49 protein-coding genes and 5 pseudogenes (1 of these 54 only partly in view) are annotated in these 56,616 nt (G+C 64.1%); 33 read left to right on the top strand and 21 right to left on the bottom strand.

Features of this window, described 5'->3' with window-relative positions:
- Positions 1–91: 91 nt before the first annotated feature.
- Both EBMC1_RS15580 and EBMC1_RS18210 read right to left on the bottom strand, forming a co-directional pair.
- Positions 92–409, bottom strand: a pseudogene (locus EBMC1_RS15580) (ATP-binding protein); the annotation flags it as partial.
- 5 nt (positions 410–414) lie between these two features.
- A pseudogene (locus EBMC1_RS18210) lies at positions 415–822 on the bottom strand (transposase); the annotation flags it as partial.
- Here EBMC1_RS18210 and EBMC1_RS18875 point away from each other — a divergent pair.
- The 4 genes and pseudogenes from EBMC1_RS18875 to EBMC1_RS15595 form a co-directional block, all read left to right on the top strand.
- A pseudogene (locus EBMC1_RS18875) lies at positions 799–858 on the top strand (integrase core domain-containing protein); the annotation flags it as partial. The pseudogenes EBMC1_RS18210 and EBMC1_RS18875 overlap by 24 nt on opposite strands.
- Positions 855–1,100 carry a hypothetical protein gene (locus EBMC1_RS18715; protein WP_040590631.1) on the top strand — a complete coding sequence of 82 codons (246 nt, stop codon included), beginning with the start codon at positions 855–857 and terminating at the stop codon, positions 1,098–1,100. The pseudogene EBMC1_RS18875 and the gene EBMC1_RS18715, both read left to right, overlap by 4 nt.
- 85 nt (positions 1,101–1,185) lie before the next feature.
- On the top strand, positions 1,186–3,507 hold the full coding sequence (locus tag EBMC1_RS15590; RefSeq protein ID WP_040590633.1) for a TonB-dependent receptor: 2,322 nt from the start codon (positions 1,186–1,188) through the stop codon (positions 3,505–3,507).
- Entirely contained in the window at positions 3,507–5,198 is a 1,692-nt protein-coding gene (locus EBMC1_RS15595; RefSeq protein ID WP_003050585.1) for an SMP-30/gluconolactonase/LRE family protein, read from the top strand. The genes EBMC1_RS15590 and EBMC1_RS15595 overlap by 1 nt, the downstream gene beginning before the upstream one ends.
- A gap of 13 nt (positions 5,199–5,211) precedes the next feature.
- Here EBMC1_RS15595 and EBMC1_RS15600 read toward each other — a convergent pair whose 3' ends face one another.
- From EBMC1_RS15600 to EBMC1_RS15610, 3 genes are all read right to left on the bottom strand, one after another.
- Complete coding sequence (locus tag EBMC1_RS15600) at positions 5,212–6,042, bottom strand: HpcH/HpaI aldolase/citrate lyase family protein (RefSeq protein WP_040590648.1); 831 nt, start codon at positions 6,040–6,042, stop codon at positions 5,212–5,214.
- A 67-nt stretch (positions 6,043–6,109) separates the two neighbouring features.
- Positions 6,110–7,165: a quinone oxidoreductase family protein gene (locus EBMC1_RS15605; RefSeq protein ID WP_003050591.1), complete on the bottom strand. Its 1,056-nt coding sequence runs from the start codon at positions 7,163–7,165 to the stop codon at positions 6,110–6,112.
- Positions 7,155–8,828 carry an acyl-CoA dehydrogenase family protein gene (locus EBMC1_RS15610; protein WP_003050593.1) on the bottom strand — a complete coding sequence of 558 codons (1,674 nt, stop codon included), beginning with the start codon at positions 8,826–8,828 and terminating at the stop codon, positions 7,155–7,157. Before EBMC1_RS15610 ends, EBMC1_RS15605 begins: the two co-directional genes overlap by 11 nt.
- A 402-nt stretch (positions 8,829–9,230) precedes the next feature.
- Between EBMC1_RS15610 and EBMC1_RS15615 the strand changes: the two genes are divergently transcribed.
- The 3 genes from EBMC1_RS15615 to EBMC1_RS15625 all read left to right on the top strand — a co-directional run bounded on the left by EBMC1_RS15615 (position 9,231) and on the right by EBMC1_RS15625 (position 13,676).
- Complete coding sequence (locus tag EBMC1_RS15615; RefSeq protein WP_003050596.1) at positions 9,231–10,787, top strand: class I adenylate-forming enzyme family protein; 1,557 nt, start codon at positions 9,231–9,233, stop codon at positions 10,785–10,787.
- A gap of 95 nt (positions 10,788–10,882) precedes the next feature.
- Positions 10,883–12,268 (top strand): MFS transporter, encoded by a 1,386-nt coding sequence (locus EBMC1_RS17980; protein WP_081611223.1) that lies wholly within the window; start codon positions 10,883–10,885, stop codon positions 12,266–12,268.
- On the top strand, positions 12,258–13,676 hold the full coding sequence (locus EBMC1_RS15625) for an MmgE/PrpD family protein (RefSeq protein WP_040590641.1): 1,419 nt from the start codon (positions 12,258–12,260) through the stop codon (positions 13,674–13,676). Before EBMC1_RS17980 ends, EBMC1_RS15625 begins: the two co-directional genes overlap by 11 nt.
- On the opposite strand, the gene EBMC1_RS18555 is transcribed toward EBMC1_RS15625, so the two are convergent.
- Positions 13,677–14,537, bottom strand: a complete 861-nt coding sequence (locus tag EBMC1_RS18555; protein ID WP_003050604.1) for an SDR family NAD(P)-dependent oxidoreductase — start codon at positions 14,535–14,537, stop codon at positions 13,677–13,679.
- A gap of 93 nt (positions 14,538–14,630) precedes the next feature.
- Between EBMC1_RS18555 and EBMC1_RS18560 the strand changes: the two genes are divergently transcribed.
- The 6 genes from EBMC1_RS18560 to EBMC1_RS15660 are packed head-to-tail and all read left to right on the top strand — an operon-like array spanning position 14,631 to position 20,940.
- Positions 14,631–15,497, top strand: a complete 867-nt coding sequence (locus EBMC1_RS18560; RefSeq protein WP_196795438.1) for an SMP-30/gluconolactonase/LRE family protein — start codon at positions 14,631–14,633, stop codon at positions 15,495–15,497.
- Between the two features lie 6 nt (positions 15,498–15,503).
- Positions 15,504–16,685: a thiolase C-terminal domain-containing protein gene (locus EBMC1_RS15640; protein WP_003050610.1), complete on the top strand. Its 1,182-nt coding sequence runs from the start codon at positions 15,504–15,506 to the stop codon at positions 16,683–16,685.
- The gene (locus tag EBMC1_RS15645; RefSeq protein WP_003050613.1) at positions 16,682–17,077 is read left to right on the top strand and encodes a Zn-ribbon domain-containing OB-fold protein; all 396 of its coding nucleotides are present in this window, start codon (positions 16,682–16,684) and stop codon (positions 17,075–17,077) included. Before EBMC1_RS15640 ends, EBMC1_RS15645 begins: the two co-directional genes overlap by 4 nt.
- Positions 17,074–18,237: an acyl-CoA dehydrogenase family protein gene (locus EBMC1_RS15650; RefSeq protein WP_003050617.1), complete on the top strand. Its 1,164-nt coding sequence runs from the start codon at positions 17,074–17,076 to the stop codon at positions 18,235–18,237. Before EBMC1_RS15645 ends, EBMC1_RS15650 begins: the two co-directional genes overlap by 4 nt.
- Before the next feature lie 49 nt (positions 18,238–18,286).
- The gene (locus tag EBMC1_RS15655) at positions 18,287–19,714 is read left to right on the top strand and encodes an aldehyde dehydrogenase family protein (protein WP_003050620.1); all 1,428 of its coding nucleotides are present in this window, start codon (positions 18,287–18,289) and stop codon (positions 19,712–19,714) included.
- A 14-nt stretch (positions 19,715–19,728) separates the two neighbouring features.
- Positions 19,729–20,940 (top strand): CoA transferase, encoded by a 1,212-nt coding sequence (locus tag EBMC1_RS15660; protein WP_003050624.1) that lies wholly within the window; start codon positions 19,729–19,731, stop codon positions 20,938–20,940.
- Between the two features lie 7 nt (positions 20,941–20,947).
- Here EBMC1_RS15660 and EBMC1_RS15665 read toward each other — a convergent pair whose 3' ends face one another.
- From EBMC1_RS15665 to EBMC1_RS15685, 5 genes are all read right to left on the bottom strand, one after another.
- Positions 20,948–21,283, bottom strand: a complete 336-nt coding sequence (locus tag EBMC1_RS15665) for a YciI family protein (RefSeq protein ID WP_003050627.1) — start codon at positions 21,281–21,283, stop codon at positions 20,948–20,950.
- Between the two features lie 39 nt (positions 21,284–21,322).
- A complete protein-coding gene (locus EBMC1_RS15670) occupies positions 21,323–21,931 on the bottom strand; it encodes an NIPSNAP family protein (protein ID WP_003050629.1) in 609 nt (202 codons plus the stop codon).
- Positions 21,922–23,304 carry an FAD-binding oxidoreductase gene (locus tag EBMC1_RS15675; protein WP_003050632.1) on the bottom strand — a complete coding sequence of 461 codons (1,383 nt, stop codon included), beginning with the start codon at positions 23,302–23,304 and terminating at the stop codon, positions 21,922–21,924. The genes EBMC1_RS15670 and EBMC1_RS15675 overlap by 10 nt, the downstream gene beginning before the upstream one ends.
- Positions 23,301–26,807 (bottom strand): indolepyruvate ferredoxin oxidoreductase family protein, encoded by a 3,507-nt coding sequence (locus tag EBMC1_RS15680; protein ID WP_003050635.1) that lies wholly within the window; start codon positions 26,805–26,807, stop codon positions 23,301–23,303. Before EBMC1_RS15680 ends, EBMC1_RS15675 begins: the two co-directional genes overlap by 4 nt.
- An 84-nt stretch (positions 26,808–26,891) precedes the next feature.
- Positions 26,892–27,551, bottom strand: coding sequence for an NADPH-dependent F420 reductase (locus EBMC1_RS15685; protein WP_003050640.1), 660 nt, complete (start codon positions 27,549–27,551; stop codon positions 26,892–26,894).
- 226 nt (positions 27,552–27,777) lie between these two features.
- On the opposite strand from EBMC1_RS15685, the gene EBMC1_RS15690 reads away from it, so the two are divergent.
- From EBMC1_RS15690 to EBMC1_RS15730, 9 genes and pseudogenes are all read left to right on the top strand, one after another.
- Positions 27,778–28,632, top strand: coding sequence for a hypothetical protein (locus tag EBMC1_RS15690; RefSeq protein WP_003050641.1), 855 nt, complete (start codon positions 27,778–27,780; stop codon positions 28,630–28,632).
- Between the two features lie 153 nt (positions 28,633–28,785).
- Positions 28,786–29,766, top strand: a complete 981-nt coding sequence (locus EBMC1_RS15695; protein WP_003050644.1) for a LysR family transcriptional regulator — start codon at positions 28,786–28,788, stop codon at positions 29,764–29,766.
- A 136-nt stretch (positions 29,767–29,902) separates the two neighbouring features.
- Positions 29,903–32,128, top strand: coding sequence for a TonB-dependent receptor (locus tag EBMC1_RS15700; RefSeq protein ID WP_003050647.1), 2,226 nt, complete (start codon positions 29,903–29,905; stop codon positions 32,126–32,128).
- Positions 32,129–32,370: 242 nt separating this feature from the next.
- On the top strand, positions 32,371–33,264 hold the full coding sequence (locus tag EBMC1_RS15705; RefSeq protein WP_003050650.1) for an MBL fold metallo-hydrolase: 894 nt from the start codon (positions 32,371–32,373) through the stop codon (positions 33,262–33,264).
- Between the two features lie 146 nt (positions 33,265–33,410).
- On the top strand, positions 33,411–34,172 hold the full coding sequence (locus tag EBMC1_RS15710; RefSeq protein ID WP_003050653.1) for an electron transfer flavoprotein subunit beta/FixA family protein: 762 nt from the start codon (positions 33,411–33,413) through the stop codon (positions 34,170–34,172).
- A gap of 96 nt (positions 34,173–34,268) precedes the next feature.
- Positions 34,269–35,198 (top strand): electron transfer flavoprotein subunit alpha/FixB family protein, encoded by a 930-nt coding sequence (locus EBMC1_RS15715; protein ID WP_003050655.1) that lies wholly within the window; start codon positions 34,269–34,271, stop codon positions 35,196–35,198.
- A gap of 214 nt (positions 35,199–35,412) precedes the next feature.
- Positions 35,413–35,718 (top strand): annotated as a pseudogene (locus EBMC1_RS15720) (IS21 family transposase); the annotation flags it as partial.
- An 88-nt stretch (positions 35,719–35,806) separates the two neighbouring features.
- Entirely contained in the window at positions 35,807–36,007 is a 201-nt protein-coding gene (locus EBMC1_RS15725) for a hypothetical protein (protein WP_003050661.1), read from the top strand.
- Positions 35,944–36,387, top strand: a pseudogene (locus EBMC1_RS15730) (aquaporin family protein); the annotation flags it as partial. The gene EBMC1_RS15725 and the pseudogene EBMC1_RS15730, both read left to right, overlap by 64 nt.
- Before the next feature lie 31 nt (positions 36,388–36,418).
- Here EBMC1_RS15730 and EBMC1_RS15735 read toward each other — a convergent pair.
- From EBMC1_RS15735 to EBMC1_RS15760, 6 genes are all read right to left on the bottom strand, one after another.
- Entirely contained in the window at positions 36,419–37,684 is a 1,266-nt protein-coding gene (locus tag EBMC1_RS15735) for a tyrosine-type recombinase/integrase (protein ID WP_003050667.1), read from the bottom strand.
- Between the two features lie 261 nt (positions 37,685–37,945).
- Positions 37,946–39,103 carry an iron-containing alcohol dehydrogenase gene (locus EBMC1_RS15740; protein ID WP_003050670.1) on the bottom strand — a complete coding sequence of 386 codons (1,158 nt, stop codon included), beginning with the start codon at positions 39,101–39,103 and terminating at the stop codon, positions 37,946–37,948.
- Between the two features lie 25 nt (positions 39,104–39,128).
- Positions 39,129–40,589, bottom strand: a complete 1,461-nt coding sequence (locus tag EBMC1_RS15745; protein WP_003050673.1) for a S41 family peptidase — start codon at positions 40,587–40,589, stop codon at positions 39,129–39,131.
- Positions 40,590–40,593: 4 nt separating this feature from the next.
- A complete protein-coding gene (locus EBMC1_RS15750; protein WP_003050676.1) occupies positions 40,594–41,316 on the bottom strand; it encodes an RlmE family RNA methyltransferase in 723 nt (240 codons plus the stop codon).
- Complete coding sequence (locus EBMC1_RS15755; protein WP_081611226.1) at positions 41,313–42,404, bottom strand: Ppx/GppA phosphatase family protein; 1,092 nt, start codon at positions 42,402–42,404, stop codon at positions 41,313–41,315. Before EBMC1_RS15755 ends, EBMC1_RS15750 begins: the two co-directional genes overlap by 4 nt.
- A gap of 175 nt (positions 42,405–42,579) precedes the next feature.
- A complete protein-coding gene (locus EBMC1_RS15760; RefSeq protein ID WP_003050684.1) occupies positions 42,580–42,981 on the bottom strand; it encodes a glycine zipper 2TM domain-containing protein in 402 nt (133 codons plus the stop codon).
- Between the two features lie 174 nt (positions 42,982–43,155).
- Here EBMC1_RS15760 and EBMC1_RS15765 point away from each other — a divergent pair, with 174 nt between their 5' ends.
- A complete protein-coding gene (locus EBMC1_RS15765; protein WP_003050687.1) occupies positions 43,156–44,142 on the top strand; it encodes an esterase-like activity of phytase family protein in 987 nt (328 codons plus the stop codon).
- A 39-nt stretch (positions 44,143–44,181) separates the two neighbouring features.
- Here the strand turns inward: EBMC1_RS15765 and rpmB are convergent, their stop codons facing one another.
- Positions 44,182–44,475, bottom strand: a complete 294-nt coding sequence (gene rpmB / locus EBMC1_RS15770) for a 50S ribosomal protein L28 (RefSeq protein ID WP_003050690.1) — start codon at positions 44,473–44,475, stop codon at positions 44,182–44,184.
- A 252-nt stretch (positions 44,476–44,727) separates the two neighbouring features.
- Between rpmB and tadA the strand changes: the two genes are divergently transcribed.
- Positions 44,728–45,186, top strand: coding sequence for a tRNA adenosine(34) deaminase TadA (gene tadA / locus EBMC1_RS15775; protein WP_040590678.1), 459 nt, complete (start codon positions 44,728–44,730; stop codon positions 45,184–45,186).
- Positions 45,187–45,189: 3 nt separating this feature from the next.
- Here tadA and EBMC1_RS15780 read toward each other — a convergent pair whose 3' ends face one another.
- Positions 45,190–45,891 carry an NAD-dependent deacylase gene (locus EBMC1_RS15780; protein WP_003050696.1) on the bottom strand — a complete coding sequence of 234 codons (702 nt, stop codon included), beginning with the start codon at positions 45,889–45,891 and terminating at the stop codon, positions 45,190–45,192.
- 127 nt (positions 45,892–46,018) lie between these two features.
- On the opposite strand from EBMC1_RS15780, the gene dapB reads away from it, so the two are divergent.
- From dapB to nth, 3 genes are all read left to right on the top strand, one after another.
- Positions 46,019–46,744 carry a 4-hydroxy-tetrahydrodipicolinate reductase gene (dapB, locus tag EBMC1_RS15785; protein ID WP_003050699.1) on the top strand — a complete coding sequence of 242 codons (726 nt, stop codon included), beginning with the start codon at positions 46,019–46,021 and terminating at the stop codon, positions 46,742–46,744.
- A 79-nt stretch (positions 46,745–46,823) separates the two neighbouring features.
- The gene (locus tag EBMC1_RS15790) at positions 46,824–47,984 is read left to right on the top strand and encodes a M48 family metalloprotease (protein WP_003050702.1); all 1,161 of its coding nucleotides are present in this window, start codon (positions 46,824–46,826) and stop codon (positions 47,982–47,984) included.
- Positions 47,981–48,637, top strand: a complete 657-nt coding sequence (gene nth / locus EBMC1_RS15795) for an endonuclease III (protein ID WP_003050704.1) — start codon at positions 47,981–47,983, stop codon at positions 48,635–48,637. Before EBMC1_RS15790 ends, nth begins: the two co-directional genes overlap by 4 nt.
- A 19-nt stretch (positions 48,638–48,656) precedes the next feature.
- Here the strand turns inward: nth and EBMC1_RS15800 are convergent, their stop codons facing one another.
- On the bottom strand, positions 48,657–50,069 hold the full coding sequence (locus tag EBMC1_RS15800) for a methyltransferase family protein (RefSeq protein WP_003050709.1): 1,413 nt from the start codon (positions 50,067–50,069) through the stop codon (positions 48,657–48,659).
- 242 nt (positions 50,070–50,311) lie between these two features.
- On the opposite strand from EBMC1_RS15800, the gene EBMC1_RS15805 reads away from it, so the two are divergent.
- From EBMC1_RS15805 to EBMC1_RS15820, 4 genes are all read left to right on the top strand, one after another.
- Positions 50,312–51,517 (top strand): M23 family metallopeptidase, encoded by a 1,206-nt coding sequence (locus EBMC1_RS15805; protein WP_003050711.1) that lies wholly within the window; start codon positions 50,312–50,314, stop codon positions 51,515–51,517.
- Between the two features lies 1 nt (position 51,518).
- The gene (locus EBMC1_RS15810; RefSeq protein ID WP_120694129.1) at positions 51,519–51,914 is read left to right on the top strand and encodes a bactofilin family protein; all 396 of its coding nucleotides are present in this window, start codon (positions 51,519–51,521) and stop codon (positions 51,912–51,914) included.
- 26 nt (positions 51,915–51,940) lie between these two features.
- Complete coding sequence (locus EBMC1_RS15815; RefSeq protein WP_003050720.1) at positions 51,941–52,132, top strand: DUF2945 domain-containing protein; 192 nt, start codon at positions 51,941–51,943, stop codon at positions 52,130–52,132.
- A 74-nt stretch (positions 52,133–52,206) separates the two neighbouring features.
- Positions 52,207–53,580: a M20/M25/M40 family metallo-hydrolase gene (locus EBMC1_RS15820; protein WP_003050722.1), complete on the top strand. Its 1,374-nt coding sequence runs from the start codon at positions 52,207–52,209 to the stop codon at positions 53,578–53,580.
- A 45-nt stretch (positions 53,581–53,625) separates the two neighbouring features.
- On the opposite strand, the gene EBMC1_RS15825 is transcribed toward EBMC1_RS15820, so the two are convergent.
- A complete protein-coding gene (locus EBMC1_RS15825; protein ID WP_156001400.1) occupies positions 53,626–54,216 on the bottom strand; it encodes a TetR/AcrR family transcriptional regulator in 591 nt (196 codons plus the stop codon).
- A 33-nt stretch (positions 54,217–54,249) separates the two neighbouring features.
- Here EBMC1_RS15825 and EBMC1_RS15830 point away from each other — a divergent pair, with 33 nt between their 5' ends.
- Both EBMC1_RS15830 and EBMC1_RS15835 read left to right on the top strand, forming a co-directional pair.
- Positions 54,250–55,416 carry an aromatic ring-hydroxylating oxygenase subunit alpha gene (locus tag EBMC1_RS15830; protein ID WP_003050728.1) on the top strand — a complete coding sequence of 389 codons (1,167 nt, stop codon included), beginning with the start codon at positions 54,250–54,252 and terminating at the stop codon, positions 55,414–55,416.
- Positions 55,413–56,616: the 5' portion of an FAD-dependent oxidoreductase gene (locus EBMC1_RS15835; protein WP_040590688.1), read on the top strand. 17 nt of this gene lie beyond the right edge of the window; only the first 1,204 of its 1,221 coding nucleotides appear in the window; its start codon is at positions 55,413–55,415; its stop codon lies beyond the right edge, outside the window. Before EBMC1_RS15830 ends, EBMC1_RS15835 begins: the two co-directional genes overlap by 4 nt.

Below are 56,616 nucleotides of genomic sequence, written 5' to 3' on the forward strand. Positions count from 1 at the left end.
GCCTTGCGCTGCGTGCGGCGGAGGGCGGGCGTAGCCCGACCGGAGGCGCGCGCAGCGCAAGATAGATTTTTGAAGGCGCCGAAGGTGGCTGTCAGCTGCGGTTTTTGAAGCGCCAGCTGTCGTTGCCCGTCTCGACGATATCGCAGTGGTGGGTGACGCGGTCGAGCAGCGCCGTGGTCATCTTGGGATCGCCGAACACGGTCGGCCATTCGCCGAAGGCGAGGTTCGTGGTGATGATGACGCTGGTCCGCTCATAAAGCTTGCTGATGAGGTGGAACAGCAACTGCCCTCCTGAGCGGGCGAACGGCAGATAACCGAGCTCGTCGAGCACGATCAGGTCGAGCCGCGACAGCTGCGCCGCCAGGGTCCCGCCTTTGCCGATCCGGGTCTCCTCTTCGAGGCGTGTCACCATCGAATCGGAAGCCCCGTAACTTGCTCGGCCAACTGCCGCTGGTATTCCATGCCGCCTTTCGTGGTCGATCAGGCGTCCCGCGCCCCCAATTTACCGTAAGGCTCGATGCCGTACAGTGGGCCTTTAGATAGGTCGCGTCGATCATGGCTGTCTTGCGTTCGGAAGACTGAGGCGCTGCCAGACCTTACATCATCCGAAGGAAATGCCCTTTTCACCCCATCGCTTCCAGCGATTATAAAGCGCCTTTGCGGCCCATAGGTCTCCAGAGCATCCCGTCGGCGCAGCCCAATTCGATTGACGCGGACTATCCCGCTCAACACCCGCCGATCAACTACGCGGGGCTTGCCATGGCTTTTTGGGAAACATGACTCAAGACGTGCCATCTGCTGATCGAAGCTTGGCGGCGGCATTACAACACCGTCCGCCCGCATAGCAGTCTGGGATGCTGACCACCGGCACCGGAAACGGCGACACCGCCATATTCGGCGTCCGGTTCCGCTTCGCTCCACCTCCGTCCGGAGATGGCGATGATCGACCTGACCGCGGCATTGTGATTGTGACCGGCGCAGACGGCGGGCTTGGCCGTGCGCAGGCACTGGTGCTGGCGGCCGCCACGTACAATCCAAAACCGCTATTCGCGCCATCACCCTTCTTTATGAGCGGCCTTGACGACCGCTCACTAGACTAAGCGCGACGAGCGGCGCCACTTTGCCATCTGAGCAAAAAGATAATGGCACTTGGTGATAAACCCGTCTCGCTTTTGGGAGGGTGTGATGAAAGACATGTTTCGCGTTGTAGCGGTTCTGCTTGGAACGTGTAGTGGCCCTGCACTTGCGCAGTCGACTGCGGTGCCGGAAGATGGTGTTGTCGCAGATCAATCGGACGGCCTTCAGGATATCGTCGTAACTGCGCAGAAGCGATCGGAGTCGGTAAACACCGTGCCGCTGTCTATCACCGCGCTGGGCGGCGATGCTCTGGCGCAGAGCGGGGTCCGGCAGACCGAGGATCTGGCAAATGTGGTGCCAGGCCTGAGCTACGCCAATTCCGGCTTCAACAGCCCGGTCTATACGTTGCGCGGCATCGGCTACAACGACGGCTCGCTGCTGGCGAGTCCGACGGTATCGATCTATGTCGACGAGGTTCCGCTACCTTATGCGGCGATGACCAAGGGTGCGCTACTCGACGTGCAGAGGGTCGAAGTGCTGAAGGGGCCGCAAGGAACTCTTTACGGCAGCAACTCGACCGGAGGTGCCATCAATTACATCGCCAATCGGCCGACGACCGATTTGAGTGCCGGTCTGAATGCCGAGTATGGCCGCTTCGGCCTGTTCAGCGCCGACGGCTACGTCAGTGGACCGGTCAGCGACCGCCTGCATGTGCGGGTTTCGGCATCGACCACGCGGGGTGGCGACTGGCAGCGGAGTTTCACCCGCGATGACAAGCGCGGGGCGTCCGACAGGCTGCTTGGCCGCTTTATTGCGGAATGGGAACCGCTGGACACCGTTACGGTCACCTTTGGCGCGAGCGGCTGGTATGACAAATCGGACACGCAAGCGCCCCAGGCGATCGCGCGCGTCATACTCAACCCCGCGAAGGCGACGCCCGAACTTCTCGCAACCCGGTTGCCCCCGATGACGGCGCGCGCTGCGGACTGGAATCCGGGCATGGAATATGCTGCGGATGAGAGCTTCTACCAGTTGTTCGGCAAGGTCCAGGCCGATCTTGGCGGTGGCTTCGCGGCGACGGCGATCACGGCATACTCAAAGTACAAGGTTGATACGTCGAGCGACCGCGACGGCGTGAACATCATCGATCAGGAATATAATTACCTGGGTGATATCGGTTCGTTCTACCAGGAAGTGCGCGGCTCGTACAGCGACGGGGATCTGACAGCCCTTGTCGGTGCGAATTACCGCCACGACACGAGCCATGACGTCAACGTGTTCAACGGACTCCATTCGACCGGCCTGCGCCAGTCGCTGGCCATACCCACCGATGCTATCGTGCCGACCTCGGATCAGAAAGTCGATGCCTTCGGCCTCTTCGGTGATGCCACTGTGCCGATCACCGACTGGCTGAACGTTGCCGCGGGCTTGCGTTATTCGAAAGAGAAGCGGGAATTCACTGGCTGTTCACGCGACAGCGGAAGCGGTCAGCTGGCAAACTACATCAGCAACATCAGCGGTAGCCTGAAAGCTCGGGCCGGTCTTCAACCCAATCCCGGCGCGTTCGTTCCCGGCGGCTGCGTGACGATGAATTCGAACTTCGACCCGGTCCTCAGCAACCTCACGCTGGACGAAGACAATGTTTCGATCAAGGCGGGGATCAACATCCAGCCGGAGCGCGGCAAGCTGTTCTACATCTCGTTCAACCGTGGCTACAAATCGGGCGGCTTTCCCAATCCACCGGCTACGTCGGTGCCGCAGCTTACGCCTGTGAGTCAGGAACGGGTCGACGCCTACGAGGCGGGCTTCAAGCTCTCGCTGTTCGATCGCCTCATGCAGGTGAACGGCGCGGTCTTCCGCTACGATTATGCCGACAAGCAGCTGTTCAGCCGTATCGTCGACGCGACGTTCGGGCCGGTGCGCGCGCTCGTCAACATTCCGCGGTCCCGGGTTAACGGCGCCGAACTGCAGGTCGACATGGCCCCGGCACAGGGGCTGCGGCTCACCCTCGCGGGGACCTATATCGACACCAAAGTTCTCGAAGGCGAGTTCTACAGCCAGACGAACCAACGGCTCAGCCTTGTCGGCCGGCCCTTCAACTTTTCGCCGAAATGGCAGCTGAACGGCAGTTTCAGCTATGAAACGCCGGTTAGCGAGACTCTGATGGGTTTCGCTGGTGGCGACGTCACCTATCGCAGTTCGGCAACGGCGGATTTCAATTCCGGGCCGCTCTTCGATATCAAGCCCTATGCCCTGGTGAACGGGCAAATCGGCGTAAAGTCGCGGGACGATCGCTGGTCGGTCGCGATCTTCGGGCGCAACCTCACCAACACATACTATTACAACACCGCATTCGGCGCTTCGGATTTCATCACGCGGTACACGGGCAAGCCGGTTACATACGGCCTCCGGATCGGGGTGACGTACTGATGTCTCTTGCGAGCCCGCCCTTTGCGGGAACGCAGCAGGGCGGGAAGCGCTTTCCCCCCCGGTTCGATGCGGCGCGCGTGTGGAGCCGATCCGTGCGCGCGTGCGCGGTCCCTGCCATCGCGATCATGGCTGCAAGTTGTGCGGCGGTGCCGCGCTCGGCAATCGAGCTGGAAACCGTCGTCGCGTCGTCCCCGCTGCCTGCGATAAACGGGTTGGCTGCGGGGCCCGACGGACTGATCTATGTCGCCAGCATTGCGCGCCAGTCCATACTGGCCGTGGACCTCGAAGGACAAAGCGCGGCTGCGGTCGTCAGTCCGCCATTGGGAATAGCCGACGATGTCGCGTTTGCGCCTGATGGCTCCATGGTCTTCACCGCAATCGTCGAGGGCGCCGTCAAGCGCCGCAGTGCCGCCGGAACGATCAGCACCATAGCCACCTCGCTTCCCGGAGCCAATTCGCTGGCCTTCTCTCCGGATGGCAAGCACCTCTATGTGGGGCAGGTGTTCTTTGGCGATGGCTTGTCCGAAATCGACCTCGAAGGCAGGATCCCGCCGCGCACGATCGTGACCGACATCGGTGGCCCGAACGCCTTCGCGGTGGGCGATGACGGGATGATCTATGCACCTCTCTTCGTGAAGGGACAGGTTGCGCGGATCGATCCGGCTACGGGTATAGTGACGGCGATCGCAACCGGCTTCGAGCGGCCAAGCAGTGTTCGCATCACGCAGGACGGGCGCCTGCTGGTGATGGACGGGGCGACCGGGCGGCTAGTCATGATGAACCGTGACGGATCGGATCAGCGCGATGTCGCCCGCTTGCCGACCGGCGGGGACAACATGATCATTCGCGAGAATGGCCATGCGCTCGTCACCAACATGCCTGACAGCAGCCTGACTGACATCGACCTTGTCACGGGTCAGCAGACCACCTTGATGGCCGGGGAACTCGGCTTCCCCTTCGCGATCGCGGCGGGCCAGCACCAGGGACGGACCGAAATCTACGTCGCTGGCGGCTTTGCCTTTCACGCGGTCGACGGCCGGACCGGACAGGCTACCGACCTGGCCCGCCCTCTCGTCTCGCCGCTGGAGGCGCCGACGGCAGTGAGCGTGCATGGCGGTCATATCGTGCTCGCCAGCGACCTGCTCAACTGTATCCAGATTTTTGACCGGAGCACGCGCCGGTTCGTGCGCACGATCGACGGGATCGCAGGGCCGGCCAGCGCGATCGAGCGCGACGACGGAACCCTGCTCGCAACCCTGCCGGCATCCGGACAGCTTCTTGGCATCAGCGGGGAGAAGCGCACCGTGCTTGCCAGCGATCTCGATAAGCCGCTCGGTCTTGTGGAGGAAGCTGGCGGCACCGTGCTGGTGACCGAGAGCGGTGGTGGACGACTGGTTCGGATCGACCTCGAAACAGGAACGAAGACGGTTATCGCGCGCGATCTCGGCACGCCGCGGACAGTGGCGATCGCACCGGGCGGGACGATCTACGTGCTCGATACCGCCGGACGTCGCCTGCTCGCACTGGCGCCGGATGCTACGGAAGCACGGGTGGCAAAGGACGATCTGCCGATCGGTCTGCTGATGCAGCCATACGCGCGGTCGGGCGGCCTTGCGATCGGCGGCGATGGATATGCCTATATCGCTTCCGACGTGCGCAACGCGCTCTACCGCATTCGGCTACAAGACTGATGACGGCCGGCCTTCATGGTCGGCCGTCAGCCCCCTCGGCAAGCAGGCGATAGGCGCGGGCGACAATCGGCCGATCGATCATTTCGCCGTCGAGCGATACGGCGCTTCCTGACGCCGCGCGGTCTGCGGCGACAATCCGGCTGGCTCGTTCGAGCTCTTCTTCCGATGCGGTCATAGCCGCTGCCACCGGGGAGAGCTGGGCGGGATGAATGCACAGCTTCGCGCGGAACCCCATCGAACGCGCCGCCCGCGCAGCCATTTCGACCGGCAGGGGATCGTCAAAGCGGACTGTGACGCCGTCAATCGGTGCGGCGATCCCCGCCGCCGTGCTGGCGATGGTCATGGCGAGCCGTACCGGGTCGAGCTGGCGGTCGGATGCCGTAAGGTCGCAATCGAGTGTGAAATCGATGGTCCCGAAGGCGAGGCGCACAATGCCCGGCACAGCCGCGAGCGCATCGATGCCCGTTACGCCGCGCGCCGTCTCGACCAGCGCGACGACCGGTGACAGGCGCGCGACGTCGATGATGGCGTCGCCGGCCTCCGCCTTTGGCACCATCAGTCCCTGCAATGTCGCGATGTGGGCGAGCGCGAGATCCTCGGCAAACCAGGGAGCGTCGATCGCATTGATGCGAACCATCGCCGATCCGCCGGCCTCCAGCCAGCGGCGGACGTCGTCGCGTGCTTGCGCCTTGGCCGGTGCGGGCACGGCATCCTCGAGATCGATGACGACCACATCCGCACCGCTCGCCGCTGCCTTGTCGAAGCGTTCGGGGCGGTTGCCCGGAACGAACAGGAAATGGCGCGCAGCAGCGATGTTTGCGGCATAGGCAGATTTCATCATCATCATCGCTTCCTTGCCGGTGCGGTTTGCGGGGAGACGGCGAGAGAACGGGGGTCGCGATCCCTCACCATCAGACGTGAAGTAGAATTTTCCCGCCGACGCCGCCGCATTCGAGCCTGCGATGCGCATCGGCGGCGGCGTCCAGCGCAACAACATCGGCAATCACGGGCTTCACGGCCCCATCGGCTAGCAACTGGAGGCAATCGGCAAGCTGCGCGCGCGAGCAACTGACCGCGCTCAGCATGTCGATGCCGCTCGTGAAAAGTTGGGCGGTGTTGAACGATACCTGTTCGCCCGAAAGGGCACCGACCATCACCCAGCGGCCACCGCGTGCGACCGAGCGCCGAATGAAGTGGAAAATGTCTGTTCCCACGTTGTCGACCACCATATCGACTCCAGCCCCGGCGGTGGCTTCGCGCACCTGGCGCGAGAAATCGATCCCGTGCGGCGTAACGATCACATCGTGAGCCCCATGATCGCGCGCGACCTTGGCAGCCGTTTCGGAAGACACGGTCGCCAGGACACGCGCACCCATCGCCCGAGCGAGTTGCACCCCATGCCCGCCTTGCGTGCCCGAGGCGCCGGTCACGAGAACGGTTTCACCGGCTTTCAGCCGGCCAACGTCGCGAATGGCATTGAGCTGCGTGCCGATGGCACACGCGGCGATGGCGGCGTGGTCCAGCGAAACATCCGCGGGCACTTTGACCGCGCAGTCCTGCGCCACCGCCACATATTGCGAATATCCGCCATTGAGGTGGGCATCGCCCATGAACTCCTGTGCCTCGCACAGTGTCTCGCGACCGGAACGACATAACCGGCAACGCCCGCAAACCGCACGCCGCTGCGTGGTGCAGATCCGGTCCCCAATCACGAAATCGCTGACCGCGGGGCCGACCCGCTCGACGATCCCCGCAACCTCGTGACCGGGAATGAGCGGCATCTGCACGGCTTTGCGGAACACGCCCTGCCGCACGAGCACGTCGTGATAGCACACGCCGCTACGTTGCACGCGGACCAGCACGTCGTCGGATCGTAATGGCGGTACCGGAACTTGCCTGACCGCCAGCACGCCGGGATCGCCGGCCCGGTCCTGGACAATCGCCTTCATCGTTTCGTCACCCGGCATCGGACAGCAACCTGCGTGAAATGACCTGGGCCTGGATCTCTGCGGCCCCTTCGAATATGTTGAGGATGCGCGCGTCGCACAGGACCCGGCTGATCGGATATTCCAGGGCATAGCCATTGCCGCCGTGGATCTGCAGCGCGTTGTCCGCATTGCTCCAAGCGACACGTGCGGCGAGCAGCTTGGCCATGCCTGCCTCAAGATCGCAGCGGCGGCCACCGTCCTTCTCTCGCGCGGCGCGATATGTAAGGATCCGTGCGATCATCGTTTCGGCGACCATCCAACCTATCTTGGCCGAAACGCGCGGAAAGTCGATGATCGCTTTGCCGAACTGCCGCCTGTCCAGCGCATAACGCAGTCCCAGTTCCAGCGCGTTCTGAGCGACACCTACGGCGCGAGCCGCCGTCTGGATACGCGCCGATTCAAAGGTCATCATCAATTGCTTGAAGCCCTGACCCTCGACCCCGCCCAGGAGGGCCGTTTCCGGAACACGGAAATCGTCGAACACAAGTTCGTATTCCTTCATCCCGCGATAGCCGAGCACCTCGATCTCGCTTCCGACCAGACCATCCACAGGGAACGCATCCTTTGTCGTGCCGCGGGGCTTTTCCGCAAGGAACATCGACAGAGTGCGGTAGCCTTGATCGGCCGGACCGGTACGCGCCAGCACTGTCATCAGGTCGGAGCGGCTGGCATGGGTGATCCAAGTTTTCGCGCCGGTGATCGCAAATCCGCCGCCGTCCGCCTTGCTTGCCCGGGTGGCCAGCGACCCGAGATCCGAGCCGGTGTCGGGCTCCGTGAAGACGGCGGTCGGCAGAATTTCGCCACTGGCGATGCGCGGCAGATAGGCGCTCTTCTGGGCGTCCGTCCCGCCAAGCTGGATGAGCTCGGCCGCGATTTCCGAGCGAGTGCCCAGTGACCCGACGCCGATATATCCGCGTGACAGTTCCTCGCTCACGATCGCCATAGCGATCTTGCCCATGCCCGATCCGCCGAACTCTTCTGGAATCGTCAGGCCGAAAACTCCCATCTCGGCCATTTCTTCGACCAGTTCGATCGGGATCAGCGAATCCGCCTGATGCCAAGCCTGACAATGCGGCTGGACCTTTTCATTCGCGAAACGCCGAAAGCTGGCCCGCACCATGTCCAGCGTGTCATCGATCCCGGCATCGCCAAAATTGCCGCTGTCCAGCCCCTCGGCAGCCGCCTGCGCGAGCCACGTCCGCAGTGCCGGGTCTCGTCCCGCTGCAATTGCCGGAGCGGCGGCGGCGCGGAAGTCGGCCTCAGCCTCCGGGGCAATCCGGAAAGCGTCTATCCGCGCGATCTCGACCTGGCTCATGGCGATCCCGCCCGCCATCTGGGCAAGATATTCCGATGTCGCCACCAATCCGATCGTCCGTTCGATGGCGCCCAGTCGGCCTTCGGATTCAAGACTGCGGGACCATGCGAGCAACTCGCTGAGCGCAAGTTCGTACGTCGCGTACCATGCCAGCGCATGCGTGGCGAACTGTTCACGGTCGGGATCGCCGTCTGCAGTCGCCTGCCGCTGTATGGTGCGGACCGACGAAACCGCGGCGGCCACAAGACGATGGGCGGCTTCAACGCCCTGGACCATCAGGCCGAACGTGCCCGCCCGGGGTGTTTCGGTCAGATCGCCGTGTTGCATGTGGAAACGCTCCATCTCCCGGCATGCTTCACGTGCGAGCAGCCTCTGTCCGCATCGGTTTTAGAGCATGAAGCCGGGCCCGATCATAGGACTTCGGCATCATGGCCATAGCGCGTTGCATCGAACGGGTAGGGGCGGAAAATCTTTCGGATAACATGACGGCATGACCGCGATGGCAAAACGGCATGAAGTTTGTGAGGCGTGTTTGACTAGCGTTCCCCGGGTCGATGCGAAGCGTTGCCCAAACGGGCATTGCAGGATGTTGGCGCCCGAGCGGGGCAAGGCAGCAGCGCTGCTGTTCGAGAATGCGAACAGGGGCGGGATACTCGAAGAATGCCCGCAGGTTACTGAGGATGAAAAGGCGATATGTTCACTCCGCGAAGTCGTACCGTGCCAGGGCTCGTGCACGAACTGGCACAAGAGCACGGCGACCGTCCGGCGCTCTCCTTTGGCGAGACGACGGTCACGTTCGCCAAGTTCGAAGGCATGGCGCGCGACTGCGCAAAGGCGCTGATCGCGGCGGGCGTTGGCAGGGGCGACAAGGTCGGGTTGCTGATGGGCAACCGGATCGAATGGCTTGTGGTGGCGACCGGCGCGCACATGATCGGCGCGACGCTGTGTGCCTTGAACACCTGGTACACAAACCGCGAACTGTCCTATGTGCTTGAGCACAGTGACACTTCTGTTCTCATCATGGCGGCCCGCTTCCTGAAAAAGGATTACGTGCCGTTGATGGAGGAGCTGCAGCCGTGGGATCGCAATTTCCCGCACCTGCGGCAGATCATCGTCTTCGAAGGCGAGCCGGGCGAAGCGATGGCATCGTACGATGATTTCCTGAGCGCCGGGACGCAGGTCGCCGATGCTACCCTCGACAGCGCAATTGCGGCAGTTACGCCCGAAGATGTTGCCTACTTGCTCTACACCTCCGGCTCGACCTCGCGGCCCAAGGGGGTGATGCTGGCGCATCGCGGACTGATCGAAAACATGACCGAGATCGGCGCACGTCTCGGGTTCGACGAAAACGATGCTTTCTTCCTTCCGGTATCGCTGTTCTGGGGCATGGGATGCGAAAACGGGGTGTTCGCGGCCTGGACGCATGCCACCCACATCGTCCTGCAGCATCATTTCGACGCGGATGAGGCGATCCGGCTTATCGACCGGTATCGCTGCACAGCGCTATACGGCACCGCGAACATCCTTCAGGCTATCAGCGAGCATCCGGCGGTAGCGCAGTTCGACATCTCGACCTTGCGCAAGGGCGTGGTCAGCGGCACGCCCGATCAGATCGAAGACGTTCTCACCAATCTTTTGCCGGACGCCTGTCCGCCCTACGGCTTGACGGAAACCTACGGCTTCGTGTCGATGGGCGATCGCAACGACACTGTCGAGCAACGGTCGACGACCCACGGCAAGCCGGTGCCGGGGATGGACGTAATCATCGTCGATCCCGATTCTAGCACCGAAGTTCCGACGGGCGAGGTTGGTGAAGTCTATGTCAAAGGTCGCACAATGGTCGGATATTACAAAGCGCCCGAGCAGACGGCCGACAGTTTTGACGCAAACGGGTATTTCAAGACGGGTGACCTTGGTCGCTTCGATGCGGACGGTTTCTTCCATTTCCGAGGTCGATCCAAGGAAATGTTGAAGACCGGCGGGCTCAATGTATCGCCTCTTGAGGTGGAAGAAGTGCTGATGCAGCATCCCGGAGTTTCCGAAGCGCATGTCACCGGGCTGCCCGACCCTGATCGCGAGCAGATCGTGGCTGCGGTGCTTGTCCCGTCGCCGGGGTCGGAGCTGTCGCTCGACGATGTGCTTGCGCACTGCAAGGTTCAGCTCGCCGCATTCAAGGTTCCGCGGCGGCTGGAAATTTTACGCAGCGAGGATATTCCACTGACCACCACCGGCAAGGTGCACAAACAGCGTCTCGCCGAATTTTTCGCCAAGGCTGAGCAGGAATAGACCCGGAGCTGCGCAGGCTTCCTGCGCAGCGACAGGGCCGACAACACAACGCACAGCGGCGATCGCGCCGACGGTGCCGTCTTAGGGACACGAGGATGATGGAACGAGGCCCGACGGTCACTATCGCGTCGGAAATACCGGTGCCTCAAACCTGGCAGGGACACCGGCGCGCGGGGCGGACCCGGGCGGGCTACGCCATGTTCGTACTCTTCATCGTGAACCTTGTCGGCTACCTTGACCGGCAGGTGCTCAGTCTTCTCGTTCAGCCCATCAAGCAATCGCTGGGCCTTTCGGACGGGATGATCGGATTGGTGCAGGGCGCTGCCTTCGTGATCACTTTCGCGATCGCCGGTCTGATCATTGGGCGGCGCGTGGATCATGGCAATCGCCGCAACCTGCTGCTCTTGTGCATCGCGATCTGGACCGTGGGTGCAGCGGCGGGCGGTTTCGCCCAAGCGGGATGGCAACTGTTCGCGGCGCGTATGGCGGTTGGCGCGGGTGAGGCGGCTCTCGTGCCCTGTGCGATCTCTTTGATCAGCGATTTTTATCCAAGTGAAAAACGCGGGCAGGCGCTGGGCCTGTTCAGCATGGGCATCTACGCAGGCGCCGGTCTTTCCCTGATACTCGTCGGCTTCGCTATGCCGTCGGTAGAGCAATTTTCCTTGGCGCTGGCCGCCCGCGGCATCGCGCTCGAGCCGTGGCGGATCGTGCTCATCTTGCTGCTAGCGCCCGGCCTCGTCGCCTGTCTGGCTCTCGCCACACTGGAAGAACCCGCCCGGCGGGACACTTCCCAAACTTCCGGTGGCAGCGCGCTGGACGGCTTCAGCGGCTGGTGGTCGAGGCGGCGCATCTATATTCCGCACCATGTCGGCTGGGCGATGGCCAATCTCTGCCAATATGCAATCACCGGATGGTTTCCGACCGTTCTCATCCGCGAATATGGCTACGATGCGAAGTCGGCCGGCCTGACCTATGGTGCTCTGATCGTGATCGTCGGGATTGTCGCGGCGGTGTTCGGCGGTCGCTTCTCGGATCGGGCGGTCGGGCGTTTCGGCGCGGTGGGACGGATCGGGAGCGCGAGCGTCTTCATAGCGCTTGCGATAGTCGGATTCTTGCTGATCGGTTCTGGTCACACCGCCAATCTTGCGGTGACGGGTGCGGGCTGCGTCGCGTTCGGGATGGGTGCGATGATGGTGATCGGGCTGACCTCGCTCGCCGATCTCTCGCCGCCGCAGTCGCGTGGGCAGGTATCGGCGATCTTCCTCGTCATCATCACCATCATCGGCACTGCCGGCGGACCAGCGATGGTGGGCTATGGCAATGACTGGTTCGGGGGGCCGGACGTTCCGCTCAGCCGGGTGCTGGCTTGGGTAGGCTGTATCAGCGCATCGGTTTCTATCGGGCTCGTGCTGCTGACCGTCCTGCAGATCAGACGCTCTCCCGATTTCGTCCGTGACGCAAACGAAACTCATGATGATTGAGGTGGCAGACATGGTGGATGGAAGTTTCCTGACCGGTCTGGCGGCAAGCCATGTCCAGGCGCTTGCGCGGGCGCCGGTCGATGATGCGGCCGCGAAGAAGGCGCGCCTGTGTGTCCTCGACCTAGTCGGCTGTGCCATCCGGGCGCGAACCATGCCATGGGCAGGGGCGCTTACCCGCTATGCCGAACTTGAGACCGCGCCGGGGAACTCGGTCAACCTGGCGACGGGAGGCCGAACGTCCGCCAGCGATGCGGCCTTCGCCAACGGCATCCTCGGCCATAGCTTGATACGCGAGGACATGCATGTCGGTAGTGGCAGCCATATCGGGGTTCTCGTCATTCCGGCCATGCTCGCACTGGCGGAGAGAGATGGGCTTTCGGGACATGCCCTTCTGGCGGGGATTGTGGCCGGGTATGAAGTGGCAGCAGCGCTCGGCCAGGCGATCTGGGGAAGCGGTCGCCACAATCGCCATCTGCGGCCGTCGGGCATGACGGGAGCGTTCGGCGTAGCCGCCGGTGCGGCGGCGGCCAGCGGGCTCGATCCACGGCGAACGGCCCATGCTCTCAGCATCGCCGGCAATTTCGCGTGCGGAGTCAACCAATGGGCCTGGTCGGGAGGGCAGGAAATATTCCTTCACGCGGGGATGGCGGCGCAATCGGGCCTGCGGGCACACGACCTCGCCCGTGCCGGGATCGAAGGCTGCCCGGACATCCTTGAAGGGGCCGACGGGCTTTTTGCCGCCTTCGGATGCGGCGAGCGTGCGGGTTCGCTGTTCGCCGAAGCATTCGATCTTTCCAAACCGAGGGCGATCCTGGGCGTGCGGCACAAGCCGGTGTCCGGTTGCAACTTCGTGCAAACGCCGGTGGCCGCGATGGTGCAGACCACGGCGCGCGATGCACTGCATTCGGACCAGGTCGAACGCATCGTCCTCGATACCTTTACCGAGGCGCGTGTCTATCCCGGCTGCGATCACGCCGGCCCCTTCACCAGCGTTCAGCAATCCAAGATGAGCCTGCAGTTCGCGATCTGCGCTGCGCTGGTTCACGAACAGCTGGACGAGACGGCCTACGCCGATTTCGATCATCCGGAGATGCAGCGTCTTCTGCCGCAGGTCGAAATCGGGATCGACCCTGAATTCGAGGCTGCGTTTCCGGGCAGGCAGGGCGCGCGCGTGACCTTGCATCTTACCGACGGGACCACGCGGGCGACAACGATCGACGATGTGCCGTGGCTCGATGACGAAGCAGTTCTGGCGCGGTTCCGCAGGGAAATCGGCGAAAGCGGTGATGCAGCGATGGCAGACCGTTTCGTCGATGCGCTCGCCGACATTGGCGGCCCGGGCGATTGCCGCGCGTTGTTTGCGGCGCTTGCCGATCTTGGGGGCACGCCGCCTGTTATTCGCGACTAGCTAGAGCCCGGAGATCAGGCCCCCGTCGACTTCAAGCACGGTGCCGTTGAGGAAGGACCCGCTCCGCGATCCAAGATAGAGCACCGCGCCGGCCAGGTCCGCTTCGGTGCCAAGGCGCGGAACGGTCTGGTCGCGGACCAGCGCATCGCCATGGCGCGCGACGTAATCGCGGTTCATGTCAGTCTCGAACCAGCCGGGCTGGATCGCGTTCACTCTGATGCGATGCGCGGCAAGCGCCCGCGCCAGGACGCGGACCAGATGGGTCGTAGCGGCTTTCGAGACATTGTACGCGACTGAAGAAGACGCCGCAGTGCGGGCCCGCGCCGACGTGACCATGATGACGCTCGACCAGTCCTGACCATCGCGTTCGAGTAGCGGCATGAGCGCCTGCGTGAGGAAGAAGGGTGCGCGGGTATTGAGGTCGAATACCTTGTCCCAGCCTGCTTCCGGGAAGTCGGCTGCGGGGGCGACCCAGCTCGTCCCCGCATTGTGGACCAGAATGTCGAGCCGTTGCTCCCGGCTTGCCAGTTCGCGGTGCAATCCGTCCATGCCCGCACGTTGCGAGACGTCGGCGGGGATCGCCACGCAGTCGGCAGCGGCGGACGCAGCGGCCAGCTTGCTCTCATCGCGGCCGCAGAGATATACTTTCGCGCCGTTCGCGCGCAGCGCCCGCGCCAGCATCAGCCCGATCCCACTGCCGCCGCCGGTTATCAGCGCGACCTTTCCCGAGACGTCAAACAGCCGGGCGGCCAGCAGATCCTCTGTCACCATGCGTTGCAATCCTGTCCCGGCCGCCTCGCCGGTGTTTGAACCGCTATGATCGCCGCTGAGGCCTGCGCCGCCGCAATACCCGGTCGCCATCGCGGTGATAGCCGTTTGGCATTGGCTGGAAGCCGCGCAAATCCGGATCACGGTACAGATATGACATATACAAACGGGAGCGGAGAGCAGACGATGCAACGCATTACGTCTGACGTGGACGAACTGGGAGAATGTCCGACCTGGGAACCGCGCGAACAGCGCTTCTACTGGCTGGATGTGGTCGGAAAGACGCTGCAATCGTGCCGCCCTGACGGGTCCGATCGCACCTCGCGCAAGTTCGATGATTATCCCGGCAGCTTTGCGCCGAGAACTGGCGGTGGCCATCTTGTCGCGTTCCGCAAGGGGCTCGTTCTTCTGGGCCCCGACGGTGCGGAGGAGCGGCGCGTTGAACCCGGCGTCGTCGACTTCGCCAAGGAGCGTTTCAATGACGGCAAGGCGGACAGTCGCGGTCGCTTTTTCGTGGGCGCGATGGACCGGAGGCTGAAGAACCCGGTTGGCGGGCTGTTCCGGGTCGATCCCGACCTGACCGTCACCAAGGTTAGCGATGGCTACGGCATATCCAACGGCATCGCCTGGAGCCCGGACGACGGGACCATGTACCATTGCGATTCCGATCCGCCTCACGTCTATGCCTATGACTTCGATGTGGAGACCGGCGCTGTGGCCAATCGCCGCATCTTTGCCACCTTCACCGAAGCGCAAGGGCATCCCGATGGCTGTGCGATGGACAGCGAGGGCTTCCTTTGGGTGGCGGCTCCGGGGTCGGGATGCATCCGCCGTCTCGATCCCGAAGGGCGCGAAGCCGAGATACTGGAAACGCCGGTCCGCTTTCCCAGTTCGATCGCCTTCGGCGACGATGACCTCAAGACGCTCTACATCACCACGCTGCAGCCACATGAGAAGACGCCCGAGGGCGGCGCATCGCCTGGTGTCGATGGCTGCGTTTTCAAGACTCGCGTCGATGTGGCGGGCCTGCCCGTCGGCTTGTTCAAGGGGTAAGATGCCATGACCTTCGACTTGCGCGGCCAGGCCGCGATCGTGGGCGTCGGTTCGAGCGCCTTTGCACGCAGGCTTCCGGACAGCGCCTCTTCGCTTGCCGCCGCGGCCTTGCGCGGGGCGCTCGACGATGCCGGCCTCCACCGCGATGACGTGGACGGCATGATCACCCACATGGGTACGCCGCTCGGCGTCGATTACGATCAGTTCGCGGCTTATGCCGGGCTCAACTTGCGTTATGCCGCGCAATTCTGGCTTCACGGCCGCTTCGTCACGCTCTCGCTCCAGACGGCGGCGATGGCGATTGCCTGCGGCATGGCCGATACGGTGGCTTGCGTGACGTCGGTCAAGTTCCTGTCGGTGCGTGGCGCGCTCGGTGGTGAAGGCGACCATGAGGGATTGCGCGAAGGTGGCGGTTCGCATGGCGAAGACCCCGCCTTCGGCCTGACCAGTCCGGGTGGCGGGGCTGCGCTGTTTGCGCAGCGCTACATGCACGAATATGGCGTGGGCACGGAAATCCTGCGCGACGTCGTCATGTCTTCTCGCGCGCATGCGGCGCTCAACCCGGCGGCGATCCGGCGAGAACCGTTCGATTGGGAGGCATACGCCAACGAACCTGGCTTCATCGATCCCCTGCGCCGGGCCGACTGCGCACAGATCAACGATGCGGCGATCGTCCTGATCCTCACCAGCGCAGATCGCGCCCGCGATTTGGCCAAATCGCCGGTCTACGTGCGGGGCATGCAGGGAATTCGCGGCGGGCCCGACGAGTTCATCTTTGCTCCCCGCGGCTTCGGCATTGCGCAGCAGGGCGTTACCGACTGGCCTGCCGAGAAAGGTCCACGGCAAGCCTTTGAGATGGCCGGTGTCAGCAACGCGGACATCGACGGGTTCGGTACTTACGACGCATTCTCGCCGCTGGTGATTGGGGCGCTTGAGAGGCACCGCTATTGCGATCCCGGCAGCGCACATCGCTTCATCGCAGACGGCCAGATCGCCCCGGGCGGCAGCCTGCCGGTCAACACCTCGGGTGGTCTCCTTTCCGAAGCGCATGTCGGCGGCTGGAACACCATCGCGGAAATGGTGCGTCAGATGCGCGGCGAGGCAGGGGAGCGGCAGATGCCACGCGCCGACCTGATGCATTGGGGCACCATGTGGGGTGACTCCGTCATTCTGGGGAACGAAGCATGAGCGTGAAACCGCAGATGTCGCCAGACAGCCAGCCCTATTGGGATGGATTTGAGGAGGGACGGGTGCGCCTGCCGGAATGCACGGCGTGCGGTCATGTCCACCTCCCACCGGGTCCGGTTTGCCCCAAATGCTTCGGGCCGGACCTGCGCTGGATCGACGCCAGCGGCAAGGGCACGATCAGCACTTTCGTCGTCGTACGTCGCGCATATTTCCCGGATTTCGAGCCGCCCTATCCGGTGGTTCAGGCCCAGCTCGCAGAGGGGCCTCGCATGACCGGACTCATGAATGCGGCCGATATCGACCGGCTCGTGATCGGCGCCCGCGTTGAGATCGACTTCGCGCGCGCTCCCAACGGCATGACCTTACCTTATTTCAGGCTAATTGACGCATGATCGTAATCCCTGACCAGTCCTACCCCGAAATCCGCGAATCCGTCCGCCGCCTGTGCGAAGACTATCCGGGTCCCTACTGGCAGTCGCTCGATTCGGATCGTCGCTATCCGACCGAGTTCGTCGACGCGATCACCCAGGCCGGCTTTCTTTCGGCCCTGATCCCCGAGGAATACGGCGGAAGCGGCCTTGGCCTTTCCGCCGCAGCCGCCATTCTGGAGGAAGTCCAGCGCAGCGGCTGCAACGGCGGCGCGGCCCACGCGCAGATGTATACGATGGGCACGGTCCTGCGCCACGGAAACGAGATGCAGAAGCAGAGCTATCTGCCGCGCATCGCCAGCGGCGAGCTGCGTTTGCAGGCGTTTGGCGTCACCGAACCTACAGCCGGCACCGACACGACACGCATCTCCACCTTCGCCCGGCGCGAAGGTGATCGCTACATCGTCAACGGACAGAAGATCTGGATCAGCCGCGCCGAGCACAGCGACCTGATGGTCCTTCTGGTGCGCACGACCGCGCGCGAAGATTGTGCCAAGCCTTCACAGGGCATGAGCGTGTTGCTCGTCGATCTGCGCGAGGCGGTGGGCAACGGTCTCACCATACGCCCGATCCGCACCATGCTGAACCACGCGACAACCGAACTGTTCTTTGACGATCTCGAAGTTCCGGTGGAAAATCTCATCGGTGAGGAGGGCAAGGGCTTTGGATATATCCTTGACGGGATGAATGCCGAACGTATCCTGATCGCCGCCGAATGCATCGGTGACGGTCGTTTCTTCATCGACAGGGCAAGCGACTATGCCGCCTCGCGAACCGTTTTCGGTCGGCCCATTGCGGTGAACCAGGGCGTGCAATTCCCGATCGCGCGGGCGCAGGTTCAGGTGACGGCCGCCAACCTTATGGTTGAAGATGCGGCCCGGCGGTTCGAGGCGGGGCTGGAGTGCGGCACGCAGGCCAACATGGCCAAGCTCGTCGCTTCGGAGGCCAGTTGGTTCGCGGCCGATACCTGCCTGCAGACCCACGGCGGATTCGGCTTTGCGGAAGAATACGACATCGAGCGCAAGTTCCGCGAGGCGCGACTCTACCAGGTGGCGCCCATTTCGACCAACCTGATCCTGAGCCATGTCGCGACACATACGCTGGGCCTGCCAAAATCCTTTTGATGCGGTCGAAGCCGCGCTGTCAGCATAAACATAATGGGGAGAGAAGATGATGCGTGACTACACCCGGTTTTTCATCGACGGACAATGGGTCGATCCGGTCGGCCGCGAAACCCTCGACGTCATCAATCCCGCGACCGAGCAGGTGGCGGGCCGCATCGCCCTTGGTACGGCAGACGACGTGGACAAGGCTGTTGCCGCCGCACGCAGGGCCTTTGCCGGTTTCGGCCGCACGACCCGCGAAGAGCGCATGGCTCTGCTCGAATGCGTCATCGCGTCGGTGCAGCAGCGGATTGGCGATCTCGCTGCCGCTGTGACTGAGGAAATGGGGGCGCCTGGCTGGCTGGCTGAGCAGATGCAGGCCTTCCTTGGCGTGGTTCATATGCAGACAGCGCTCGAAGCCTTGCGAAGCTATGAATTCGAAAAGACCGAGGGCACGACGTTGATCGTGCACGAGCCCATCGGTGTGGTCGGCATGATTACGCCATGGAACTGGCCGATCAACCAGATCGCTGCAAAAGTCGCACCGGCGCTCGCCACCGGCTGCACGATGGTGCTGAAGCCTTCCGAAGTGGCCCCTTTCTCGGCGCACATATGGGCCGAGATCATGGCTGATGCGGGCGTACCGGCTGGCGTCTTCAACCTGGTCGATGGAACCGGCCCGGTGGTCGGCGAGGCGATCAGCGCGCATCCCCAGGTCGACATGGTATCCTTCACCGGCTCGACCCGTGCTGGGATCGAGGTGGCCCGTTCGGCGGCGGTCACGGTCAAGCGCGTGACGCAGGAACTGGGCGGAAAGTCCGCCAACATCCTTTTGCCCGGAACGGATCTGGACAAGGCCATTCCGAACGCGATCAAGGGCATCATGCTGAATTCGGGCCAGACCTGTTCGGCGCTTACCCGCCTGATCGTTCCGCGCGCGGAACTGGACGCAATCTGTGCCATCGCTGCCGAAGCGGCCGGCGCTATCCGGGTGGGCGCTCCCGCCAGCGGAGCCGAGATGGGTCCGTTGGCCTCCGGCGCGCATTTCGACAAGGTGCAATCCCTGATCGAGCGCGGCGTGGCGGAGGGTGCCAAACTCGTCACCGGTGGGCCTGGTCGTCCCGATGGGCTGGACACGGGCTATTACGCGCAGCTGACAGTATTCTGCGATGTCACGCCCGAAATGACCATCGCGCGCGAGGAAATCTTCGGTCCCGTCCTCGTCATCATCGCTTACGACACCGTCGATGAAGCCATCGCCATCGCCAATGACAGCCCATACGGCCTTGCCGGCGGCGTGCGGGGACCCGATCCGGTTGAAACGTGCAACATCGCCCGGCAATTGCGCACCGGGCAGGTCATGATCAACGATGCCGATCTCGATTTCAACGCGCCATTTGGCGGCTACAAGCAGTCGGGCAACGGGCGTGAATGGGGCGGCCACGGGTTTGCCGACTTCCTGGAGACCAAGGCGCTCGTCGGCGCAGCCGCGGCCTGAGGTCACTTCGCACCATGTACGATCTTCTCAAGGGCATCCGCATCGTCGAGGGCGCCTCGTTCGTCGCGGCTCCGCTCGGCGCGCTCCATATGCAGCAGATGGGGGCCGAGGTGATCCGCTTCGATCCCATCGGTGGCGGACCGGATTTCACCCGCTGGCCGCGCGCGGACAACGGGGCCAGTTTCTATTGGGAAGGGTTGAACAAGGGCAAGAAGTCGGTCGCGATCGACCTCCGGTCCGAGGAGGGACGCGAACTGGCGCAGGCGCTCGCCGCCTCGGTCGGGCGCCTGATCAGCAACTATCCGGCGCGCGGTTTCCTCTCGCACGACGAACTGACGAAGCGGCGGACGGATATGCTGACCGTGCGCGTCATGGGTTGGGCCGATGGCGGGAATGCGCTCGACTACACGGTCAATGCCGCGCTGGGTGTGCCGCTGATGACCGGACCCATCGATCTCGGTCCGGACGAACCGGTGAATCACATGCTTCCAGCCTGGGACCTCGCGGCGGGACTCTATGCCGCTTTTGCGCTTCTCGCGGCGGAGCGGGCCCGCGAGGCGGACGGCCAAGGGCGCGAAATCCGCGTTGCGCTGGGCGATATTGCGATCTCTTCGCTCGCCGCGCTGGGCTTGCTTGCCGAAGGAGAAGTGCTGGGAACCGATCGCCCGCGTTTCGGGAACGACCTGTACGGCGCGTTCGGCCGCAATTTCCGCACCGCCGACGATCGTCAACTCATGATAACCGCGATCAGCCCCCGGCAGTGGAGCGGATTGCTGAAGGCGCTGGGCATCGAATCGCAGGTCTCAGCCATCGAAGCTGAAACGGGGGTGAGCTTTGCAAGCGACGAGGGGCTTCGCTTCGTTCACCGGGATCGGCTGAATCCGATCGTGGCCGATGCGATTGCGGTGCGTACTTATGCCGATCTCGCCCGTGCCTTTGACGAGAGCGGCGTAACCTGGGCCCCCTACCGCAAGTTGAGCGAGGCGGTGAGAGAGGATGCGCGGGTTGCGGACAATCCGATGCTTTCGGCCGTATCGCACCTGACCGGGGCCACGTACCTTACAGCGGGCGCGGCAGGGACGATACCCGGTGAGGTTCGGGGCAGCCCTTTGCGCGCGCCACGTCTCGGCGAGCATAGTGAAGAGGTGCTCGCCGAGGTGATGGGTATCGGTAGTGGGACCATCGCCGACCTGATCGACCGGCGCGTCATCGGCGTATCGCGCTAAGGAAGTCCTAGCCCTCAGCCTCGATCTGCGCGACGAAGGCGTCGGCCCTGCCTGAGGCAAATTCGGACCATATGCCGAACAGCGGATCCCATTCGACGATGTCGAGGGATACGATCAGGTCGTGAATGACGAAGGGGTCCTTGGCCAGTAGCGCGTCGAGTTCGGCCCGGTCTTCCACCTGGAAGATGATCATGCCCGACCGCAGCTTGCTCCCGATCGGCGGTCCCGAAGCCTTGATCTTGTCCTGCTTCACGAGATCGAGAATCCACCGCAGGTGATCAAGCAAGTGCGTATCCCACCCGTCGCCATCGGGATGGGTCATGGTCACAACGAAAAAGGTCATGATGTTCTCCGGTAGACGATGCGTTTGCGCGACAATTGTTCAGTCGCCCTGCGCGAACGCCAGAGTGGCGGTTTCGGCGAAGGCATGGCGGATTTGTTCCGGCGCACCACGCGGGGGCCATAGCCCGTCGGCGTAAAGTTGCCGCCGCAATCGGGTTCGTACATCGAGATTTTCGTAAGCGATGACGTGCAGCAGCCTGGATGGCCCGTCGAGCGAGGACATGGCACACGCAATCGGCGAAATCGCGTGACGCGCGTCAATCGCCGCGCGCCATGCCGCCAGCGAGGGAGCGAGACCGGTCACGTGCAAGTCGTAGAAGCGTAATTCATACACATCATCGCGCGACAGGGGCGGGGCAGGGGGCATGAAATCGAACCGCTCCCAGGTGCCGAACGCAAGCGAAGCGATACAATCGCCCGCCCCGAACGGATCGCTGGATCGGAAAAGCACGCTGCGCTCGGCCAGCATGGGTGGGGCATCTTGCCATTCTCGCAAAAGATACAAGCGCTGCTGCACGCCCAGGTCGGTCAGCCAGCATGCCAGCGCGTGGCCGTCGGCAACGCCCGTCAACCGGTCACGCAGCTTGGCGGCGAGGTCGCGGCCTTTCCACAGGACCAGGTCGATCGTGACCAGTTCGATCAGGGGCATGGCAGCACCTTGCCGGGGTTCAGCGTGCCGCGCGGGTCCAGCATGTGCTTGGTCTGCCGCATCAGGGCGATTTCAGCCGGCGAGCGGCTGATCGCAAGCCACGCGCGTTTGTCCTGGCCAATGCCGTGTTCGGCTGAGATGCTGCCGCCCCATTGCGCGAGCGGCGCGTAGACGAGCGCATCCACAAGCGCGTGATCATCGGCCGAACCGGTCGAGACAACGATATGCAGGTTGCCATCGCCCATGTGGCCGAACACGGCCGCGCGCGCTTCTGGCCAGCGTTCGCTTAAGGCGGCCTCAAGTTCAACGACATATTGGTCCATCCGCCCTTGGGGCAGGCTCACATCGTAAGCGAAAGCGGGCGAAAGCGCGTGCATGAGCGCTTCGATGTCGTCACGCAGCGCCCAGAAACTCTCCGCCTGTGCAAGGCTTTGCGCTATGGCCGCATCGGCTAAAATCCCTTGTTGCCAAGCGTCTTCGATCAAGTCTTGAAGGACCTGTTCGGCATCTGCGCAGCCCACTTCGATCAGGACGTAGAAGCGGTGCCGTCCCTCCAATGGGGAGCTATTCCTGCCTACGCTTTCCACGGCCCCGACGAAGGACGGCCACATGACTTCGAAACTGGACAGCGCGCCGGCGGCCATTGACCGCGCATGCGACAGCAGGGACAGCGCTTGGTCGAAGCTGTCGAGCCCCAGGAAGGCCGTTGCCGTCGCGGATACTTGCGGCTGCAGGCGCAGGACAGCGCGGGTCACGATGCCAAGCGTTCCCTCCGACCCGATGAAGAGTTGCTTCACATCGTACCCGGTGTTGTTCTTGATTAGGGTGTTCATCGCGTCGATCACGGTGCCATCGGCAAGAACCGCCTCAAGCCCCAACACGTTGTCGCGGGTCATGCCATATCGCAGCACCGAGTTGCCGCCGGCGTTCGTCGCGATGGCGCCGCCTACGGTTGCCGTCCCGCGCGCACCGAAGTCCACAGGGAATATCATCCCCTGCGCCAGAGCTGCATCCTGCGCTGCCTGGATGATGGCTCCGCCTTCGACGACGATCGTTCCGGCAGCTTTGTCCGGCGCGCCGATCGCCCGCATCCTTTCGAGCGAGATCACCACGTCCGACGCGCGCGCGCGGGCTCCGCCGGAAAGTCCGGTCCGTCCGCCGTGCGGCACGACGCTAACGCCGTTGTCGTTGCACCATGACAGGACGGCCGAGACCTGCGACGTGTCGGCCGGGCGCACGATGCAGGCGGCATCGACCGGGCTGACTGGCGGATAGCCGTCCCACCGCGACGATACGTCCTCGCCGACCAGGACATGACGCGCGCCGACGATAACGCCCAGCGCGGCAACGATTTCATCCGTGTCGACGCTCATGCCGTCGGTGCCATCACCGGGGCCGGTGCAGTTTGCGCCTGCCCGCCTTCCTGAACACGTGCCTCCAGCGTACGGAGCGTCTGGCTGTACTGGTCGATCGCCGCGTCCTTCACCGGACCGAATCCGCGGATCATGTCGGCAAGCGACAGCAGCTTGACCGCTACGGGGAGATTGGTGGCGGTCAGCCGAGCGACGGTCTCTTCTACGAGTGCCTCGTACTCTGCGATGAGCGCGCGCTCGCGCTTTCTTTCGGAATTTCTTGCAAAGGGATCGAGAACGCTGCCGCGAAGCCGTTTCATCCTCGCCATCACCCGAAGGACCGGAAGAATCCATGGTCCGAATTCGCGCTTGCGCGGGCGTCCGTCAATTTCCCCTCCGTTGAGGATCGGCGGCGCCATGTTGAAGCTGATCCGCCCACCGTCGGCAAAGGTTCGATCCAGTTCTTCGCGCAACTTTGGCGAGGTGAGCAGGCGGGCAACTTCGTATTCGTCCTTGTAGGCGAGCAGCTTGGCGTAGTTGAGCGCAACCGCGACGGCGAGGTCTTCGGACTGCGGCGCGACCGCACGCTCTGCATCGGCGACTTTGCTCACGAGAGCGCGGTACGAAGATGCCAGCGCCGCGTTCTGGTACTGTTCCAGATGCGCGCTGCGATGCGCGACGATCTCGTCAAGGCCGGTCGGCAGGACTTCCGGCCGGTCGGTATCGGAGCGCGTGAGGCTTTCGAGGAAAGCGGGATCGCTAACGTAGAGACGACCGAGATGCAGCGCTTTGCGGTTGAAGCCGACGGACACGCCATTCAGTTCGATCGCACTTTCGAGCGCCTCGACACCGACTGGCAGCAGACCCATCTGCGCAGCGATGCCCACCATGAACATGTTTGCGCCAATGGTGTCGCCCAGCACCTTGCGGGCCAGCGACGAGGCATCGACGCTACAAATCGCATCCTTGCCGACCAGCTTCTCGAATTTTGACAAGAGCATGAACCGATCGAGCTGCGCGCTGCGATCGAACTGGAAGGCAACGGTTGCGGTAAGGTCGGTATTGGCGATGGCCCGTGTCTTGCCCATGCGCAATGTATCGACCGCTTCCGCCCCGGTTCCGGCGACCATGTCGAACGCGAGCAGAAGGTCGGCGCCGCCGCGCGCGATGCGCTGCGTCGCCGGACGGCGCGCGCCGTCGCTGATGCGCACGTGGCTGTATACGGCACCGTTCTTCTGACTGAGCCCGGTCATGTCGAACAAGGACATGCGCTTGCCCTCCATGTGGGCCGCCATCCCGATCAGCGCGCCGACCGTCACGACGCCGGTGCCCCCGATGCCCGCCACGATGATGTCGAAGCCATCCTGATCCAGCGGCGCGACGGGGGGCGTCGGGATCGCGGCGAACCTCGCCTCGTCGATTTCCAGCGCGCTCGGCTTGCGCGGTTCGGCGCCGCGAACGGTGATGAAGGAGGGGCAAAAGCCGTTAAGGCAGCTGTAGTCCTTGTTGCAGCTCGACTGGTCGATCTCGCGCTTGCGGCCCATCGCGGTCTCCACGGGCGTCAGGCTGACACATGTCGACTGGACCGAGCAATCGCCGCAGCCCTCGCATACCTCCTTGGCGATGAACAGCCGCTTGGCCGGATCAGGGAACTGGCCGCGCTTGCGGCGACGGCGCTTCTCGGCGGCGCAGGTCTGCTCGTAGATCAGGACGGTGGTGCCCTTCACCTCGCGCAAGTGGCGCTGGACGGCGTCAAGCTCGTCGCGGTGGCCAACCCTGACATTCGCGGGCAGGCCGGTATTGCGGTGACGATCGGGATCGTCGCTGAGCACGATGACTTCGACGACCCCTTCGGCCTGCACCTGCCGCGCAATCTCGGCAACCGAGATCGAACCGTCGACCGGCTGCCCCCCGGTCATCGCGACAGCATCATTGTACAGAATCTTGTAGGTGATGTTGGTCCCCGCGGCGACCGCGGCCCTGATCGCCATCAGGCCTGAGTGGAAATAGGTGCCATCGCCCAGGTTCTGGAACATGTGCGGAGTGTCGACGAAAGGCGCAAGGCCTACCCAGTTCGTGCCTTCCGCTCCCATTTGCGTAGGCAGGAGAGCGATGTCGGGGCGCACGAAATTGACCATCGTGTGGCAGCCGATGCCGGTCATCGAGGTGCTGCCTTCGGGTACCTTGGTCGAACGGTTGTGCGGGCAGCCCGAACAGAAGTATGGCGCTCGCTTTGGCCCTGCAGGACCAGAGCCTGCGACCGACTGGCTTGCCGGCATTTGCTCCGCCGCCTCATGCAAGGCCCGATCGGCACGACCCAGCCGATCCAGACGCCCTACGATGATCTTCGCGATGTCGACAGGTTCGAGCGCGTCGACGGTGCTGAACAGCGCTTGGCCGTCCTCGTCCTGCTTGCCGACGAAAAGCGGGCGGCCGGGCATGTTGATGAGGTGCGCCGCGGCCTGCGCTTCGAGAAACGCCTTTTTTTCCTCGATAAAGAGCAGGACGGCCTGCCGTTCTGCAAATTCGGTAAGCCCGGCGGGTTCCAGCGGCCAGATGCAGCCCACCTTGTATAGCGAGACACCCAGCGCCCGTGCGCGTGCCTCGTCGATGCCCAGCAGCTCAAGCGCGCTGCGCGTATCTCCGTACGATTTGCCCGAAGCCACGATGCCGATCCCGTCGGCCACCGGATCGAAAATGGTGCGATCGATGCGGTTGGCGCGGACGAAGGCCTGAGCCCGCGGCAGGCGGTGTTCCACCACCACCCGCTCTTCACCCAGCGGATTGAAGGTGCCGGCACTCATGTGCACGTTGGTGGCATCATCGGTTTCGGGCAGGACGTATTGCCGCGTCAACATGTCCAGGTCCACGTTAGCGGTTTGCTCGGCCACTTCGGTGACGCACTTGACCCCGACCCACAGCCCGCAATAGCGCGACATGGCAATCGCCATCAGGCCATGATCGAGCAGCTCCTCCACATTCGCCGGGTAGAGGCAGGGGATCGAACTGGCCGCCATCGCCTGCTCGCTCTGGTGGGAGACGGTGGACGATTTGCCGACGTGATCGTCACCGAAATAGGCGATGACGCCGCCGTTGCGATGCGTACCCGCATAATTTCCATGTTTGAATGCATCGCCTGACCGATCGACGCCGGGCCCCTTGCCGTACCATGCGGCGAAGACGCCGTCGAAGCGCGCCCCCTCGACCGCGTCGAGCTGCTGCGTCCCGCGAACCGCGGTGGCGGCAAGATCCTCGTTCACGCCGGGCCTGAACAGCACGTCGGCGGCCTGGAGATATTTTCCGGCCGACCACATCGCGGTATCGACATTGCCGAGGGGAGAGCCGCGATAGCCCGTGACGTAGCCCGCCGTATTGAGGCCAGCCGCGCTGTCGCGACGCTTCTGTTCCAGCATCGTGCGCACGATGGCCTGCGACCCGTTCATCACGACGCGGCCGGATTCGCGGGTCCACTTGTCGTCCAGCGATACTTTGGGTGATCTCGCCTTCGTCGCGATCTGCGTCATGCGGTGCTTCCTGTAATCAGCCCGTGCTCGCCAGGCAGGCCGGGTATTTGATGAAACATATTCACTTGGCCAAGCGTGCGCGGTTCAACCACGCCAGGACCCTTCCGCTGCCTCCTCGGCGCGATCCGCCGCCGCCAGCGCGGCTACGAGTCCGTCTTCGTCAAGGGCCACGCAATAAGCTGGTTTGGCACGCTCGAAGCGCCAGCTGTCGGCCAGGCTTCCCGCATCGTGGGCGTCGAACCCGATCAGGTCATGAAACTGTGCGACCGCAGCCTTCACTTCGGCGTCGTCTCCCGCGATCGGCAAGGCGCGGCGATCGGGCGTGCCGGTCGGTCGCGCGTCCGGCACGATGTCGGTGGCGAGGATGGCGTTGAACCCTTTGACGAGCCGTGCGCCGGGAAGGGCTGCCTGCATCAACTCGCTGGTCGTGGTCGTCATCGCGTCGAGCGCGTCGATATTACCGTCGCGCTGAGGGTAATAGTTGTTCGCATCGATCACGATCTTGCGCGCAAAGAGCTCGGCGGGCAAATCTTCGCGATTGGCGAAGGGAATGGCAACAAGGACGATGTCCGCAAAAGCGACCGCATCTTCGATCGTCGCCGGGGTCGCCCCCGTCGCGACCCCGACGGACGACAGCGTGCGCGGGCCTCGTGAATTGCTGATCCTGACCTCGCAACCGGCTCTTGACGCCAGTTCGGCAACAGCGCGGCCGACATAGCCTGCGCCCACGATACCAATCTTCATGCATCCTCCGTGCTGCATCTAGCGCCGCTGCAATTTCGGCCGGCGCTCCACCCCCTGCCTCGCCACGCGCGGCGCGGAAGGCGGGTATTAATTGCCACCATAGGAGATCGCGCGGACCGAGGTGATACCGTCGTGCAATGCTGCACATGCCGAAACGCTATCGAGCTTGACCGCAATATCGTGGCATTCGAGCATCGCGAGAGTGGATGAAGGAAAGGGCGGCGCCATGACAGACCTCGAAACCGAGGCGAGCCGTACGCGGATCGCGGCCCAGGCGGCAGCTTTCGCCCTGGTCGACCAGCACCAGGAAGACATGTTCAGCGCGTCAGCCGTCGAACGGCTCGCCGCGCTATTCGATGTCGACCGTCTGCCCGGGGAGCCAGGAGCATTGCCGCCGCTTGGCCATTGGCTCCATTTCCTTCCTGCTGACCGACAGTCGCGTATGGGTGCCGATGGCCATCCCCGGCGCGATGGCGCGAGCACGTTCTCGCGCCGCATGTGGGCCGGTGGTGAGGTGCACTTCCTCGAACCCGCACCGCTTGGGGAAAAAGCGGTGCGACGCACGGTTGTCGAGAATTTCGAGCGCAAAAACGGCAAGGCGGGGGCGCTTGTCTTCGTAACCGTCTCGCACGTCATATCGGTCGCTGGTCGCGACGCGATCAGCGAACGACAGGATATCGTGTTTCTGGAGAAAGCGCCGCCCTATTCGGCCGGCAAGGCGAGCGATCGAACGTCGCAGTTCACGCAGGTTGTCGATCCCGATATTGTCGCCCTGTTCCGCTATTCCGCGCTGACCTTCAACGGTCACCGAATCCACTACGATCTTGATTACGTCCGCGATGTCGAAGGGTATCCGGGCCTGTTGGTGCATGGACCGTATCAGGCCACCATGCTGCTTTATCATGCGCTCGCCCGGTGCCCGGAACGGTCGCCGTTGCGTTTTTCCTTCAGGGCTGAACGCCCGCTCGTTGCCGGAAAGCCCTTTCAGCTGTGCCTCGCCGAAAGGGAAGGGGGGTACGAAATGTGGTCGCTCGACGTCGACGGTGCCGAATGCATGCGCGCCGAAGTCGATCTCGACTGACCCGCAGTCGTCCGGCACCGGCCAATCGCGGCAAAATCATTCGTAGCGCTGGACTTGCTGGCGCCACAGGTTCAGTCTCGTTCCTGATACATGCCAGTCAGGGCATGACAATTGCCGACGCCGTGCATGGCGTAGGCAAGGTGAGAGGACGTCATGGACCTAAAGGAAATTCGCTATTTCAAAGCGATCGCCCATCATGGCACGATGGGTAAGGCGGCTGCGCATCTCCGCATAGCCCAGCCGGCTCTGACCCGGCAGGTCCAGAAGCTGGAGCATGAGCTTGGCGTGCAGCTGCTGCGGCGAAGCCCGCGCGGCGTAGCGCTGACGCCGGCGGGCGAGGTCCTGGTGCGGCGAACCGACACTCTTGAGGCCGAGCTTGACGATATCCGCCGTGAGATCGCGACCTTTTCCGATCATGTGACCGGAAGCCTGCACGTCGCCGCACAATACCCGTTGGCCCAGATCATGATGCCCGAATTGCTGCGCGAGTATAACGCGCTCTATCCCGATGTTTCGCTGCATATCGTAGAGAACGTGAGCCGGCACATCACCGACCAGCTTCTCGACGGAATGCTCGACATCGCAATCGTGGACGCGCCTAGCCACGAACACGCCGACGTGACCATCATTCCCTTGTGGATCGAGCCGCTGTTTCTGGTGGGGAACGCCGCCGCAGCGAAGCTTCCGCTGTTTCAGAAGGGCTTCGCGTCTATCGACGATCTTGCCGAGATCGATCTCATCATGCCGTCGAAGAACCATGCCTTGCGCCATCTCACCGATGCTGCCTTTACCCGTGCGAAACACCAGTTCCACCCCGCGATGGAAGTGGACGGTGCGATAACGATCATCGAACTGGTCGAGCAGGGATTTGGCTATACCTTGCTGCCGACCTGCGGCTTCTACGGCAAGATGTTGAAGGGAACTTTGGCCACCTTACCGGTGAGGCCGGAAATGCGCAGGGTAATCAGTCTGGTCGTCCGCACCGTGCTGCTGGAGGATCGCAAGGCGGAGGGCTTCGTTCGGCGCGTAACGGAAATGGCGCCCAAGATCGCGGCGATGCCCCGCCTGGGTGCCGTTCTGCACGGCGATTCGGTGGAGCGGGCGGAGAACGCGAGCAAATTCACCGCCGCCTGATCGGCTGTCGTGCACCGGCTGAGATGCCCGGACAATGCGCGGGAATTATGGCGACGATGCCCTTTTCTTATGCCCACGCATCGGACCGGAATGCATATGCTCATTCCCGAGAACCATAATATCCTTGGGAGTTGTCATGAAACGCACGACGATTGCGCACAGCTGTGTTTGTGTCTCGGTCTTGTCTATCTTCGCCGCGCAGGGCGCCTGGGCGCAGGACGCCACATCCGGTGCCGCGGCAAAGCGGGGCCCGGAAACGGCTGCCGGTCTTGAACCGTCGGGCGCGCCTGTCAACGAATCCGAAATCATCGTCACCGGCAGCAAGCGGGCGGTGGGCCAAAGCGTCCAGAACAGTGCGCTGGCGGTAACCGCGCTTGGTTCCGAGCAGCTGCAACAGGCCAACATCCAGACGATTTCCGACCTGAGCGCGGTCATTCCGAACGTCAATCTCAACAACCAGAACACCAACCCGGGCGTGAACAATTTCTCGATCCGCGGAATGGGCATCTACAGCTCGATCCCGTCGTCGACGCCGACGGTCGGCGTTTTCGTGGACGGGGTCTATCTGGGCGCCAACGCGGGTGTCGCCCTATCCAACAACTTCGACATCGAATCGATCGAGGTCCTGCGCGGGCCCCAGGGTCTTTTGTTCGGTCGAAACGTGACCGGCGGTGCGATCCTGATCACGACGCGCAAACCTACCGACGAACTGCGGATCTCGGCGCGGGCGGGGATCGAGAGCGGTCCGAATTACACCGCATCGGCACTCGTCAGCGGGCCCATCACGGCCAATGGCGTCGTCTCGGCGAAGCTGGGCGCATTCTATAACCGCGACGAGGGTTATTTCGAAAACATCGCCAACGGTAACGACCACCTCGGCCAGCGCAAGACCACGCTCGTGCACGGTGCGCTGGCGCTGCGACCCGATGGGCCGGGCGAGGCGGTTCTGCGTTTCGAATATGGCAAGTCGAACGGAGATGGCGTCGTCAGCCAGAACCGTTTTCTCTTCCCCGACAAAGACGATTTCCGCGTGGCGCTGAACGAGGAAGGTTTCAACAACACCGAGTTCACGAACGTCACGCTGGAAACCAACCTGTACACGGCGATCGGCGATGGCGTCATCACCAACATCATCGGCTGGAGGCATGTCGATTCCGATTCGCTCGGCGATATCGATTCGTCGCCGACACCGCCCACCGCTCACCTTGCCGTCTACATCCGGCAGCAGCAGCTCTCGGACGAATTGCGTTATGCCGGCACGTTCGGGCCGGTATCCGCGACGATCGGTGCGTTCTACTACACCGACAAGCTGCGCTACGTCGAAACACGCGATCTGGCGACGCCCAATCCGCTGCATCTCGAAGGCGGCGGCGTGCAGGACAGCTGGACTTACGCATTCTTCAGCAACTTCGATATCGCCGTGACCGATAAGCTGACGCTGATGCTCGGTGCCCGCTATTCCAAGGAGCACAAGAAGGCGGTGACGCAGGCCTTGTCGCCTTCGGCTGCCTGCAACACCGGCGATTATTCCTGTCCGCTGGTGGATTTCTCGGGCGAGGAGACCTGGGACTCATTCACGCCCAAGCTCGGCCTGGCCTTCCGCCCGACCGACCTGACCAACATCTATGGCACCTATACCAAGGGGTTCCGTTCGGGCGGCTACAACTTGCGCCACGTGACCAAGTCCGCACCGCCGGGACCTTACGACCAGGAAGTTGCGGACAGCTTCGAGATCGGCTGGAAACAAAAGCTTTTCGACAGCCGTCTCCGTTTCCGGCTGGCCGCTTTTATGAACAAGTTCAAGGACCTGCAACGCGATCTCGCCATCCTCGATCCGGTGCTCGGCAATATTCAGACGACCGTCAACACGGCCGACGTGACCATCAAGGGCGTCGAGTTCGAGGCGACTTACGACGTTACCGACAGCCTGCAACTGTCTGGCAATGTAGGCTACCTGGACAGCAAGTTCGACGAAATCCGCATCGGCTTCCGTAATGGCGGCGCGGTCACGCCGGACCAGTATGACCTGGAACTGCCCTACCTTTCGCCCTGGTCCTACGGTGCCTCGGTTCTCTATCGTACCGAGATGGGCACGAACCAGGTCGCGGCACGGGTATCGTACCAGCACATCGATTCCGCCTTTTCGAACGACATCAACGTCTACAAGCTCTTGCCGACGGACAAGATCGATGCCAACCTGTCAGTCGGCATCGGCAACACCGGGCTGACCGTTGCGGTTTACGGCAAGAACCTGCTCGACAAGAAAAACTTCGGAATGAACAACCCGTTGTTCGCGGGAACGAGCTTCACGCCGCTCAACAAGGGGCGCGTATTGGGCGCCGAACTGCGCTTCGAATATTGAGGCTGCGCGCCTGCCTGCGAGGTGCGGCGGGATCGCCCACCGGCCCCGCTCGTCCTGCGGTCGGCAGCTGGCCGGGGTAGGCGCTGAACTTCGTACACATCGCTGCCATGCCGGAGGGTTCAACGCCTTTGGCATGGCAGTCCGACTGGTCGGATAGGACCGGTCGCCTGACCGACCGGAACGTTTTTTTCGCAATTGCCTGGCTGCTTTGCCTGGGCGGACTTCACTGCGGAGTATAATAAATGAACGATATGGCAGCCGGAAACATCGTCTTCAGGCGCTGGCAGATCGGAGACGTTCGTATCACCCGCGTGATCGAGGTAGAGAAAGTTACGCTGCCGCCTGACCTGATCCTGCAAATTGACGCCACGGCGGTCCAGACGCATGACTGGCTGATGCCCGATCACGCCGACGCGGACGGCAACATCATGATGAACATCCAGGCGTTCCTCCTTGAGGTCGGGGGGATGACGATCATGGTCGACCCGTGCCTCGGCAACGGCAAGGACCGGGAGGGGGCAGCCATCTATCACATGCGCGACGGGCCCTTCCTCGAGGACCTCGAACAGGCAGGCTTCCCGCCCGAAAGCATCGATGTCGTGCTGTGCACGCACCTTCATTTCGATCATGTCGGCTGGAATACGCGCCTCGTCGATGGAAAATGGGTGCCGACTTTCGCCAACGCCCGGTATCTGTTCGCGAAAGGCGAATTCGAAGATGCCAAGGCGGATACCTGGCAAACATCGGTCAATGCGTTCGAGGATTCCATCCAGCCGATTCTCGATGCGGGGCTGGCGGACTTCGTGGAGGTCGATCACCGTCTGTGCGATGAGATCAGCCTTGTGCCAACGCCGGGACACACCAATGGGCACTGCAGCATTCACATTTCCTCACAAGGAAAGCATGCCGTCATTACGGGCGACATGATCCATCACCCGATCCAGGCTCGCCATACCAAGGTGTGTTCGCACGTCTGCGTCGATCCCGATGCGGCAGAAGCGACCCGACTGTCGTCCCTGACGGAATGGTGCGAAAACGACGTGCTTGTGCTGGGCAGCCATTTCTGCGGGCCCACGGGCGTCTACTTTGAACCCGACGTCGAAGGTTGGAAACTGAAGTCTGAAACTGGCCTCTAAGCAAGGTCATCCGAAATAGCAGTTCCGTCGAGGCCTGAAGTCTTGACGATGTGCTGTTACGAAAGCTGTGGCGAGACGCCCCGCCACAGGCGATCGGCAGCGCTCGATCTGCGCGGATCATATACCATGAACGGAGATCTACCGGTATGAAAGCGCTCGTACCCGTGAAGCGGGTGATCGATTACAATGTGAAGCCGCGGGTGAAGGCGGACGGCACGGGTGTCGATCTGTCGAACGTGAAGATGAGCATAAACCCGTTCGATGAGATCGCGGTCGAGGAAGCCATTCGCCTCAAGGAAAAGGGTGTGGCGACCGAGATCGTGGCGGTGTCGGTGGGGCCGGCCAAGGCGCAGGAGACACTGCGTACCGCGCTGGCGATGGGTGCGGACCGCGCGATCCTGATCCAGACCCCAGAAGGCGCGGGCTCCGAGGTCGAGCCGCTGGGCGTCGCCAAGCTGCTTGCGAAGGTTCAGGAAGAGGAACAGGCAGGTCTCGTCATCCTCGGCAAGCAGGCGATCGACGATGATAGCAACCAGACGGGCCAGATGCTCGCCGCGCTGCTGGGCCTGCCGCAGGGCACCTTCGCCAGCAAGGTCGAGGTCGAGGGTGACAAGGTGTCAGTCACGCGTGAGGTAGACGGCGGCCTTGAGACCGTGAAGCTCAGCACGCCCGCGATCATCACCACCGACCTTCGCCTCAACGAGCCGCGCTATGCCTCGCTGCCCAACATCATGAAGGCGAAGTCCAAGCCGTTGGTGCAGAAAACCCCCTCCGATTACGGCGTCGATGTCGCGCCGCGCCTGGAAACGCTCAAGGTGGCGGAGCCTGCGGGGCGCACTGCGGGCATCAAGGTGGCCGATGTCGACGAGCTGGTCACCAAGCTCAAGGCGATGGGTGTCGCTGGCTGAAGATCCCGTTCGGGCTGAGCTTGTCGAAGCCCCGCACTTCTTGAGAAGAACAGCCCTTCGACAGGCTCAGGGCGAACGGTTGAAGGAACAAACGTGATGAAAACGCTGGTCTGGGTTGAACATGACAATGCGGTCGTCAAGGACGCGACACTCGCGACAGTGACTGCCGCATCGAAGCTGGGCGAGGTGCATCTCCTCGTTGCCGGCTCGGGCTGTGGCGCGGTCGCCGAACAGGCGGCGAGGATCGCGGGCGTGGGCAAGGTCCATGTCGCCGACGATGCCGCCTATGCCAACGCGCTGGCAGAGAATGTCGCGCCTTTGGTCGTCGAGCTGATGGGCCATCACGACGCCTTCGTCGCGCCTGCCACCTCGAACGGCAAGAACATCGCGCCGCGCGTCGCCGCGCTGCTCGACGTGATGCAGATCAGCGACATCCTCTCGGTCGAGAGCGAGGACACCTTCACGCGCCCCACTTATGCGGGCAACGCCATCGCGACCGTCCGCTCGAAGGACGACAGGAAGGTCATCACCGTGCGCGGAACCGCGTTCGAGAAGGCCGCGACCGAAGGCGGCAGCGGCACGGTCGAGGCGGTGGCCTCGACCGGCGACAAGGGGCTGAGCAGCTTCGTCGGCGCCGAGATCGCCAAGTCCGAGCGGCCCGAACTGACCAGCGCCAAGGTCATCGTGTCGGGCGGTCGCGCGCTCAAGGACGGCGAGACCTTCGAGCAGCTCATCTTCCCGCTTGCCGACAAGCTCGGTGCCGCCGTCGGCGCATCGCGCGCCGCGGTCGATGCGGGCTATGTGCCCAACGACTATCAAGTCGGCCAGACCGGCAAAATCGTCGCTCCCGAAGTCTATGTCGCGGTCGGCATCTCGGGCGCGATCCAGCATCTCGCGGGCATGAAGGACAGCAAGACCATCATCGCCATCAACAAGGACGAGGATGCGCCGATCTTCCAGGTCGCCGACATTGGCCTCGTTGGCGACCTGTTCAAGATCGTGCCCGAGCTGACTGAAAAAATTTGAATCCATGAATTACCATTGATGATATCTGCGCGCGCGCTCGTGGTCGAAGGTCTTCCGCTGCCCGCGAACCTTAATCGCTCGCTTTATCGCAATCTGCTGCTTCACAGCCGAACACGGCTGCGCACCGGTATCGTCCGGGTCGGGTGTCTATAGTAGATATCGGGCTTCAGATCGTCCGAATTTATCGGCACCCGCAAATCAGACAGATTGCGCCGGGATCGCCGACAACATGAAGACCGCGGTCGGCTGAATCGGCGCCGGCAAGGTGCGCCAGGCCATCGCCCGGTTCTCGGCGCTGGCCAGCCATTACCTGTTCGAACCGCAGTTCTGTAATCCCGCGGCCGGATGGGAGAAGGGTCGGGTCGAGAAGAACGTCCAGAATGCCCGGCGCCGGCTGTGGCAGCCTTTACCGCTCTTCCCTGACCTTGCGGCGTTCAATGCCTGGCTCGAGCAGCGCTGCATCGAGCAATGGGGCGAGATCCAGCATGGCATCATGCCCGGCACGATCGCCGATGCCTATCCGGAATGGAGATCGACATGAACTTAGGGGCCGCGGATCATCTGCGTCCAGGTTAGGATATCGGTGCGTCGCCTCGGCGCGGGGAGACGTGCAGGCGCTCTGCCGCCTGATCAGGGCCGAACTGGATGAAGGGGCCGACATGCTTCACCCGGGTGCTGTCGACACCGCCGGCGATCTCGAAGCCCTCCTCGAACACCGCTTCCGGGTGCGCAAGCTTAGCTCGACGCCGGTGCATATGTCGTTGCTCAGCTTGCCTTCGGCATTTTCGGCGCGTGGGCCGGGCATCTGATGTTCGACCTTCCGATCTTACAGTTTTCGACAAAGGCGAGAACCGGATTGGGGCAGTGGACCGCCGAGTTCGTTGCGACCTTCGGCCTCGTACTGACGATCCTCGGTACCGCGAGATACAAGCCACAGGCCGTGGCGGCGTCGGTCGGGCTCTATATCACCGCTGCTTACTGGTTCACGTCATTGACGAGCTTTGCAAATCCGGCGATCACCGTGGTGCGCGGCCTGTCGAACACATTTGCGGGTATCGCGCCGCATGACGTTCCAATGTTTGTTGTTGCGCAATTCGCCGGGGCGATCGCGGCAACCGCAATCGCAAGCACCCTGTTCGGCGAGCCTTTTGGGCCATCGGCTATTTCTCCATCCGCGCCCGAAAGCTGACTGGCGCAGCCGGCCAGCCGCGTTTGAGCACTCACTGTCGCGCCATTTCCATTTTTGCGTCAGTGCCGATGTCAAGCAATCGTGCAATCTCGTCGGACGTTCGCTGCACGGCAAGCTTTAGCGCCTCGTCGATGTGGACATAGTCTTGAGTTACATTCTGCGAGGCATGACCCAGCATTGCCCGGATCGTAAGCTCGGAGAATCCCAAATCTCCGGCAACGCTTCCGAAGGTATGGCGAAGCGTATGCGGTGTAACTCCCGTGATACCCGCCAAGCCGCAAACCCGTTTCAGGCAGTCGCTAACAGCCGTGAATGGGCCATCGCCCGCTGCGGACGGAAAGAAGTGGGAATTGCCGACTATCTCCACCTGAGCTTCCAGAATGCGGATGGCGGCCGGTCCGATCGCTCTTACTTGCGCTCCGCCCTTGGTATCCGGAAAGACAACGTATCCGCGACCGGCATGGAGCCAGGCTCGCTGCATTGCTTGCGCTTCTTGCCGCCGATAGCCGGTGAGCAATAGTCCTCGCAACACACCGAGGGCGATCGGGTTCTCCCCATTGGCTTCAGCGTAGGCGATCGCCTTTCCCATCATCATGATCTCGGCCACGCTCAAACGACGAGTCCTTTTCTTTCCCGCGAGCTTCTTTGCTCCCAGCGTCGGATGGACCTCGAGCAGGCCTTTGTGCTTCGCATGACCAATGATTGCCTGGAGCGTTCCGACGCAGCGACCCGCGACGCCGGGACCGCCGGTCGCCCTGCCACCGCGGCCTCCGGTGCGCGGCTTGGCAGTCTTTCCGTTCTTCACATCGGTCTGCATCTGTTCGACATCGGCAATTTTCAGATGCTTCACGACACGTTTTCCGAGCAGCGGGACGATGTGCGTCTTTATGCGACTCTCGTCCATGTCGAGCGATGATGACTTTATCGGAAGGCTTTTTCGTCCGAGGATGTTCCCGGCCCGTGCTTCAGTGAGATACCAATCGCACATCTCGGCCACCGTCATGCCGTTGCGCGACTGCCGGACCTTGTCCGCTGGATCTCCGCCGACGATGACCTCCGCCAACTTCAGCCGCGCGAGATCACGCGCTTGCTCGACGGTGAGCACGCCAAAGCGGCCCAGGTTCATGCGCCGCTGAATGCCCTCGGCATTGCGGTATTGAACGATGAAGGTCTTCAGGCCCGATGGGAGAACGCGAAGTCCGAATCCCTTAATCTCGGTGTCCCAATAGATGAGTTGTTTCGAGGCGGGCGATACCACCGCGTCGATCGTACGCTTTGTCAGCTTGCTCGTCGGCATGTTGCCACTCCTCTTGCTGACAAAATCTCAGATCACGCAATTGTCAACAAATTGTCAGCGCTGAACGGTACTCCAGCGGCTAGTCGAGGATAGGGCGTCGTAGAGATAATCTCAAGAAAATAAGCAATTATGGGGCAGTGGCGTAGAAAAGGAAGAAATCGAAAAGTGTCACGATCAAGTTGCCAAGGTTGGGGTCGAGGGTTCGAATCCCTTCGCCCGCTCCAGTTTTTCCCGACATCGGAAATAGCCAAGACGGGCCGGTCAGGCCCAGGCTTCGCGGTACAGCGCCTCGATCGTCGCGGTGTCGGGGATGCGGGGATTGTTGCCCGGGGATCCCGATGCGAGCGCCTGTTCGGCCATTAGGGGCAGCAATTCGGTCCAGCGCGCTTCGTCGATACCATAGCTTTTGGGGGTCGGGACCGCGAGGTCGCGGTTGACGTCGCGCAGCGCTTCGACCAGCCGCGCCACCGCCGCCTGGTCGCCTTCGCCTTCGGCGGCCAGCCCCATCGCGCGCGCGCAGTCGGCGTAGCGCGGCAGCGCCGCCGGCGCCGACCAGGCGGTGACCGCGGGCAGCAGCATCGCATTCGACAGGCCGTGCGCGACATGGAAATGCGCGCCGATCGGGCGGCTCATGCCGTGGACGAGGGCGACCGAGGCGTTGGAGAAGGCGATTCCGGCCTGCAGCGACCCCGCCATCATCGCCTCGCGCGCCGCGCGATTGCCGGGTTCGGCGCAGGCGGTGCGCAAATTGGGCCAGATCGCGCGCATCGCGGCGAGCGCCATGCCGTCCGAGAAAGGATTGGCGAGCCGCGACACATAAGCCTCGATAGCGTGGGTCAGCGCGTCGATCCCGGTGTCGGCGGTCAGGCGCAGCGGCTTGGTCAGGGTGAGCTCATAGTCGACGATCGCGATGGTCGGCAGATAGGCGAGGCCCGCGCACAGCATCTTTTCGTCATTGGCCTCATCGGTGATGACCGTCACGCGCGTCGCTTCGGATCCGGTGCCGGCGGTGGTCGGGATCGCGACGATCGGCAGGGCTGGGGCATCTTCCTGATGCGGCACCTTGCGCTCGCGCATTGTGCCGCCGCGTACGGCGAGCACGGCGACCGCCTTCGCCGTATCGATGGGGCTGCCGCCGCCGAGCGCGATCACGCTGTCATGCGCCGCTTCGGCGACAAAGCTGCGCGCCGCCTCGACCGATGCGACCGTGGGGTCGGAAATGACGTCGCAATAGGCGCGCGCCGCGATCCCCGCGGCGGCGAGGATTGTCAGCAGCCGGTCGAGCGTGCCGTTCTGCGCAAGGAAAGGGTCGGTCAGGATCGCCGGAGCGGCGAGGCCGAACTGGGCGAGCGCCGCCGGAAGCTCGGCGATCGTGCCGCCGCCGATGCGGATCGACCGCGGCAGGAAGATCGAGGCCATGGCTATGCTCCTTCGCGCTGCTCCGTCAGAACAGGCCCGGCAGTTCGCGCTGCGCGGCGCGGGGATCGGCCGGCATCAGCATCTCCGGCGCGGCGGGTGCGGCGGCGAAGCTGCGCGCGGCAATGCCGGCGGATGCGCTTGCGATCCGCGCCGTGCAGCTTTGTCCCGACAGGAAATCGATGGCGGCGCGCACCGATGCCTCGCGCACGTCGCCGAGCGGATAATCGAGATCGTCCGCGGCGGCGCAGCTGTTCGCTATCTTGGGCGCCAAACCGGTAAAATAGTCGCTCGGCCCGCTCGCATTGCCCGTCGAAAAGGCGATCACGCGCATCCGCTCGTCGCATTCGCTCTTGTCGAGCGCGATCTGGCCGACGGGCTTGCCATAGGTATTGCTGCCGACGAGCGTCATATTGGTGCCGAGCCAGGGCAACATGCCGTTGATAACCAGTTCGCTCGCCGACGCGGTCGATCCGGTGCCGATGAAGGCGATGCGCGTCGGTGCGATCGACTGCGCGGTCGGCGTGAAATTGTGGGTCTTGTCGTTCGCGGATTTCGACGCGCGAAAGCTGGTCCGCGAAAAGACATCGCTTGCCGCGCGGTTGCGGCCGAGCAGGTCCCCGAACAACTCGGCGGTCGCGACAAGGCCCCCGCCATTGTAGCGCAGATCGACCACGACATTGGTGATCCCCTGGTTGCGGAAATTCAGGAAAGCGTCCTTCAGTTGATCATCGGCCGAACTGATGAAGGTCCGCAGGTTGATATAGCCATAGCTCTGGCCGCCTTCGGTGATCACCTTGGCGCCATAGCGGTCGGACACGGGGTCGATATTATAGTCGGCCTTGGTGACGCTGACATCGCGGGTACCGCCCGCATCGCTGATCCGCAGCAGGCGCGTAACGCCGGGGTCGCTCGGCCCCAAGGCATTGGTGATGCCCGCGGTCCCTTCGCTCGCGACGATGTCGGCGACGCTGCGCAGATTGGCGGCGCTGGTCCCGATCGCCAATATCTGCGTGCCGCGATCGATCCCGGCGGCGAGGGCGGGGGCGCCTTCATAGGCTTCGGCGATAATCACGCGCTGGGTCGACGGATCGTAGGTCAGACGAACGCCGAAACCGGCGCTCGACCCGCTGCTATAATAGGCCTCTTCTTCGGCGATCGAGGTGACGTAGGTGAAATAGCGATCCTTGCTCTGCGCCCGCGCAGGCGCCACCAGCGCGTCGATATAATCCTGCACCGTCGAATAGCTGGCCGGATTGACGTTCGTCGCGACGTCGTTCGGGAAGAGATACCATTCGTCGATCACCGACTTGGCAAAGGCCTGCTGTGCCGACAGGCCGCAGCTTGCGGTCGGCGTGGGGGTCGGGCTGGGTGTCGGGGTGACCGTTACCGGCCCGCTCCCCGCCGTGCTGCCGCCTCCGCCTCCGCACGAGGCAAGCATCAGCGCCGCCATCGTCAATGCGGTCAGCGGCACCCTCGGTTTCGCCATGTCCCTACTCCCCTTCGTCATGCTCCGGCGCGGTATCGCCGCGTCCTTTGAACCCTTGCGCGATCACATATAGCTCGGGCGACCCCTTGCGGCTTGCAGGCGGCTTCGCATGTTTCACGCTCGCGAAATTCTGCTTGAGCAGCGTCAGCAATTCGCGGTCGGCGCCGCCGGCGAACACCTTGGCAACGAAGGCACCGCCGGGCAACAGCGTCTGGACCGCAAAATCGGCGGCCGTCTCGGCGAGAGCGATAGTACGCAGATGGTCGGTCTGCGGGTGGCCGACGGTGTTGGCTGCCATGTCGGAGATGACGAGGTCGGGTGCGCTGCCGAGCGCCTCGATCAGCGCGTCGGGGGCGGCGTCGTCCATGAAATCCATCTCGAGGATCGCGACGCCTTCGATCGGTTCGCAGGCGAGCAGGTCGATACCGGCAACGCGCGCGCGGGGGTTGGCCTTGCGCACCACCTGCGACCAGCCGCCGGGGGTGATGCCCAGATCGACGACCGCGCGCGCCTTCTTGAGGAAGCCGAATTTGTCGTCGAGCTCGATCAGCTTGTACGCGGCGCGCGAGCGATAGCCTTCGGCCTGCGCACGCCGGACATAGGGGTCGTTGAGCTGGCGCTGCAGCCAGCGCGTCGAGGATGCGGTGCGCCGACGCGCGGTCTTGACGCGCTCGTGCAGTCCGCCGCGCCCGCTGGCGCTTCCGCCTCCGCCCTTGCGCCCGCTCATTTGCGATACTCGCGCCGGGTGACCGGAATGTCGCGCCCCTGCATCGCCAGCGTGCGCAATATCCCTTCGCGGATGCCGCGATCGGCAACGCCGACGCGCAGCGCGGGCCACAGATCGATAATGCTTTCAAGGATCGCGCAGCCCGCGACGACGAGGTCGGCGCGCTCGCGGCCGATGCAGGCGATTTCGGCGCGATCGTCGAGGCTCGCCTCTGCCAGCCGGCGGCTGATGTCGCGCATCGCGTCGGTGGGAACGACCAGCCCGTCGACCGCGCGCCGATCATATCGCGGCAGATCGAGGAAGACGCTCGCCAGGGTCGTTACCGTGCCGCTCGTGCCGAGCAGGCGCAGCGGCTGGCCTTCGTAGCACTTCACCCGTTCGGCGAAACCGGCGAAGGCCTCGCGCGTCACCGCGCGCATATGCGCATAGCTCGCCTGCCGGGCCGAGAGATTATCCTCGCTCGGCGGCGCATGTTCGGTCAGCGAGACGACGCCCCACGGCACGCTGATCCAGTCGCGGATCGCAACATCATGGTCGGATATATCGACGTGCATCAGCTCGGTCGAACCGCCGCCGATGTCAAAGATCAGCGCCGGACCGTCGCCGGGTTCCATCAGATTGTGGCAACCCAGCGCGGCGAGTCGCGCTTCCTCGGCGGCCGAGATGATGTCGAGCACGATACCGGTTTCGCGGCGCACCCGGTCGGCCAGTTCGACCCCGTTGGCGGCGCGGCGGCACGCCTCGGTCGCCACCGCGCGTGACAGGGTGACATGGCGGCGGCGCAGCTTGTCGGCACAGATGGCGAGCGCGGCGACGGTGCGGTCCATCGCGGCTTCGCTGATCCGGCCGGTGCTGTGCAGCCCTTCGCCGAGGCGCACGATGCGCGAAAAAGCGTCGATGACGACCAGTTCGCCTTCCTGCGGGCGCGCGATCAGCAAACGGCAATTATTGGTGCCAAGGTCGATGGCGGCATAGCTGCGCGGCCGTACGACCGGCACGGGCCGCGGGGGCGGTGCCGTCTTGTTTCGTCCCTTTGCCGCCTGTCCTGACCGCGGCGGTCGGCCCGATGGCGCTGCCATTTGCCGCATGATTTAAATGACCTGTCTCAACTCACCCACCCGCGATCAGCCGCGGGCGTGCACTTGGGACCGAACCTAGGCGCGCCCCGGCGCGATGGCAAGGTGCATGGCGCAGCAAAACCCCGCCCGGCGCGGGGCCGGACGGGGCAAGGGAGACTGTCTTTTGTTGGGGCTCGGGCCTGCCTTAGCGACGGCAGCCGTCATTGCCCTTGTCGATGGCGCGGCCGGCGATGGCGCCGACGGCGCCGCCGATGATCGTGCCGACGGTGCGGTCGCCGCGGCCGGCGATTTCATGGCCGGCGAGGCCGCCCGCGATCGCGCCGATGATGGTGCCGCCCGTGCCATTGTCGCACTGGCGATAATTGCGGCGGTCGTAGCGACGATCGTAGCGGCGGTCGGCCCGATAGTCGCGGCGGTCATAGCGGCGGTCGTAACGGTCGTGGCGACGGTCGTCGCGACCATAGCCGCTGTAATAGGTGCCGTAGCTGCCGTCGTAATAGCCCTGCTGGGCGGCGGCCGGCGTCGCCACGCCCAGCGTCGCGGTCGACATCAGGGCGGCGAGGGAGAGCGTCATCATCTTTTTCATCGTCTTTCTCCTTCAATCTCTTGTGTCTGCCCGGTGCGGGCGGTGGGTCGATGAAGGGGTTTTGCCCGATTCGGCTTGAGGGAAGCCTGAACATCATTGTTGGCATTCGTTCAGCTTCGCGCGCCCGGACGCCGGGCTTGCCTGCAAGGAAGGTTCGCGCCTATCGCCGCGGCGATGCGCCGCCTTCTCTCCGCCGCCGCTATCTTCCTCATACTCGGCCCGCTGCCCGGAACCGAGCAGCGGTTGCGTGTCATGGACCGCACCTCTCAGCGGATCGAGGCGCGGCCCCTGGTCTATCCGGCGGGCCAGACCGGGATGCTGCGCTTCGTGCGCGGCTGGCGCCTCGTCAGCCCCAATGCCATGTTCGGCGGCTTTTCGGCGCTGGCGCTGACCGGACCCGACCGGTTTCAGATTGCCGGCGATAACGGCGTCCTGGTCCGCATGACCCTGACCGACGAGGGGCATCCGCGCGCGGCGCATATCGGCACGATCGCGTCACCGACCGGTGGTGGGCGCTACAAATCGCAGAGCGATGTCGAATCGATGCTGGTCGACCGGCAAAGCGGACGAACCTGGCTGGCGCTCGAAGGGCTCAACCAGGTCTGGCGACTCGATCCGACGCTGACACATGTCGAATCGCGCCGCGCCTTGCCCGAACCGGCCTGGCCGTCGAACAGCGGGCCGGAGGCGATGGCCCGGCTGGCCGACGGCCGAACCCTGATCTTTTCCGAAGACGCGCATAGCGATCCGCGGGGACGAGAGGCGCTGCTCTACACGGGCGACCCGGCCGCACCGGGGCCGGCGCCGCTGCGCTTCTTCTATGATGCTGAAGGAAAGGGGCTGGTCAGCGACGCCGCGCCGCTACCCGACGGCCGCGTTCTGCTGGTTCACCGGCGGCTGGGTCTTTCCCCGATCTTCACGACGACCCTCGCGATCGTCGACCCCGCCGATATCGCGAAGGACGCTGTCGTCCGGTCGGTGGCGATCGGTCAGGTTCCGGCGCCGCTCGCCGACAATTATGAAGGGGCGGCCGTTATGCGGCGGGATGGCCGCACGTTCGTGTGGCTCGTCGCGGACAATAATTTCAACGCCTGGCAGCGCAGCCTGCTCGTCGAATTCGAACTCGTCGACCTGCCGGGCAGCAAAAAGGCCGCGCGGTAAAACCGGCGGCCTTTTTGTCGCAGCACGTCGAAGGACGAATCAGGCGGCCTTTTCGGCCAGCTTCTTCGCGACTTCCTTCTTGATCTTGCGGGCGTTGTCCGAAAGCAGATTGTCGCCGGTCTTCATCAGCCAGTTGTCGAGGCCGCCATTATGTTCGACCGAACGCAGGCCGTGGGTCGACACGCGCAGCTTCACGCCCTTGCCGAGCGCGTCCGACAGCAGCGTCACATTCTGCAGGTTGGGCAGGAAGGTACGCTTGGTCTTGTTGTTGGCGTGGCTGACATTGTGGCCAACCTGGCGGCCCTTGCCGGTCAGTTCGCAAATGCGCGACATCGTCTTCTTCCTTACAAAATCTGGGCGGCGTGCCGGTTGGCGCGAAAGGCGCCGAAGGGACCGGGTGGGCCGGGAAAGGCGCGCGCTTATCGGCTTGCCGGAGATTCGTCAAGTCATTAGGGCAGATTCCACTGACGTGGAAGGCGGCACCGGCGCGCTCCCCCACCCGGCCTCCCCGACGATAGCAAGCTGGGGGAGGCCGGGTGGAGGAGCGGGCCGGTGCCGGGCTTTCCTGCGCAGCAGGAAAAGATGATGCCAACCCGTTTCCCGCTTCCCGAACCCATGCGCCGCGCGCTCGACCTTGCCCGGATCGCCGCCGATTGGGGCGAAGTGCCGGTCGGTGCGGTCGTCGTCAAGGACGGGGCGATCGTGGCCGAAGGCCATAACCGCCCGCGCGAATCGCACGATCCCACCGCGCATGCGGAGATTGTAGCGATTCGGGCGGCCGCGGCGAAGCTCGGCAACGAGCGGCTCGACGGCTGTGACCTCTATGTCACGCTGGAACCCTGTGCGATGTGCGCGGGCGCCATCGCCCATGCCCGAATCGCGCGCCTCTATTATGGCGCCGACGATCCGAAGGGCGGGGCGGTCGCGCATGGTCCGCGCGTCTTCGCGCAGCCGACGATCCATCATCGCCCCGAAATCTACGACGGGATCGGTGCCGGCGAAGCGGCGACGCTGCTCCGCGATTTCTTCGCGGCGCGGCGCTGACGGTCAAAATCCCAGCAATTGATCGACCCATTGCGGCACCAGCTGTGTCGCCGGTCCCTGCCGCGCCTCGTCGAACCAGTAGCTGCCCTGGCTCGGCTCCATGTTGAGCTCGAGCGTGCGGGCACCCGCCTGCCGCGCTTCGCGCACGAAACCCGCGGCGGGATAGACCGCGCCGGAGGTGCCGATGGAAACGAACAGGTCGGCGCGGTTGATGGCGCGATATATGTCGTCCATCCGATAGGGCATCTCGCCGAACCACACGACGTCGGGGCGCAGATAGCCGACCATGCCGCACGCCGGGCAGGCGGGCCGGTCGATCAGCGTGCCGGTCCACGGACTGCGGCGGTCGCACGCGGTGCACCACGCGTTCAGATGTTCGCCGTGCATGTGGATCAACCGCTTCGCGCCCGCGCGCTCGTGAAGATCGTCGACATTTTGCGTCACGATCAGGAGCTCGCCGGGCCAATGCGCGTCGAGCCGTGCCAGCGCAGCATGGGCGGCGTTGGGCTGTTTGGTCTGGATCGCGGCGCGGCGCGCATCGTAAAAGCGGTGGACCAGATCGGGATCGCGGACGAAGGCTTCGGGCGTCGCCACATCCTCAACCCGGTGCTGTTCCCAAAGCCCGCCGTCACGGAAGGTGTCGATACCGCTTTCGGCCGACACGCCCGCGCCGGTCAGGATCACGATGTTATGGACGCCGCTCATGCGGCCTCTCTATCGGGACGCACCGGCGGCTTCATCCATTTTCGTCAATCCGGCCCGCACGGGGCGAACGGTGCCTCGACTTCGCGCGATCCGAAGCGCTAAGGGGGATGGGGTAAGGGGACGCGTCATGACGAGCATCGGCATCATCGGCAGTCAGGGACGGATGGGCGTCGCGCTCGCCGCCGCGATTTCGGAGGCGGGGCAGCGCAGCTGCGGCGTCGACAAGGGCGGCGATGTCGCGCGGCTCGTTGCCGCCGCCGATGTGCTCGTCGATTTCTCGTCGCCCGGCGCGCTGGAGGCGACGCTCGATGCCTGCCTTGCCGCAAGGAAGCCCATCGTCATCGGCACGACGGGGCTTGAGGAGCGTCACCATTATCTGATCGACGATGCCGCAAAGGATATCGCGGTGCTCCAGACGGGCAATACTTCGCTTGGCGTCACGCTGCTTGCGCATCTGGTGCGCGAGGCGGCGGCGCGGCTCGACGCCGATTGGGATATCGAGGTGCTGGAAATGCATCACCGGATGAAGGTCGATTCGCCGAGCGGCACCGCCCTGCTACTTGGTCAGGCAGCCGCCGAGGGGCGCGGCATCAGCCTCGACCGCTGCTCCGAACGGGGCCGCGATGGCGTCACCGGGGCGCGTGGCCATGGCAAGATCGGCTTCGCATCGCTGCGCGGCGGGACCATCGCGGGCGACCATGATGTCATCTTCGCCGGGCCGGAGGAAATGATCACCCTGTCGCATCGCGCCGAAAACCGCATGATCTTCGCGCGCGGCGCTGTGCGGGCGGCGCTGTGGCTGATCCATCAGCCGCCGGGCCGCTACACGATGCCGCAGGTGCTCGGCCTCTGAACGGGCTTGCGGCGCGCCCATTTCGGCGTATTGCTCTCCTAATACGGCATCGCCGCCAAAGTTGAGGGGAGATATCGCGATGAACCCAGCCGCCGAAACCGCGCGCTACATCGACAGCCTGGGGCCGCAGGCGCTGGCGAAGGCCGCCGCCTATACGCACGGCAATCACTGGCTGCTCTTGTGGGGCTTGCTCGTCGCGGCGGCCGTGACCCTGCTTTTCGTGCGGCTGCGGATTCTCGATCGCATCGATGCGCGTCTGGCCCGGCGCGGCTGGGCGCTGCGGACCTGGGTGCTGTGCGCGGTCTTCTTCCTGCTCTCGGCGCTCGTCACTCTGCCGTGGGACATCTACACCGGCTGGATTCGCGAGACCGCCTATGATCGCACCAGCCAGCCGCTCGGCGACTGGCTCGGTCAGGCGGCGATCTCGACCGTCATCACCGCGCTGCTCGGCGGGCTCTTCTTCCTCGGCGTCTATGCGCTGATCCGGCGCACGGGCAAGCGCTGGTGGATCTGGTCGGGCGGGCTGGCGGCGATCGCCATTTCGGCCTTCCTGCTCGTCGCGCCGATCGCGATCGAGCCCCTGTTCAACAAATATACGCCGGTTCCCGAAGGGCCGGTGCGCGATGCGCTCGTCGAGATGGCGGCAAAGGCCGACATACCGGCTGACCGCATCTATATGTTCGACGGATCGCGCCAATCGAACAATTTCACCGCCAATGTCTCGGGCATCGGTCATTCGGCGCGCATCGCGATCTCGGACGTTGCGATCGGCAAGGCTTCGCTCGACGAGGTGCGCGCGGTGACGGGGCACGAGATCGGCCATTATGTGCTCGGCCATATCTGGCGCATGGTCTTCGTCTTCGCGGCGCTCGCGGCGCTGCTCTTCTTCGTGGCCGACCGGTTCTTCCCGCGCCTCGCAGGGCTGTTCGGCAGCGATGCCGAGATCGGCGATCCGCGCGGCTTTCCTGTCCTGCTTTTCTTCCTGTCGCTGTTCAGCCTCGTCACGCTGCCGATCACCAACACGCTGATCCGCGTCGATGAGAGCGAGGCCGACCTCTATTCGCTCAAGACCGAAAACCGTCCCGATGCGCTCGCCACCGCGCTCGTCAAGACCGCCGAATATCGCAACCCGCGCCCCGGCGCGGTCGAGGAGACGATCTTTTACGACCATCCTTCGGTCGAACGGCGCGTGCGCGTCGCGATGGACTGGAAGGCGGCGCACCCGCCCGCGGCCGAATGAAGAAGGCCGACATCTTCGAATTCTATCGCCGCCTTGCCGAACTCAACCCGAGTCCGGAAACCGAACTGGAATTTGGCAACACGTACCAGCTGCTCGTCGCGGTGGTGCTGTCGGCGCAGGCGACCGATGTCGGGGTGAACAAGGCGACGCGGAAGCTGTTTCAGGACGTGAAGACCCCGCAGCAGATGGTCGACCTTGGCGAAGACGGCCTCAAGCAGCACATCAAGACGATCGGTCTGTTCAACGCGAAGGCGAAGAATGTCATCGCGCTCAGCGAAATTCTCGTCCGCGACCATGGCGGCGAAGTGCCTGCCGACCGCGATACGCTGGTCGAATTGCCGGGGGTGGGGCGCAAGACCGCCAATGTCGTGATGAACTGCGCCTTCGGGGCGGAGACCTTTGCGGTCGACACGCATATTTTTCGCGTCGGTAACCGCACCGGCCTTGCGCCCGGCAAGACGCCTCTCGCAGTCGAAAAAAAGCTCGACAAGGAAACGCCGCAGCCCTTTCGCGTCGGCGCGCACCACTGGCTGATCCTGCACGGCCGTTATATCTGCAAGGCGCGCACCCCCGAATGCTGGCGCTGCCCGGTCGCCGATCTGTGCCGTTACAAGCCCAAGACGCCCGCGCCGAAGGGCTGGAAAGCCGCCTGACAGCGCGTCCGGCGGGCGGTCAGGCGACTGGCCCGACGCGCGGATCGGGATCGAGCCGTATCCGCGGCAACGCGCGGCCGCTCAGCTTCGCGAACAGGCGCGGGACGAGGGCGTTGCGCTGCGCCCAGGCCCAATAGGCCTGATAGGCGGGATCGCCGAGCAGATGCTTTTCCTCGGTCTTGGCGCGCCAGTAATAGACGCCGCTGACCGCTGCGAGCAGGATGGTGTTGCGCACCGCGTCGGCGGCGCTGCCCGATGTGACGAGGAAGGGCAGCGAGCCGATCCACCAGCTCAGATTCTTCGACACATAGGCGGGGTGCCGCGTGAAGGCATAGGGACCGTGGGTGATGACGCCGCGGTGGGTCAGGTTTGAAAAGCGGATGCCGAACGCCATCGTCGCCCAGGCGTAGATGCCGACCAGAAAGACCAGCGCCACGCCCCACAATGTCATCAGCGTGTCGTGCCCCTGAAGCCAATAGCCCCAGTCGGACCCGTTCACCGTATAGTCGAGCGGCCCGCCGTTCATCAGAATGAAGGGCGGGTAGCAGACCAGCGCCGCGACCCACGCCATGCCATAGGGATTGGCGGTGCGGATATGCGCGTCGAGCGGCTTGAGGGTCAGGATATAGCCGACGGTCGCGACATGGACATCGACCAGATAGAGCAGGTTGATCGTCCAGATGCCGGTCATATAGGGATTGGCGAGGACGTCGCGCATCGGCACGCTGGCCAGCGACGAGAAATTGCCCGGCACGATCGACAGCATGAAGGCGGTGAAGAACCCCTTCACCGCCCAGGCGCGCAGATGATGCGCGATCGCGCGCCCATCGACCGGCTGGGCGCGTCCCGCCTGCCGGGGCGCGATCAGCCAGCGTCCGAACTGGTAACAGCCGTCGCGCGGTTCGACCATGCGGCGGTCGAGCCACAGCATATAGGGCACCGATACGAGCAGCAGCCACGGCACCACCCGTTCGAGCAGGTCCATCGAGAAGGCGTAATTGCCCTCCCAATAGTAGCGCATCAAGGCATAGAATCCGGCGATCAGCGCCCAGGTCGTCCACAAGCCGGCGATCTTGGTCAGGCTGATGTCGATCGTCTCGCGCCAGGGGCGGCGCAGCGACCAGTCGATGCCGGTCGACGGATTGCGGTGCACCTTGTCGACGAACAGCGACCACAGGACCATCGGAACGCCGCAGGCAAGGACGCTGGCGATCGCCGAATTGGGGCCGTTCATCGGCCCGCGCTGTCCCCAGTCGACGCCCAGATAGGCGGCAATTTCGGGCGCATAGCGCGCGATCAGCAGATAGGAAAACAGGCCCAGGATACCGACGATCCCGACCCCGGCGCTGACCGCTGATCGGGGGCGCGAAGCGGGCGCTTCGATGGCGTCAGCCGCCGTCTCGGCGGCCGCCGGAACGGCAAGATCGGGCATATGGGTCACCCCCTCGTCCTAGGCCGAAATGGTAAGCAAGCCGTCAACGATAATCCCCGATTCGCGGCGAAAATGCCGCCCGATCGATCATAGTTGCGACGGTTTGACACCGTTCACCGCGAGTCAGGTTCGATTCAACCCGACTCGGCCGCTGAAGAGTCGCGATGCTCCGCCGGCGCTGGTAAAGGCCCCACCAAGTCGGGGCGGAGGGCTCCATCAGAACAACAAGACGGGGTCGTAGCTTGTCTTCCCAATCGACGGGTCTGCGCCATTGGCGCCAGCGTTTCAATGCGCTGTTCCAGGACCATGAAATCTTCATTCGCACGCACGGCCATGTCCGGTTTCTGCGTATCAGCGCCGTTTGGCAAAAGCGCGTTGCGCTGATCGCCGGCGCGGTGCTGCTCGCTTGGGCTGCGATTACGCTCGCCGTGTTCGTCAACCAGCTGCTCACTGCCGACGAGCGCGCCGAAGTCGCGCAGAAGCAGGCGGCTGCCGCGGCTGCCGAGCAGCGCATCGCGCGCTATCGCGACCGCGTCGGTGAAATCGCCGCCGACCTCGACGAGCGGCAAAAGCAGCTCGAACAGTGGCAGCAGGATTATTTCGGCAACGAAGCGCTGCCCGCGCCGGCGAAAGCGGCCGGCGATGCTAAAGGCGACGGCGCCGCCGCGACGCCGCTCAAGACCAGCGCCATCGATCCGCGCCTGCCCCCCGAAGCGCAGGCGCTCGCGCGCATCGAGGCGCGGCAGGAGGCTTTTTCGTCGCGCCTGCTAGCCGCGGTCAACGCCCGCGCCGCCAAGGCCGAAAGCGCAGTCGCCAAGCTCGGGCTCGATCCGCGCGCGCTCGTTCGCGACGCCTCGTCGGGTCGTGGTGGTCCGCTCATCCCCTTCCAGCGCCGCGGCGGCAATGCGGGCGCGCTCGGCACCAGCTTCGCCGCGCTCGAAGGCGCGCTGTTCCGTATGGAAGTGTTCGAACGCACGCTCGTCGCGATCCCTTCGGGTCAGCCGGCGCATGTGCTGATGCTCTCATCGAGCTATGGCTATCGCAGCGATCCCTTCACCGGCGCCGGTGCGATGCACGCCGGGCTCGATTTCCCCGGCCCGATCGGCACGCCGATCCTCGCTGCCGCACCCGGGCGCGTCAGCTTCGTCGGCCAGAAGTCGGGCTATGGCAATGTCGTCGAGGTCGATCATGGCCAGGGCATCCTGACCCGCTACGCCCATTTGTCGGGTTTCAACGCCAAAGTGGGCGACCGCGTCACCGCGGGGCAGCAGATCGCCCGCATGGGCAGCACCGGCCGCTCGACCGGCAGCCATTTGCATTTCGAAGTCCGTTTGAACGGGGTCGCGGTCAATCCGCGGCGTTTTCTGGAGGCCAAAGCCGATGTTCTCGAAGTCAAAGACGACGCCCGGCAGCGAGTCGGCGCCCTCGCTTCCGCCGGTGCCCGCTAAGATGGCGACCGGCGCGCGTCATACCACCTTCTCGATCATCGGGTCGGATGTGGTCATCACCGGCAATGTGTCGGCCACCGTCGATCTGCACGTCGACGGCAAGATCGAAGGCGACCTGAAATGCGCCAACCTCGTCCAGGGCGAGGCGAGCGAGATCAAGGGCGGTGTCGTCGCCGAAACCGCCAAGCTTGCGGGTCTGGTCGACGGGTCGATCGAGGCCAAGACGCTGATCATCCACGCCAGCGCGCGGATCACCGGCGACGTGACCTACGAAACGATCACGATCGAAAATGGCGGCAAGGTCGACGGCAAGCTGTCGCATCGCCGTGCGGGTGCGGCCAAGGCGCCCCCGGCGCTCGAAGTCGTCGGCGAAAAGCCGGCCTCGTTCGGCGCCTGACCGACCGCGATTTTCCGGTCGGCACGATGGTGTGCTGGCAATGGGGCCGCGGCGAAGGTCGCGGCGTGATCGCCGAGCGCTTCGACCGCCGGGTCGAACGCACGATCAAGGGTAGCCGGATCGTGCGCAACGGGAGCGCGGCGAATCCCGCCTATCTGATCGAAATGCTCGACGGGCGCTGCGTGCTCAAGCTTGCGAGCGAACTCACACCGGCTTGACCGGCATCGCCCGCGGGGCATCGGCTCAACTTCGGGTCTTGCGCGCCGGCGCGCAGGCGCCATAGTCGCGAGCCATGCGCACCCTTACTGCTCCGCTCGCCCTCGCCGCCGCCTTGCTGGCCGCCGCGCCCGTCCATGCCAAACCTGCCGATACGGGTGCCGCGAAGAAGATCCTGATCGACAGCGTCGCGATTCCGACCGTCGCGGGACGCGGCAAGGTGCCCGAACTTGCGGCCTATTATGCCGGGGTGCTGAAGGCGGCGGGCTATGCCGACAGCGACATCGTCATCACCCCGATGGGCGAAACCGCGACCTTCGCCGCCACGCTGCAGGGAACGACGAAGGAAAAGCCGATCCTGCTGCTCGGCCATATGGATGTCGTCGAGGCCGACGCAAAGGACTGGACGCGCGATCCGTTCGTGCCGGTCGAGGAGAATGGCTATATTTTCGGGCGCGGGTCGGAGGACAATAAATTCGACGTCGCGATGATGGTCGCTACCATGGCGCAGCTCAAGAAGGACGGCTTCAAGCCCAAGCGCTCGATCATCCTGCTGCTTTCGGGCGACGAGGAAACGTCGATGACGACGACGCGTGCGCTCGCCGCCAAATATAAGGGCGCCGAACTCGCGCTCAACGGCGACGGCGGCGGCGGCCTGATCGGTGAAGACGGCAAGGCGAAATATTACGGGCTGCAGGCGGGCGAAAAAACCTATGCCGACTTCACGCTGGAGGTCACGAACCCCGGCGGTCACAGCTCGCGCCCGTCGCCGACCAATGCCATCGTTCAATTGTCGAATGCACTCGCCAAGGTGGGCGCCTATCATTTCAAGCCGCAGCAGAACGAACTGACCAAGGTCGGTATGCCGATCGTTGCCGATCAGGTCGGCGGTGCAATCGGCGCAGCGCTCAAGACCTTTGCCGCAAACCCCGCCGACGCGGCGGCGATCGCGACGATTACCGCCGACCCCGAATATGTCGGCCAGATCGGCACCACCTGCGTCCCGACGCTGGTCAACGGCGGGCACGCCGAAAACGCCCTGCCGCAGCGCGCGACCGCCAATATCAACTGCCGCATCTTCCCTGGCGTGCCGGTCGAGGCGGTGCGCGCCGAACTCGAACGGGTGATCGCCGACCCCGCGGTGGCGGTGAAGCCCGATCCCGACGCGAGCGCGAGCGACGCCTCGCCGCTACGCCCCGATGTCATGGCGGCGGTGACGAAGGCGGTCCATGCGCGCTTCCCGGGCCTGCCGATCATCCCGTCGATGAGCGCAGGGGCGACCGACAGCTATCATTTCCGCATGCTGGGCGTCCCGAGCTATGGCGTCGCGGGCCTGTTTTCGAAGGCGAGCGACAGCTACGCGCACGGGCTCAACGAGCGGGTGCCGGTCGATGCCATCCCCGGCGCGCTCGCGCATTGGGACAGCCTGCTGCGCGACCTGGCGAAATAATCGTCCGAACCTATGCCGTCGCCCCCGCCTGCGCGGGGGCGACGATTATATGAGCGCCGCCACCGCGCGCTCGACCATCGCTGCCGCTGCATCGGCGCCGAAGCTGCTCGCGTCGAGCGACAGTTCGAGCCACAGCCCGTCGACCATGGCGGTAAGCAGGATCGCGAGCTGATCGGGATCGCGCGCGCCGCACGGCGCGAGCAGGTCGTGCAGCCGGGCGCGATAGCCGGCATAGCTATCGGCGTGGATCGCCGCCATGCGCGCATCGCTGCGCGCGAGCGCCCAGAAAGCGGTCCACGCGCCGAGCAATTGCGGGTCGGTCACCGGCGGGCGGAAACTGGCGGTCAGATAGGCGGTCAGCCGCGTGTGCGGATCGGGGCCCGCCGCATCGGCGGCGGCGGCGAAGACCGCATCCATCCGGTCGCTCGTCGCCTGATAGGCTGCGGCGATCAGATCGTCGATGCCGCCGAAATAATGGCGCAGCAACCCCGGCGATACCCCCGCCTTTGCGCAGATCGCGCGGACACTCGTTCCCGCCAGCCCGAGCTCGGCAAGGCATGCCGCGGTCGCGTCGATCAGGTCGGCCCGGCGGGCGTCGGCGCTTTCGCGCGTAAAGGCTTGGCGAGCGGCGGTCATGTTGTTATACATGTGTATAACAAGGAACGAGCCATGGCAACTGCACCCCTTCGCGATTCGCATCCCGATCCGCTCGACGGCTGGTCGCTCCCGGCCTGGACCTATAGCGACCCCGATTTCTACGCCGCCGAAATGGCGCGCATCTTCCGACCGAGCTGGCAGGTCGTCTGTCATGACAGCGACATTCCGGCAGCGGGCGACTGGCACAGCATCGATTATTGCGGCGAAAGCGTGATCGTCGTGCGCGGCGCCGACCGGGTCGTGCGCGCCTTCACCAATGTCTGCCGCCACCGCGGGTCGCGGCTGGTCGACGGCGCGGCGGGCTGCGCGAAGAAACTGGTCTGCCCCTATCACGCCTGGACCTACGAACTCGACGGACGACTGTCGGGGGTTCCCGATTCGGCGAGCTATCCCACGCTCGACAAGGGAAAGGCGGGGCTCGTTCCCGTCGGCCTCGAACAATGGCGCGGCTTCTGGTTCGTGCGGCTGGAGGACGACGGCGGCCCGTCGGTCGCCGCGATGATGGCGCCCTATGAAGCGATGGTCGAACCCTATCGTTTCGAAGAACTCGGCGCATTGGGGCGCGTCACGTTGCGCCCGCGCGATGTGAACTGGAAGAATGTCGGCGACAATTATTCGGACGGCCTGCACATCCCCGTTGCCCACCCTGGCCTGACGCGGCTGTTCGGCAAAAGCTATGGCGTCGAAGCGGAAGATCGCGTCGATCGCATGTGGGGCGACCTCGCCGACCGACCGTCGGCGAACTGGTCCGAGCGGCTCTATCAGCGGCTGCTGCCGCCGGTGCCGCACCTGCCGCAAGCGAACCAGCGCCATTGGCTCTATTTCAAGCTGTGGCCCAATGTCGCCTTCGACATCTACCCCGATCAGGTCGATTTCATGCAGTGGCTGCCGACCGGCCCGACGAGCTGCCTGATCCGCGAAATCAGTTATGTGCTTCCTGATGCACGCCGCGAGATGAAGGCCGCGCGTTATCTCAACTGGCGCATCAACCGCCAGGTCAATGCCGAGGATACGGCGCTGATCACCCGCGTCCAGCAGGGCATGCAATCGCAAAGCTTCCAGATGGGACCGCTCAGCGACAAGGAAGTCTGCCTCAAGCATTTCTGCGCCCGGATGCGCGCGATCATTCCCGAAGCGCGGCTCGAGCAGGCGCCAGCGGCGGGGTGGAGCCGCGCTTGACCGGCACGGCGCCCGTGGTGATCGTTGGCGGCGGTCCCGCCGGGATGGTCGCGGGGCTGCTGCTCGCGCGCGCCGGGGTGGCGGTGACCGTGCTCGAAAAGCACGCCGACTTCTTTCGCGATTTTCGCGGCGATACGGTGCATCCCTCGACGCTCGACCTGTTCGACGACATCGGCCTGCTCGGCGCTCTGCTCGCGCTTCCGCATGCCGCGCTCGACACGATGACGCTCGACCTGCTCGGGCGCCGCTACACGATCGCGACGCTCAAGCATCTGCCCGTTGCCGCACCCTTTATCGCGATGATGCCGCAATGGGATCTGCTCGACTTCATCGCGCGCGAAGGCCGCAAATATCGCACCTTCGACCTGCGCATGTCGACCGAAGCAACCGGATTGCGCCATGATCCGACCGGCCGCGTCGACGGCGTAACGCTGGCGAGCGGCGAAACGCTGCCCGCACGGCTCGTCATCGCAGCGGACGGGCGCCGGTCGGTGCTGCGCGATGCCGCCAGGCTGCCGCTCGACGATCTCGGCGCGCCGATGGATGTGCTGTGGTTCCGGGTGCCGATGCCGGCGGACCTGGACATGACCGAAGTCCCGCTCGGCACGATCGACAAGGGCGGAATGGTCGTCGCGATCCCGCGCGGCGATTATTGGCAGTGCGCGCAGATCATCGAAAAGGGCGGCTTCGCGGCGGTCGAAGCGCGCGGTATTGCGGCCTTTCGTGAGACCATTGTTTCGATAGCGCCGGGCCTTGCCGCCGGAATCGACGCGATCGCCAGCTTCGACGACGTCAAGCTGCTGTCGGTCGCGCTCGATCGGCTGACCCGCTGGTGGCAGCCCGGACTGCTCGCGATCGGCGATGCCGCGCACGCGATGTCGCCCGTCGGCGGCGTCGGGATCAACCTTGCGGTGCAGGATGCGGTGGCCGCGGCGAATATCCTCGCGGCGCCGCTCGCCGCCGGTGCCGATCCCGATCCGTTGCTCGCACAGGTGCAGGATCGTCGATGGAAGCCGACGACAAGGATGCAGGCGCTACAGCGCTTCGCGCACCAGCGCGTCGTCGAACCGATGCTGCGCGGCGAGATCGATCATGTCCCGCTCGCGATCCGCCTGCTCGACCATATCCCGCTGCTGCGCCGCATTCCCGGCCGCATACTCGGCCTCGGTTTCGGGCGGCAGCATGTCCAGTCCCCCCTTG

This window comes from Sphingopyxis sp. MC1 (assembly GCF_000371385.1).
In the GTDB taxonomy this organism is placed as follows: domain Bacteria; phylum Pseudomonadota; class Alphaproteobacteria; order Sphingomonadales; family Sphingomonadaceae; genus Sphingopyxis; species Sphingopyxis terrae.

What these genes read in the sequence shown, in the direction of transcription:
- EBMC1_RS15680 (WP_003050635.1), bottom strand. Translation starts at nt 26,807, where the DNA reads ATGACGCAGATCGCGACGAAGGCGAGATCACCCAAAGTATCGCTGGAC.
- EBMC1_RS15695 (WP_003050644.1), top strand. Translation starts at nt 28,786, where the DNA reads ATGGACCTAAAGGAAATTCGCTATTTCAAAGCGATCGCCCATCATGGC.
- EBMC1_RS15690 (WP_003050641.1), top strand. Translation starts at nt 27,778, where the DNA reads ATGACAGACCTCGAAACCGAGGCGAGCCGTACGCGGATCGCGGCCCAG.
- EBMC1_RS15670 (WP_003050629.1), bottom strand. Translation starts at nt 21,931, where the DNA reads ATGCCCCTGATCGAACTGGTCACGATCGACCTGGTCCTGTGGAAAGGC.
- dapB (WP_003050699.1), top strand. Translation starts at nt 46,019, where the DNA reads ATGACGAGCATCGGCATCATCGGCAGTCAGGGACGGATGGGCGTCGCG.
- EBMC1_RS15645 (WP_003050613.1), top strand. Translation starts at nt 16,682, where the DNA reads ATGAGCGTGAAACCGCAGATGTCGCCAGACAGCCAGCCCTATTGGGAT.
- EBMC1_RS18555 (WP_003050604.1), bottom strand. Translation starts at nt 14,537, where the DNA reads ATGGCGACCGGGTATTGCGGCGGCGCAGGCCTCAGCGGCGATCATAGC.
- rpmB (WP_003050690.1), bottom strand. Translation starts at nt 44,475, where the DNA reads ATGTCGCGCATTTGCGAACTGACCGGCAAGGGCCGCCAGGTTGGCCAC.
- EBMC1_RS18715 (WP_040590631.1), top strand. Translation starts at nt 855, where the DNA reads ATGCTGACCACCGGCACCGGAAACGGCGACACCGCCATATTCGGCGTC.
- EBMC1_RS15625 (WP_040590641.1), top strand. Translation starts at nt 12,258, where the DNA reads ATGATGATTGAGGTGGCAGACATGGTGGATGGAAGTTTCCTGACCGGT.
- EBMC1_RS17980 (WP_081611223.1), top strand. Translation starts at nt 10,883, where the DNA reads ATGATGGAACGAGGCCCGACGGTCACTATCGCGTCGGAAATACCGGTG.
- EBMC1_RS15735 (WP_003050667.1), bottom strand. Translation starts at nt 37,684, where the DNA reads ATGCCGACGAGCAAGCTGACAAAGCGTACGATCGACGCGGTGGTATCG.
- EBMC1_RS15745 (WP_003050673.1), bottom strand. Translation starts at nt 40,589, where the DNA reads ATGGCGAAACCGAGGGTGCCGCTGACCGCATTGACGATGGCGGCGCTG.
- EBMC1_RS15760 (WP_003050684.1), bottom strand. Translation starts at nt 42,981, where the DNA reads ATGAAAAAGATGATGACGCTCTCCCTCGCCGCCCTGATGTCGACCGCG.
- EBMC1_RS15660 (WP_003050624.1), top strand. Translation starts at nt 19,729, where the DNA reads ATGTACGATCTTCTCAAGGGCATCCGCATCGTCGAGGGCGCCTCGTTC.
- EBMC1_RS15655 (WP_003050620.1), top strand. Translation starts at nt 18,287, where the DNA reads ATGCGTGACTACACCCGGTTTTTCATCGACGGACAATGGGTCGATCCG.
- EBMC1_RS15820 (WP_003050722.1), top strand. Translation starts at nt 52,207, where the DNA reads ATGCGCACCCTTACTGCTCCGCTCGCCCTCGCCGCCGCCTTGCTGGCC.
- EBMC1_RS15830 (WP_003050728.1), top strand. Translation starts at nt 54,250, where the DNA reads ATGGCAACTGCACCCCTTCGCGATTCGCATCCCGATCCGCTCGACGGC.
- EBMC1_RS15765 (WP_003050687.1), top strand. Translation starts at nt 43,156, where the DNA reads ATGCGCCGCCTTCTCTCCGCCGCCGCTATCTTCCTCATACTCGGCCCG.
- EBMC1_RS15710 (WP_003050653.1), top strand. Translation starts at nt 33,411, where the DNA reads ATGAAAGCGCTCGTACCCGTGAAGCGGGTGATCGATTACAATGTGAAG.
- EBMC1_RS15600 (WP_040590648.1), bottom strand. Translation starts at nt 6,042, where the DNA reads ATGATGATGAAATCTGCCTATGCCGCAAACATCGCTGCTGCGCGCCAT.
- EBMC1_RS15640 (WP_003050610.1), top strand. Translation starts at nt 15,504, where the DNA reads ATGACCTTCGACTTGCGCGGCCAGGCCGCGATCGTGGGCGTCGGTTCG.
- EBMC1_RS15595 (WP_003050585.1), top strand. Translation starts at nt 3,507, where the DNA reads ATGTCTCTTGCGAGCCCGCCCTTTGCGGGAACGCAGCAGGGCGGGAAG.
- EBMC1_RS15590 (WP_040590633.1), top strand. Translation starts at nt 1,186, where the DNA reads ATGAAAGACATGTTTCGCGTTGTAGCGGTTCTGCTTGGAACGTGTAGT.
- EBMC1_RS15825 (WP_156001400.1), bottom strand. Translation starts at nt 54,216, where the DNA reads ATGACCGCCGCTCGCCAAGCCTTTACGCGCGAAAGCGCCGACGCCCGC.
- EBMC1_RS18560 (WP_196795438.1), top strand. Translation starts at nt 14,631, where the DNA reads ATGCAACGCATTACGTCTGACGTGGACGAACTGGGAGAATGTCCGACC.
- EBMC1_RS15780 (WP_003050696.1), bottom strand. Translation starts at nt 45,891, where the DNA reads ATGAGCGGCGTCCATAACATCGTGATCCTGACCGGCGCGGGCGTGTCG.
- nth (WP_003050704.1), top strand. Translation starts at nt 47,981, where the DNA reads ATGAAGAAGGCCGACATCTTCGAATTCTATCGCCGCCTTGCCGAACTC.
- EBMC1_RS15610 (WP_003050593.1), bottom strand. Translation starts at nt 8,828, where the DNA reads ATGCAACACGGCGATCTGACCGAAACACCCCGGGCGGGCACGTTCGGC.
- EBMC1_RS15665 (WP_003050627.1), bottom strand. Translation starts at nt 21,283, where the DNA reads ATGACCTTTTTCGTTGTGACCATGACCCATCCCGATGGCGACGGGTGG.
- EBMC1_RS15685 (WP_003050640.1), bottom strand. Translation starts at nt 27,551, where the DNA reads ATGAAGATTGGTATCGTGGGCGCAGGCTATGTCGGCCGCGCTGTTGCC.
- EBMC1_RS15605 (WP_003050591.1), bottom strand. Translation starts at nt 7,165, where the DNA reads ATGCCGGGTGACGAAACGATGAAGGCGATTGTCCAGGACCGGGCCGGC.
- EBMC1_RS15750 (WP_003050676.1), bottom strand. Translation starts at nt 41,316, where the DNA reads ATGAGCGGGCGCAAGGGCGGAGGCGGAAGCGCCAGCGGGCGCGGCGGA.
- EBMC1_RS15650 (WP_003050617.1), top strand. Translation starts at nt 17,074, where the DNA reads ATGATCGTAATCCCTGACCAGTCCTACCCCGAAATCCGCGAATCCGTC.
- EBMC1_RS15815 (WP_003050720.1), top strand. Translation starts at nt 51,941, where the DNA reads ATGGTGTGCTGGCAATGGGGCCGCGGCGAAGGTCGCGGCGTGATCGCC.
- EBMC1_RS15800 (WP_003050709.1), bottom strand. Translation starts at nt 50,069, where the DNA reads ATGCCCGATCTTGCCGTTCCGGCGGCCGCCGAGACGGCGGCTGACGCC.
- tadA (WP_040590678.1), top strand. Translation starts at nt 44,728, where the DNA reads ATGCCAACCCGTTTCCCGCTTCCCGAACCCATGCGCCGCGCGCTCGAC.
- EBMC1_RS15790 (WP_003050702.1), top strand. Translation starts at nt 46,824, where the DNA reads ATGAACCCAGCCGCCGAAACCGCGCGCTACATCGACAGCCTGGGGCCG.
- EBMC1_RS15755 (WP_081611226.1), bottom strand. Translation starts at nt 42,404, where the DNA reads ATGCGGCAAATGGCAGCGCCATCGGGCCGACCGCCGCGGTCAGGACAG.
- EBMC1_RS15705 (WP_003050650.1), top strand. Translation starts at nt 32,371, where the DNA reads ATGAACGATATGGCAGCCGGAAACATCGTCTTCAGGCGCTGGCAGATC.
- EBMC1_RS15740 (WP_003050670.1), bottom strand. Translation starts at nt 39,103, where the DNA reads ATGGCCTCGATCTTCCTGCCGCGGTCGATCCGCATCGGCGGCGGCACG.
- EBMC1_RS15810 (WP_120694129.1), top strand. Translation starts at nt 51,519, where the DNA reads ATGGCGACCGGCGCGCGTCATACCACCTTCTCGATCATCGGGTCGGAT.
- EBMC1_RS15700 (WP_003050647.1), top strand. Translation starts at nt 29,903, where the DNA reads ATGAAACGCACGACGATTGCGCACAGCTGTGTTTGTGTCTCGGTCTTG.
- EBMC1_RS15715 (WP_003050655.1), top strand. Translation starts at nt 34,269, where the DNA reads ATGAAAACGCTGGTCTGGGTTGAACATGACAATGCGGTCGTCAAGGAC.
- EBMC1_RS15675 (WP_003050632.1), bottom strand. Translation starts at nt 23,304, where the DNA reads ATGAGCGTCGACACGGATGAAATCGTTGCCGCGCTGGGCGTTATCGTC.